Source organism: Nocardiopsis valliformis DSM 45023 (assembly GCF_000340985.1).
GTDB lineage: Bacteria > Actinomycetota > Actinomycetes > Streptosporangiales > Streptosporangiaceae > Nocardiopsis > Nocardiopsis exhalans.
Window position 1 is genome coordinate 1 of the sequence record NZ_ANAZ01000003.1, and the last position, 57,450, is coordinate 57,450.

The following is a 57,450-nucleotide window of genomic DNA, read 5'->3' on the forward strand; positions in this document are numbered from 1 at the left end:
GGAGCCGACCGTGAGCGCCTGTAGGGAGGCCAGCTCCTCGTCGTTCATGGTCCAGTTCCGGATCCACTCGGTCAGCTCGGGGTAGTCCTCCTGGAACCCCGCGCGCCCAATCGAGTGCAGGCCCTCGCTGCCGCCCATCGCGCCCTGCGGGTCCTCGAGGTCGCGCAGCTCGTACTGCGCATAGGCCGGGTGCGGACGCCACAGCGTCACCACGATGGGTTCCTCCGCGCTGACGGCGTCGTCCAGCTCGGTCATCATCGCCGAACCCGAGGAGGTCCGCAGCTCGAAGTCCTCCTCCAGCAGGTACCCGGGCATGGCCTGGTCCCGGGTGACCTGGGTCAGACCGGCGTCGGGTTCGATGCCGACGATGGTCCCGTCCAGGTCGTCGGCGTGCCCCGGGAGATCGTCGATCGACTGCACGCCCTCCATGTACTCGGGGACCGTGAGGGTGAGGGTCGCGTTGTCGTACCAGGAGCCCAGGCTCTCGATGCTGCCCCGGTGCGCCTCCATGTACTCGTGGTGGGTGACCGGAAGCCACATGTCCAGGTACAGGTCGAGCTCGCCGTCGGCCACCCCCTCGAAGGCCGGGGCGACGTCGACGTCGGTGACCTCGACGTTGTAGCCCTTCTCCTCGAGGATGACCTCCCACATGTGGGTGACCGCGATGGCTTCCTCCCAGGCGATCAGCGCGATACTGACGTCCTTGAGGTCCCCACCGCCGTCGCGGCCGTCCAACATGCCGTTCTCACCGGCGCAGGCGGACAGCAGGAGCACACCGCTCATACCAGCGGCGGCCAGTGCCGTCCCGCGCTTACGGCTGTCCATCATGTAATCGTTTTCCCTCACTGCGTGCCTCCACGGAGCCGACCCACGTGAGGGGGGCCACCAGAACCGGCTCCGGAACAACTTCGCCCAGACGAAGGCCGCCCCCACACGTGGTGGAGGCGGCCGTTCTCGTATGTCTACCCGATCAGACAGGGCGTTTTGTACACCCCGTGACCAGGGCCACACACTGGGGTTCCGAAAGTCGGGGTCCCGGAGACGCCGGGACCCCGGAACCGGGGTCCTAGAACTCGAGGCCCTCGGCGTCGTCGCCCAGGGTGCGCTCCAGGAACTCGGTGTTCTCGGAGAGCCACTCACGGGCGCCAGCCTCGGCGTCGGTGACGTCGTCGCCGACGGTCACCTCCTGGAGGGTGGCGAGCTCCTCGTCGCTCATGGTCCAGTCCTCGATCCACCCGGCGAGCTGCGGGAAGTCGTCGACGAAGCCGTCACGGCCAATCGAGTGGATGGTCTCGGCATCGCCCATGAGACCCTCGGGGTCCTCAAGGTCCTTCAGGTCGTGCTTGGCGTAGGCCGGGTGCGGACGCCACAGGGTGACGACGATGGGCTCCTCGTCCTCGATCGCGGAGTCCAGCTCGGCGAGCATCGCCGCGCTGGAGGAGGTGACCAACTCGAAGTCGTCGTCCAGCTCGTAGCCCGGCATCGCGGAGTTCTGGGTGGTGTCGGTCAGACCGGCGCCCGGGTCGATGCCCACGATGCGGCCGTCCAGCTCGTCCACGTGGTCGAGCAGGTCGGGGATGGAGTTGACGTCCTCCATGTACGTGGGGACCGTCAGGGTCAGGATCCCGTTGTCGTACCAGGAGCCCAGGTCCTCCAGCTGGTCCCCGTAGTCCTCCCAGTACTGCTCGTGGGTGTTGGGAAGCCACGTGTCCAGGAAGAGGTCCACGTCGCCGTTGGCGGCGCCCTGGTACATCGGGGCGACGTCGACGTCGGTGACCTCGACGTTGTAGCCCTTCTCCTCGAGGATGACCTCCCACATGTGGGTGACCGCGATGGCCTCGTCCCAGGCGATCAACGCGATGTTGACGTCCTGGAGGTCGTCCGCGGTGCCCGCGTCGCCGTTGCCGGCGTCGTCGGATCCTCCGGTGAGGTCCTCACCGTTGCCGCCACAGGCGGACAGCAGGAGCACACCGCTCATCCCGGCCGCGGCCAGGGTCATCATGCGCTTACGGCTCTTCATCTGGGTTCCTTCCATCAGGACTTCTACGTAAAAGACTGGGGATCAGGACGAGCTGCTGGCCCGGGCCTGAGGACTCTTGCGGGTGACGGCCGCGGTCAGGCGGTCCAGGAAGATCGCCAGGATGACCACGGCGATACCCGCCTCGAAGCCCAGCGCACCGTCGTTTCGGGTGATGCCCTGGTAGACCTGGCTGCCCAGACCGCCGGCACCGACCATGCCCGCGATGACGACCATGGACAGGCCCAACATGATCACCTGGTTGACGCCGGCCATGATCGTCGGCAGAGCGAGCGGGAGCTGGATACCGGTGAGGATCTTGTGCCTGGGGGCACCGAAGGCCTCGCCCGCCTCGACCAGCTCCTTGTCGATCTGCCGGATGCCGAGCTCGGTCAGGCGCACACCGGGCGGCATCGCGAACACGATGGTCGCGACCACACCGGGCACCGCACCGATGGAGAAGAAGAAGATCGCCGGGATCAGGTAGACGAACGCCGGCAGCGTCTGCATCAAGTCCAGGACCGGCTTGGTGATCTTGCTGACGAAGTCGTTGTAGGCGGCCAGGATGCCGATCGGGATCGCGATGACCACCGCGATGAGGCTGGCCACCAGGACCAGGCCCAGGGTGTCCATGGCGTTGGACCACTGGCCGACCGAGGCCACGACCATCAGCGCGATCAGCGCGAACACTCCGAGGCGCCATCCGGCCACCGAGAGCGCGAGCAGGCTCAGCAGCAGGATCATCAGCAGGGAGGTCGGGTTGGTGACCAGCATCGGCAGGACCAGCCAGCCGAGCAGGACCAGCACGAGCCAGCCTCCGGCCACGATCCCCGTGCGCACGCGGTTGGCCGGGTCCACCAGGCCCAGCGCCGTCGTCGCGATCAGGAAGACCAGCGAGACGACGAAGTAGGGCTCGACGTTCGTGTCGAAGAGGTTCATCGCCCAGATGAAGAGCCCCGGCACGCTGTTGATGACATTGGTCATCAGCTCGAACTGCGCCTGCGCGATGTACAGGAGCGAGGTCGCCACGACGATGGCGAGCAGCGGGATCCGGCGTGAGCGCACCAGCGGGACCGCGATGATCACGGCCGCGATGAAGGCGAGCTGACCGGCCGCGGGATCGACGAAGAACCCGGACAGCACGGCAACGGCCCAGCGGATGAAGTCGCCGGTCAGGTCGAAGAACAGACCGAAGTTGGCCTTGAGCCACGCGTTGAAGGCGTTGAAGCCCTCACCGATGGGAAGGGCGGGCGGGAAGTCGACGGGGGTCACTTGGCGATCTCCTCGTTCTCGTCCCGGGCGAGGGAGGCGAGCACCGACTCACGGGTGACCATGCCCAGGACCTCGCCCTCGGCCGACACCACTCGGAGGCGGTCGGCGGTGGAGACGCTGGTGTACAGGTCCGCGACCAGGGTGTCCGCGCTGACCTGGGGGGCGCCGGCGTCGACGGCCACACCGGCGGCGACGGCCTCGGCAGCGGTGAGCACACGGCTGCGGTCGACGTCCTCGACGAAGCGCTCGACATACTCGTTGGCCGGGGCGTTGAGGATCTCCGCGGCCTCGCCGATCTGGGCGACGCGGCCGTCGCGGAGCACGCAGATCCGGTCACCGAGGCGCATGGCCTCGTTGAGGTCGTGCGTGATGAAGATGATCGTCTTGCCCAGCGTCGCCTGGAGCTCCAGGAGCTGGGTCTGCATGTCGCGGCGGATCAGCGGGTCGAGCGCGCTGAAGGCCTCGTCCATGAGGATGATGTCGGTGTCGGCGGCCAGGGCGCGGGCCAGGCCCACGCGCTGCTGCATACCGCCGGAGAGCTGGTGCGGGAGCTTGTCCTCCCAGCCGTCGAGGCCCACGAGACCGAGGGTCTCCTTGGCCTTGGCGAAGCGTTCGGCGCGGGGCAGCCCGCGCAGCTCCAGGCCGTAGGCGGCGTTCTCCAGCACCGTGCGGTGCGGGAGGAGGGCGAAGTGCTGGAAGACCATGCTGATCTTCTCGGACCTGAGCTTCAGCAGGTTCTTGTGGCTGAGGGCGGTGATGTCCACGCCGTCGATCTCGACCGTTCCGGCAGTCGAGTCGAGCAGGCCGTTGAGCATGCGGATCAGGGTCGACTTCCCCGACCCGGACAGACCCATGACGACGAAGATCTCGCCCGGTTGGACCTCGAAGGACACGTCGATGACAGCAGCGGTCACATCGAGGTCGGCGATGGTGTCGCGGTGGCTGCCGTCGGCGAGCCGTTCGACGGCCGCCTTCGACTGCCTACCGAACACCTTGTACAGGTGGTCTGCGCGTACTACTGGCACGGTCTCCTCTACGGGGCTGTCCCTGACCGCGAGATGCGGCGGAGCCCCGAAAGACCCCGCGGTCGTCCCGCGTTTCCTTCAGGTAGCCGGTCCACGCAGAGCCCCCCGTGCGCGCCCTAAGCGGGCGAAACCGCTACCTGGTTCACGTCGGGGCGCCACCTTACCGAGATGTGTACGCACAGTTCAGACGGTATGTCACTACCAAATAACATGTTTAGCCGCCATAAAACCCGTCCGCCGACCTGTGGCACGGGATGCCGAGGCCACAGAGCACCCATATGTGATCTATACCACTGGACACTTTAGGGCGACAACGGTCACATTTACGTGACAGGCGCACCGAGCGACAGAACGTGTCAAAGCATGACCGTACCGTAAGGCCCCCTCGGGCCACCAGAGCGGCCCCTACCCCTCGCCGATCCGGGTCCGGGAGAAGTTCTGGTGCGACCGCGAGGGCGTCGGGCCGCGCTGACCCTGGTACCTAGAGCCGTAGGCGGCCGAACCGTAGGGGCGCTCCGCGGGCGAGGTGAGCCGGAACATGCACAGCTGCCCGATCTTCATGCCCGGGTAGAGCTTGATCGGCAGGGTCGCCACGTTCGACAGCTCCAGGGTGACGTGCCCGGAGAACCCGGGGTCGATGAACCCGGCCGTCGAGTGCGTGAGCAGACCCAGACGACCCAGGGAACTCTTGCCCTCCAACCGGCTCGCGATGTCGTCCGGCAGCGTCACCACCTCGTAGGTGGAGGCCAGCACGAACTCCCCGGGGTGCAGGATGAACGCCTCGTCCCCGTCCGTCTCGACCAGCCGGGTCAGATCCGGCTGTTCCACCGACGGGTCGATGTGGGGGTACTTGTGGTTCTCGAACACCCGGAAGAACCGGTCGAGGCGCACGTCGATACTGGACGGCTGGACCAGTGAGGGTTCGAAGGGATCGACCCGGACCCGCCCGGAGTCGATTTCTGACCTGATATCGCGATCGGAGAGCAGCACGCTCCGAACTTACCGCCTGCGGGAACACCCCGGATGCGGCTCGACCCCAGCACCCACCCACCACGCCGACTTGCCCTCGGGGCCCCGAGTTGGGCTAGGATAGCCAGCGTCGGCCAGCCCCCGGGCGCCGCAGCGCGGATGTAGTTCAATGGTAGAACTTCAGCTTCCCAAGCTGATAACGCGGGTTCGATTCCCGTCATCCGCTCCAAAGACACAAAAGGCCAGGTCGTTCGAGGTTTTTCGAACACCTGGCCGTTTGCTTTCCCAGGGGTCTGAACCGGTCGCCGTGCCACACACGTGCCACAGACGTCGGAGCGGGTGAGGGTCAGCGACGGGTGTCCTCGGAGGGCAGATCGTCGCCTTCCTGGTCCCGCTTGTTGTCCCTCAGTTCCTCGGCCGCCCTCTCCCCCAGCCGATCCGCGATCTCGCGTTCGCGTTCGTCCCGTGCGTGGAGGTAGATCATCGCCGCCCGCGTGCTGGAGTGGCCCATCCGCCGCATGAGTTCGCGCACGGACGCCCCGGCCTCAGCCGCGTAGGTGTTCCCGGTGTGCCGGAGGTCGTGAAGGTGGACATCTTCCAGGCCCACTGACGCACAGGCGTCCGCCCAGTACTTCGAGAAGTTGCCCCGCCGGAGCTGGTTACCGCGCACACCCACGAACACGAACCCGTTCGGCCCCGGGGCAGCGAACTCGTCCAGATGGCGCCGCAGGTCCGAAACGATCAGCTCCGGGAGTGAGACGGTCCGGTACCCCGCCTTGGGCTTGGGCTTGCCCTTGTACAGCCCGCCCACGTCCGAGACCGTCTCGCGCACCCGCACCGTCCGAGCTTCCACGTCCAGGTGCCGACGGCGCAGACCAGCCAGCTCGCCCCACCGCATACTGCCGAACGTCGCGAGCAGGACCAGGGACCGGTACCGCGGCTTGATGGAGTCCGCCAGTTCGAAGACTTCGGAGACCGACAGCACCGGGCGTTCCTCGGTGTCCTCCAGCCCAGCGCCGTCGATCTGGCAGGGGTTCTCGCGGATCAGCCGATCCTTGACGGCGGTGTTGAGCACGGCCCGCATGAGCCGGTACGCCTTGGGCACCTGGGCGCGGCCCGTCTTGCGCCGCAGTCGGGAGGAGCGCCACCGCCGGATGTCCGCCTCCTTGATCTCGCTCAGCAGCACGTTGCCGAACGTCGGCTCCAGGTGGAGGCGGAGCAGGTCCTCATAGGTGCGGCGGGTCTTACGGGTCAGGTCCCGGTGTTCGATCCACTCAGCCGCGTACTCACCGAAGGGCAGCGCCCCGGCCTTAGGGTCGAACCAGTCTCCCTGGGCGATCTCCGCCTCTTTGAGCGTCAGCCAGCGCTGTGCCACCTTCTTGGTCGCGAAGGTGGTCGGGGCCGGGCGCATCCGCCCGTCAGGGCTGCGGTAGCGGACCTGGAAGCGCCCCGAGGACAGGGAACGGATGTTGCCGAAGGCCCTCTTCCTCTCGCCAGCCATCAGGCAGCCCTCCCCCGGCGTAGGCGGACCGGTTCGACGGTCCCAGCGGTGATGAACTCGTCCAGCGCCGATTCCGGGATACGCACGTGACGGCCGACCTTGACGAAGGTGATGCGGCGTTCCTCGATCAGCCGCCGGGGGTAGCGGACGGAGGTGTTGAGGAGTTCGGCCGCCTGGTCGACGGTGAGCAGACGGCCGGTCGGACGGGTCTTCTTGGTGGCCATCAGGCAGCCCTTTCCGTTGCCGAATGTTCGGGGGTTCGTGCAGCATGGAGTTGGGTGCGGCGTTTGAGTGCTTCACCCACCGCGCGGAGGAGGCGTTGTTCTCGGGGAGCGACGTCAGGGTCGGTGGGGCGTGCGAGTTCCCAGGCGTAGTCTCCGGAGTTGACCGAGGTCAGCACCGGGGGACGCAGGAGTTCGTTGTCGCCCTGGTCCTCGTTGGCGGGGTCCACGCCGAGTGTGTCCAGGACCCAAGCGAGGCGGTCCGCCTTGTGATCGGCCAGAGTCTTGCCGGACCACTTCCGAGAGACCAGCACGCGACGGCCCGCGTAGCCCAGGTGTTCGCGACGGTGGGCTTTGGAGCGGCAGAAACCCGGACGCTGGCCCGCTTTGGCCTCTTGGGGTTGGATGCCGTACCGAAGCCAGTTCGAGCACCGAGGCGAGCACGGCTCGAATCGGAGGGTTTCCATGAGCCGGTCCACGTGCTGTTCCTGCCGAACCGTTTCGGCCGCGTGGCAGTCAGCGATGTCCTTAGTCAGGTACTTGGCCAGGTAGCGCACACACCGCGCGGCGTCCTCGGTCCCGGCCACGACCCCCTTGGCGTCCACCTGCTTTCCGAACCGCACCACGTGGAAGGGCTCCGGATCAGGGTCGGCATCGATCTCGTCCAGCGCCTCATCCCAGGTCGGGAGGACTTCCCCTGTGGTGGGGTCGAGGTAGGTGGCGTTGTCGGCATCCCACACCGGTAGGTGTTCGCCCTCGAAGGCCACCGTGTCAGCGTTGGGCCACCACACCTGGTGGTAGGTCGCGGCGGCGATCTGGCGCAGCTCGGAGCGGGGCAGGGTGCCGCGTGTGGCCATGTGCAGATGCGGGGCCAGACGCCGTTGTGGTTCGACGGAGGCGAAGTACTGCACGTCGAATCCGGCGACCCGGCGAAGGTTCTGCACGAACCGGTCCACGAGCTTGGAGAAGTGCAGGGTGTCCCGGGCGGCCCGCCGGTAGTCGTACGTCGAGAAGTCGACCGGGGTACCGTCCGAGCGCACCCGCCCATACGAATCCAGGGTCAGGGTCAGGAACAGCGAGGGCCGGAACACCTTCCCCGAGCCAGGGTCAGTGAAGGCCCGCCCGACCGTCTTCCTCGTCATCGGGCGCTTGGGCAGATCCGGAACGTCCTGACGCCTCTTGGTCGAGCGAACCCGACGCGGCCCCGAGTCCGAGGATGCCGAACGGGTAACCGAGCCCCGCAGGCCGGAGGCAGTGATCTCCTCGTCCAGATCCGCGATGGCAGCGTCCAGCGCCGAGAGCTGTTCTGCATCAGCCGCCCCGGTAGCGGCAAGGCGATCCCGTTCAGCGGTGACCACGGCGCGCTGTTCCACCCAGCCCTGTTGCTGTTCGGTGGGTGGGTCGGGTTCCACCACGGGTTCGGTGGCCAGGTGCCAGCCCTCTTCGCACTGCGAGCGCCGCAGGGACCGTTTCCGTTTGGCGCAGGCCGGACAGCGCGATTCGAGCGTGGCCCCACACGGAACGTCGATCACCTCAGTCCGCCCGGTGCCGATGTCGGTACGTCGAAGGGAGACCGGTCGGATGCACACGCCGTGGTCGGCGGCGACCTGTTCGGCCACTTCCCGAGCTAGGGGTTGCGCGAGGCGTTCGGCCCGGGTGGACTTACCGGTAGGAGTCGGCATCAGCGCCACCCCCGCTACCCCAGGAGCTCCGCACAGCATGAACAGCACGAAGCTTCCCGTCTGGATCCTGGCATTGTGTCTTGGCGCTTTTGCCGCTCTGCTGGTTCAGCTTCTGTCGCCCTATGAGCCGCCCCGGCCAGACCGGTTCTGGGCTGCACTCGTGTGCTCGGGGATCGCAGCTGTGGGCGCAACCGGCATTTTCGTCTACGAACGATGCATCGAGCCCCGTCGTCACAGGCCCTCCCCAGACGCGCGTTTCCGGGAGTCGAAACCGTAGAAGTCGGTCATGGCTGTGATGTCGTCATCGGAGACGAACGCGGCTCGCACCCGCACCGGGGAAGGCGAGGTTTCGAGGCGGACGTAGGCCACCCCGGGAAGGGTGGGGTCGATCAGGTGCGCCTCAGCACCGCGTTCCCTGGCCCCTTCTCCAAGGACCATGTCCACCTGCGATGCCTCATCGAGCCGTAGGGCGATCTTGTCGGGGAACAGGTTGCGAAGGTTCATCACCTCCTTGCGCGGGTCCTGCAACGCGGCCAGGACGCAGAACCCGACCGAGCGGCCCTGTGAGGTCAGGGTGGCGATCGCGTTCTCCGACCTTTTCCGCACCTCCCGGTCCGGGTGGTAAGCGGTCAGAAAGGCGACCTCGTCCAAGACCACGACCACGAACGGATCAGCCTTGGTCGGGGTATGCGAACGCTGCTTACCCGCATACCGCTCCGCCCTCTCCTGCATGTCGGCCACCGCGTGTTCGAGCAGGGCCACCGCGGATTCCCCGGTTTCCGCGTACCGGGCGAACAACTCCCGCCCGTAGGCCAGCTCCATGCGCTTGGGATCGATCCCCCACACCTGCGCGGTCCCCTGGGAGACGGCCGGGAGCATGGCGCGGATCGCTGACCACAGCACCGACCCCTTGCCTGCCCCGGTGACGCCGACGACCAGGACGTGAGTGCCGTGGAGACGCAGTTTCCACGGGGTCCCGTCCTCGCGCTTGCCGACCGGAAGCGCCGCCAGGTCCGGGCACTCGGGGGCGGGGAGTGCGTCGAGGGGTTCGGCGAGGGTGTCGTGTCGGGGGAACTCCAAGGTGATGTCCCGAGGCCCGTTCACGGTGACCCGGCAGGAGGGTGCGGCGAACCCGTGCGCCAACTCCACCACCCGATGCTCGAAGTCCGAGGGCGCGGTACCAGCTACCGGGGAGACGCGAACGTAGTCGGCTCGGTCGTTGCAGGTGACCCGTCGAATACGGGGCAGGTAGCGGCGTTCCTGGTAGGACTCGGCCAACCCGGAGATCACCAACACGGGTTGCCAGTGACGGCGGTACACGGTCAGGTGTCGCCACCAGGCCAACAGACGCCAACTCACGCAGTACCGGTAGGAGTGCGGCCAGGCCCGCCACCAGATGAGGGAGGCCACCGAGAGCCCGCCAGCGAGCGCAACCAGGCCCACCCATCCGAGGTACCACCAGCAGGCCACCACACTCGTGGTCGAGGCGACCATGACTGGAAAGCGGAACGGCAGCAGCACCAGCAGCCGCACCAGGCGGTAGATCCAAGAGCCCAGGACGACGATGTCGGGGGTCTCCACGATCGGGGTCGTCCACCGCACCCCCTGCGCCGGGGTCGGCAGAGTCGGAGAGGACTGAGTAGCCCCCACCTTGGGTTGGCGCATCATCACGCCTCACCGCCGTTCAGAACCTCGTTAGCGGCGATCTCGGCCCAGAGCAGGTCGGAGTCAGCACGAGCGCAGGCAGCGAACCGGGCAGCGTCGGGGTTGCCGTCCCGCTCAGCGATGGCGGCGAAGATCCGGGACTTGAAGTCGAAGAACTCCGCCCGCTCCGCCTTGGTGGTGCGCGGCTGGTCGTAGGCGTCCAGGAAGATCCGGACCAGCTCAGGGCCGGTCAGAGTGGACAGGTCAGTGGGGTAGTTGGACATACTGAGAGCACCTCTTCACGAAGCTTTCGCAGGGTTCGAGTGGGGGTTAAAGGGGCGGCCGAGGTGTTCCAGCACCAGGCCGCCCCGTCATGTGTCAGGTCAGGCAGCGTCCTTCACCGGGGCCTTGCGACCCGAGGAACCGGGAGCCTTCACACCCCGAGCCCGCAGGGAGTAGGCGATACGGGGGCGGCGACCGTTGTCGTCCACGTAGGGCATGACCGCCATCGCTTCGAACTCCACCGGGCGGAACGGCAGGCCGGGAACCTCGTCCGGCAGGGTGGGGCACACCTCGGCGGCGACCTTGACCTTCACCGACTTGGCCTTGCCCCGTGCTTCGGGGTCAGCGTCGATCACGTCCACCGCCCACAACGGGAGCCCGGTGTCCTTGTCCATCTGCGGACGCTTGGTCTCAAAGTCGGTGATCGCTTCCACCCCGAGCGCGAACGCACCGTGCGGGAAGACCGTGCCGAAGGAGACCGGCAACGCACCCTGAATAGCCATCTGATCAGCCTTTTCTCATCGTCAACGCAGGTCAGAAACCTTGGTCGGAGCCAGTTGCGACCCCACTGACCAAGAATCGATACATGTATAGCATGTATCGAAACTGGTGACCAGTGTTCACCCGGCGCCGTGGTCTGGAGTTGTCTTCCTGGCCCTGTGGGGCCGGGTTCTCGGTACGGTTCCACTGTGCCCCGCAGGGCCGGGACGGGATCACTACATGGCTGGACGTGTTCAGGACGTCTCGGTACTGTGAGCGCGTCCCCACCCGTCCAGGCGAACACGAGGTCCATGCCGAACGAGAGGCTGCGAGCCGCGCTGCTCCAGCGTGCTGCCACCCCAGCCGATCTCGCCCGTCACATCGGGGTGGACGCCAAAAGCGTGGAGCGCTGGATCACCCAGGGGCGCACCCCCTACCGCCGGCACCGGTTCGCGGCAGCGACCTTCCTGGGCGTGGAGGAGAACTACCTGTGGCCGGAGGCGTTGCCGCCCGAGCAGCACAAGGCCGCCTCCCAAAGCGAGATCGTCGAGATCTACCCGCACCGGTGGACCGTGCCCACGGACCTGTGGAAGCGCCTGTTCACCGAGGCGCAGCAGGAGATCTCGATCCTGGTGTTCAGCGGGTTCTTCCTGGCCGACGACCCGAGCATGATCAAGCTCCTGGCCGACAAGGCCAAGGCCGGAGTTCGGGTGCGGATCCTGCTGGGAGACCCCGACAGCGAGGCAGTCGCCCAACGCGGCCGTGACGAGGGCCTGGACGAGCTGTTCGCCGCCAAGATCAGGAACGTCATCGTGCTCTACCGGGGGTTGCGCCAGGTCGAGGGAGTGGAGTTCCGTCTCCACGGCACGACGCTGTACAACTCGATCTACCAGGCCGATGAGCAGATGATCGTCAACACCCACGTGTACGGGGCCATGGCATCCGAGGCCCCGGTGTTCCACCTGCGCAAGATCCCCGGTGGGGACATGGTGAGCACCTACCTGGAAAGCTACGAGAAGGTCTGGCAACTCGCCGCCCCACTCGACTGACCCAGGAGTGATCTCGATGTTCGAGCTGTTCACCGACGAGGCCAAGGATTTGATGGTCCTGTCTCGGGAAGAGGCTTGGTCCCTCAGGCACAAGAAAATCGGCACCGAGCACATGCTTCTCGGGCTTCTCCGTCAAGACTCGGGGGCTACGGCCGGTGTGTTGAAGACTGCCGGGATCGACTACAGCAAGGTCCTGGAACAGGTGATCGCCAGCTTCGGCCGTCGCAGATGGCGGTTCAGGAACTACCTGCCTTTCGCCCCAGATACCAAGCAGGCCCTTGAGAAGGCCTACCGCTCGACCCACGGCAACGGCCACCAGTTCTTGGGGACCGAGCACGTTCTTGTCGGTTTGGTGAGTGTGGAAGGAAGCGGGGCGGTGTCGGTGTTGAGCGCGCTGGGAGTGTCCCCGGACCATTTGGTGAGCCAGATCGAGCAGTCATTGAGCGGTTCTGGCAATGGTCCCCTGACTCAGGATGGGTGCCCGTCACATGGGTAAGCGCATCGACTACTACGACGACCCCCAGGCCCCGGCCGCCAACAGCCTCGTCCCCTCGGTGAACGTGTTCGTGGTCAACGAACGCGACGAGGTCCTGATGATCCGCCGCAGCGACAACGACAACTGGGCCGTGCCCGGAGGAGCGGTGGACCTGGGCGAGTCCGTACCCCAGGCCGCGGTACGCGAGACCCTGGAAGAGACCGGGATCCACTGCGAGATCACCGGGATCAACGGGATCTACAGCGACCCGAAGCACATCATCTTCTACACCAGCGACGGCGAGGCCCGCCAGGAGTTCTCGTTGGTGTTCACCGCACGCCCCCTGTCCGGGGAGCCCACTCCGAGCGATGAGTCCAAGGAAGTCGTGTGGGTACCCAAGGCCGAGCTTGCCGGGTACCGGATGGACCGCTCCATGCGTCTGCGTGTGGACCAGTTCCTCACCGAAGGCCCGGCCCACATCGGGTGAGGTCAGCCCACCTCTGCTAGGCGCTGTTGCACCGAGCGGACCGAGGCCGTCAGCAGCGGTGAGGAACGCGAGATGGACCGGTGCACCAGGTGCTCAGGCGGGTAACGCTCCAAAATCTCCGACAACCGGCGCTCCACCGGCAGATGTGTTCCGTCCGGGCCGGTGGTCATGTCCGAGTAGTTGAGCGCGTCCAAAAGGTCATCCGGAGGCGGAGCGAACTCTCCCTTGAGCACGTCCAACAGCCCGCGTTCCTCGGCCTCCACCACCGCGCAGGAGTGGTAGGCCACCAAGGACACGAGAAGTTCGTCCGCCTCCTGGACGTCGCGCAGATAGCGGGCCCCGTCGAGCGGGTGAAAGCCCGTGGTCGCCAGGTCGGGTGTGTACCCGATGTCGTGCAGCCAGGCGGAGGACTCCAGTAGGTTGGCCTGTTCCCCGAGCACTGCACGCAGGGACCGCGCCTGTTCGGCTACCCCCTGGGAATGCGCCCAGCGACGGGGAAGCGGTCCTTCGAGCAGCTCTCGCGCGAGATCCCGCGCCCAGTGAACATGTCCCACATGTACCAGGCTAGCGCCCGCCGGTTTCGTCTCCCTTGACGAACCGCCCCTTGCCGTGGACGGCGACCACGAGCCCGGTTCCCTCCAGCTCCGAGAGCGCCTGACGAGCGGTCCCGCGCGATACCCCGTACTGGCGCACCAACGCCGCCTCACTCGGGAGCGCGGCACCAGGGGCTAGTTCACCGCTGGTGATCTGCTCCCGAAGTGCGGCGGCGATGCGCCGGTACTGCGCAGGAGGAGGGCCGTCCCCCCCAGTGTTGTCCCGCTCCTGGGGAGTGCAGACCACACGGCCAGTGCCCGGCAGGGCCTTGATCAGCCGCTCCGACTCCAACTCAGCCAGAGCCCGGCGCACTGTGGTGCGAGAGACGTTGAACTCCTGCCCTAAGGCTGCTTCGGAAGGCAGAACTTCCCCGGCAGCAGGGGACCCGGCGGTGATGCGGGAGCGCAGGGCATCCGCGATCTGGTGATACGTCCCCCAGGGGGTCCGCGAGTTCAAGCAATCTCCTCAGGTGTGCATGCGAGCCGGGACTCAACAGGCCGCAGTCAGGACAGTCCAGGTCCGCGAAGGTCTGCACTCATCTGCTTCAGATCCTTTCAGACCCGAAGCCACCAGCACGGTCCTAGTGATCTGGTGAACGGAAACCGGTGCTGAAGCCCCGCTCTTTGAGTTGCCCTTCCAACTCTGGTGTTCGACCGATCCCGCTGGGCGGGTGCATGAGCTGATGGGCGAAGGTCTCCACGTCCTCCTCGATCAGAGTGGGCGCGTGCATGCACTCGGGGTCCCGGGCGGTCGCGACCCACAGACCGCCGTTACGGCGGATCGTCCACTCACGGGCGAAGTGCCGTTGCAGGAGCAGCAGGAGTGTCTTGGGGCGTTCATCGGTCATCACGCGGCCACAGCCTCCCGGACAGAGATCGACAACAGCAGCTCCAGGCCAAGCCAGGAACGGTCAGGGTGTACCCGATGGTGGCGCTTGCCCGCAGCCAGAACGTAGGGGCGCACCACTCGGGCCAGTGGTTCGACCGGGTTGGCCGGGGGAGGAGGGGTGAAGGGCAGAGGCGCAAAGGTCCTGCGCACTTCTACCCGGTGGGTTGTCGACTTGGGTGTCCGCAGGTGTGGGATCAGGTTTCGCATGGTCCCCCGCTTGGATCAGGTGAGGGCTCACGGCCAGGTCAATGAGGTGCCGGAGCCCTTGTACAAGCGGAAACGATGCTCTGAGTGAGCGGACATGTGTACCACGCATCGGACAACTTGAGGGACGTCTAGGGACGTCTTTGGTATCGTCGGGTCTCCCTACACCGGAGGGCAACGACGTGAACGCTGCACTGCGCAAGGCTCTAGCCGAAGCCCAACTCACCGAGACCGACGTCGCCGCACACCTGGGCGTAGACCCCAAGACCGTGCGCCGCTGGCTCTCCGGCCAACAGCCCTACCCCCGCCACCGCTGGGCACTGGCAGATCTCCTCCAGGCCAAGGAAAACGCCCTCTGGCCACAGAACAGCCAGGAACTCGAAGCACATGCCCCCACGTCCGAGCATGTCCAACGTGTCTACGCACACCGCTGGCAGGTGCCGCAGGAAGTGTGGTGGGACCTGTTCAACTCAGCAGAACAAGAGATCGGCATCCTGGTCTACAGCGGCCTGTTCCTCGCTGACGACCCGGGAATCCTGCAACTCCTCGAAGCCCGGGCACGCGAAGGCGTGAGCGTCCGCATCCTTCTCGGAGACCCGGAGTCAGAACCAGTGAAGCAGCGCGGGAGAGAAGAGCAGATTGGAGAGGTTCTGACTGCCAGGGCTAACAACGCACTACTGCTCTTCGGAACACTCCTGCACGTTGATGGCATTGAGATCCGAACGCATTCGACCATCCTGTACAACTCCGTCTACCTGACAGAGAAGAAGCTCCTCGTCAACCAGCACATTTACGGACTACCAGCCGCAAAAACACCCGTGATCGAGATCGACCGCAGCCTAAACTTGTCGTCCAGCATAGCCGAAACATATATAGGAAGCTTTGATTTCGTGTGGCAAAAGGCCAAAATTCACCAAAATGACAAGTAATCCGATCAACATTTCTGCACCATATTTTTCTAAATATCTTTCAGTGTACTGAAAATATGTTTAATTTGCGCCGCTTCGGACCCTCTAGCCAAACCATCGAACCCCGAACTGGAAAAAATACCCACTTTTTCCTCATTTGCGCGATCCACCATTTCCTGAGCGGCAGCCGAATTATAAGTGTCAATACCGTTCTGTCGAACATACTCGAGCATCTCGCCAAGACTATGATCATATTCGCCACTCTCAGCCTCCATGAATGCATTATCAATCAACTCCACTATGGACGCTTCTACATATTCCTCCACCTCCTGGGGAATTGGAGCGACTATCTGTTGTAGCATGCTCTCTGCATACGTTGCATTATCCCAGTCCCCCATTTCATCAGTGATGAATTTAGTGGCATCCAAAGTCACTTTCTCTACATAACTTTTCATGGCCCCACTCTTACTTTTAAAAACTGAATTAGTGAGTTCAACTAGGCTTTCAGGGTCGTCCCACCCCCCTATATATTCACCCGAATCCAACAGCGTGAAACTCAACTCCAGCATGGCTGGATCATCAAATATATTCGATAGCTTTATTCGCTCAGCCAAGATCATCGCAGTATAGCCTGATTCTCTTGACACATCCGGGTTAGAAAAATGATCCAACCGCTCCGTGAAAGAGGATTTCAAATCCTCGTCACTTTGAATTGATTCACTCTTCGAGGACTCTACTAAGGCACGCACACTAGCGTACTCACGCAGTGTGGAGGCTGATTTGACCAAATTTCTAAGGACCCGACATTCTTCCCTGACACGTCCTTCCATGTAATCACGAATTGAAGGGTTATGATAAGAAACCGTACTTTCCCTCCCTCGACTCTGGCTTATATCAACCATAGAGTTTTCAAGGACCTGAATCGATCTTCTGAAATCCCCAGACTGAGACGGTATTTCTAAAACTGAACGATACCTAAAGAAGGCATCTTTTAGAAGACTGAGCGGGCACGGCTGAATAATCAGCATTACCTCTAGAAGGTGCACACTTTCTTCATCTATCTGCTCTGTAACTATATGATCCCACAAGCGCATTGGGTTTTCTAGATTTTCGAGCACAAATTGCGCCGGAGTTACATTCGACTCAAGCGCAGTTTGGCCAAAAAGGTCAATTGCCGTGGTCACTAGTCGCGGATTAAACCCCCGGTGACCAATAATCCCTTGATAGTAATGTTTTTCTGCGAACTGCCTCTTTCCATCCGAATCAAGGCTAGAAAAGTAGACATGGTTATAAAGGATCTTAGCCCTAATGGATGGAGTGTAGTCATCTAGATTTACCAAACTCTTCCAAGGGTTGAAATCGAACCTGGCCACTGGCTCGTACCTGAGCTTTGCCTGTTCAAGAATATAGTCTCTCGTTGTTAGGACAAACTTCTTATTGTGCGCACGACTCACACGGCTCAAGGTTTTCAAGATTCGACTATCTTCGTTCTTTCCAAGCTTTTCATATATAGAAGTCTGCCCCAAAAAGTCGTCATAAAGATAGAGCTGAGGGGCCTCTTCATCCCACGCATCATAAACCTCATTAATATTTTCAGATATCTCTATTACCTCATATCCTTCCTGCATTGCCTGGATTGAAAGTATGTGAGAAAGAGTAGTTTTTCCTACACCTGGAAGGCCGGATATAATACACACATTTTTTTCTTGAAGCAGATCTTGAGCCCGCCGAAGGCTAGGGTTATCTACATAGGTCAAAGTTGCTTCTTCGATCTCCTCACGCAAAAAGCTTGACCTCAGAAAGATACCCTTGGAAATCAAACTTTGAAGCACAGAAGCACTACTGAGCCACAATCTGAGGTGGCGCCTCACAATGTCCTTCCTCTCCCCAAGGAAAGAAACTATCTCACTTAAACCAATTATGTCAGCAGGGTTTTTTATGTAAGGGTCGAATGCTTCCAATATTTTATCCTTGGAGTCTGGGGTCAAGGAACATGTAGTAATTAGAATATAACGGTCAGGGTTTAGAGATTTAACCTTCGGCAGCTCCTCTTTTTTAAGCTTACTAACCAGCGTTGAATTTGTACTCTTTAGCCAATGCTTACATTGGGCTATTATTTTATTTTCCTTATTGAGAAAATGCCGGAGATCCACTCCGCCATCGGGTCCAGGCGTAAATATCTCAAAGGGTATCGATAGGGACTCCTGGAGAATATCCTTACAAAGGACTTCAAAATCAAAATCAGTCAATCTTCCAAGGTCATAGTGATCCACCTTATGCCTACTTTCATGGTATTTCTTTGCTGAATTGGGCTGTATGGGATCAAGGCGACGGCGCGAGCGCCGTCGCGGTGGCCCCGGCCGCCGTTCGGGCTGCGGGCTGTCGCCCGGTCCCGAGCCCGCGGCCGCAGCCGTGCGCTACATGAATGCCCTCAAGCGAACCCGTACGGCAGCGTGCCAGAAGCACCCGAGGGAACCATGGTGACCCAGCCATACCCATTCCGAAAGTTGTTGAGTGCCAACGGTTGATGACGTGCTCAGCCCCGAGGCACCCGGTAGCGCGACACGGACTGTCTTGGGTGACCGGCCCTGGCGCTACCGAGCACCTCGGCCCGTAACCGTGGTTACTCAGTGCTGGGGTTGCTGGAGTCGTGACCCGCGCAAGCGCACACAGCTCAGGCCACAGGACCGGCCCTCGTCCCGTCTCAGGCGTGCCACACACGTGCCACACGAGGCAGGCAACCCCGGGGAACTACGGGGAATAACGGGGATCCGAACCGCATCGGTGCAGGTAGACAAGGCGCGAGGTCAGCCGCGAGAGGCATTCTCGGCTTCCCAAGCTGATAACGCGGGTTCGATTCCCGTCATCCGCTCCGAACAACGTTAGGCCAGGTAGATCGGTGAAAACCGAACACCTGGCCTAATTTGTTTCCAGAGGGTTATACGGGCCGCGTGCCCGTTACGTGCCCGATGCTCAGACCGGAGCACCCGCCGAGGGCGGATCGTCGCCTTCCTGGTCCCGCTTGTTTTCTCTCAGTTCCTCGGCCGCCCTCTACCCCAACCGGTCCGCGATCTCGCGTTCGCGTTCGCGTTCGTGGAGGTCTGTGAAGGCTCCAGCACGCTGATCCGCGACAACCAGAACCCCCGCCTGGACGTACTGGGTTTCCCTGCCCGAGTCTGGGCTGACTTCCTGTTCGGAATCAGGGAGAACTGACGCTGGGACCACCCGTCCCGAAGGACGAGCGGCCCCGGCTCCCCCGGCTTCTCTTCACCCGGTCTCGCGAAGAACGTTCACCACCCGTTCCAGGTGCTCACGGGGGAAGAGAAGATGCGCGCTGGGCGCCGTCTTGCCTCGTCCACCGATGAGCTCGGGCAGAAGCGGGCGTACGCACCACCAGGACTCGGTGAGTCCCCACTGGGACAGGGCCAGGCGGAGCTCGGGGTCGCGGCTGACTAAGCCCACCAGCCGCTCAGCGTCCTCCGTTTCCAGTTCCAACCAGGCCCGGTCCGCGCAGAAGTCGATCCACCGGCGGTCGCCCGCCGCGAGTCCGGGCGGTGAGGCGGCCAGCATGGCCCCGTAGTCCTGACAGCTCGACCGGGTGCGGATACCGAGCTCCCAAAGCCGGGTGATGAGCGGGACCAGGTCCTCGTCAATAGGAACCTGTGCCCCTTGAGGTGTGCGCAGCGGCCGCCAGGGGTGGAGCGTGGGCGGCGACGTCATCGCGGTCTCCGTTCGTGCGTGCGTTCCGTGTGACGGCCAGGGCCCAGGTCCGCACCGCGTCGATGTGGGCGCGCTGCAGGCCCCGGTAGGGGTCGGGTTGGATCAGCAGGGTGGGCACCCCGTTCAGGGCGCGTTGTCGGGCCCACTCGTGGTCGGGGTGGGCGAAGTCGTCATCGATCCACACCAGGGGCGCTCGGCCTGCCCAGGTGGCGACAGCGTCGCGTTTCCAGAGGTAGCCGTTGGGGTGGCGGGTGAGCTGCCTGGTGGGGCCGAGGTCGATGTGCGGGTAGGCGTCGAGGCCGAGCCAGGGGCCGATGGTGCGTGCGGCCGCGCTCTGCCAACTGGTAGCCCAGATCGGGCGGAGCAGGCCCGTGGAGTGGAGCTCGGTGATCCACGAACCGTGCTCCGGGTTCAGCCAGACCGGCACGTCGGTGCCGTTGAGGTCGACCCGTTGGGGCCGGTAGTCGGGTGGGAGTGAGCCTCCGGGCCCGGGGAAGGGGTTGAGCACCCCGTCGATGTCGATGAGCAGGTACGGGGGGTTGGCCGTCATCACACATCCCGTCAGACGTTGAGGATCCGGGCCGCTTCTTCGATGTGCGTGCGCACGACCCGGGCGTACATGTGGTCATCGGGTTCATGGGAGATCCACAGCGCGGCCTGGGCCAGGTACCACTCGACGATCCACACCCGGTGCCAGCCCAGCGCCCACTCCGGAGCGGGCAACCCGCCCCGATCAGCCAGGGTTTCCCTGGATCCTCCAGCCTGGACGTAGCGTTCAAGCAAGGCACGGGTGCGGTCGGGGTCGGCGGGGTCGATGGTGCCGTGCCAGGAGGCCAGATCGAGTAGCCCGGGTCCGTGGAAGGCGCGGGCGAGGTCGTACATGTGCACCCGGTCCGGGCCGATGATCAGGCTGGTGGGGTGGAACTCCGAGTGCACCCACCCGAACGGGGCCAGCACAGCGCCCTGGGCCCTGGTCGGAGCCGCTTTCTCCAGCGACCTCAGGGCGGTTTCGAGGTCGGCGGTGTCGGCCCAGCGGTTGTTCTCGTGCAGCACGGTCAGGGTGCGCAGGGCCCGGCCTGGCAGTGAGGCCAACCAGTCGGTATCTCCGGGTGAGAGGAAGTCGGGGGCAGCGGCGGAGTGCAGTTGCCGGGCCGCGGCTACCCCGTCGTCGTCATCGGCCTGGCGGCAGGGTTGGCCCAGGTCCTCCAGGAGCATCCCCAACGTGGTGCCGCCCCTGGTGGAGGTGAGCACCCGGGGGACGTCGACCCCGGCCTGGCGGGCGGCGATGAGGGCCTGATCTTCGTGGGTAAAAGGTTCGGTGGCGCACTTGAAGATCACCGTCACCCCGTCAGCGGTGTGGAGACGTTCGACGTGTGAGAGCGCCCAGCTGTGCAGGACCTCCGCCGAAGTGCTGTCGAAGCCCGCAGCGATGGTGACCTCCTGGCGCAGCCGGTCGATGTCCTGGGTGTGCACGGACACTCCCTTTCTCGCGCTCGAAGCGCCGGGGCCGCGCGGGCCCCGGCTGGCCTGGGCGTTCAGGTGGTGGAGCCGTAGGAGCGCACGGCCTGGATCCACTGGTCGCGGAACTGGGCGAGTTCGTCGCGGAAGCGGCCCATGGGGGTTCCGTAGGAGGCGACCACGCCGCCCTTCTGGGAGGGGGTGGACTGGCAGCCGTGCACGAGTCGGCCGCCCAGGGCGGTGTGGGCCTTGATCGACTCGATCCTGCGGTTCTCGTTGAACAGGCCGCCGTGGAAGACCTCGTCCAAAGCTTGCACGGTGGGCTCGTCCAGGTCGTAGACCACGCGTGCGGTGTCGCCGAAGAACCAGGCGGGACCGACCACGGAGATCCGGCCGTCGGCGTCGACCTTGTTGAGCGCGGTGAGCGTGGACACCTCCGCGAGGATCCTCAGGTGTTCGGCGGTGATCCCGGGGACGTCCAGGGTGGGCAGGTGTTCGGTGCGGAAGAGGTAGCTGTAGACCCTCCAGGCGATCCCCAGCACCTCGGCAGGGTCGTGGGTGATGCGGACATGGTCCTCGATGAACCGCAGCGCCTTCTGTTCCAGTGCTTCGTCCGAGGACTCCTCCAGAGGCAGCATCCGATCAGTGACGGTCTGCCAGTCGACGACACGCCAGCCGGTGGACTCCAGACGGAAGAAGTAGTCCTCGGGCTGAACGGTAAGCGTGGAACCGTCCACCGTGATTCCGGGCAAGCGTTCCCAGCGGGGATCGAAGCGGTGGTCGGGCAGCTCCACCGTGAACGGGGCGAGTGTGGTCGTCATGCCTGTTCCCTTTCCTCTTCTGCAGCTTCGGACAGATCCCACCGTCTCTTTGGGGAGCCTGTGCCGAGAAGGCGCGGCCTCGGGGTTCGTGCGTGAACCCAAGCCGAAGGAGTGCACAGGGGGCGTGCGTTTTCGTGACTTCGTTCCCCACAGGCCAGGCGCGTGCCACACTGCACTCCCCCGGACACTGCGGAAACACTGTGGAGACGCTGTGCCGCGCACCCCCAAACAACCGAACACTCAACTCGCGCAGCTCCTGGACGAGTCAGGTATCCCCGCCAAGGGACTCGCCCGCCGAGTGGTCTCGCGCGGTGATGAGCTGGGGCTCTCCCTGTCCTACGACCACAACAGCGTGCGCCGCTGGCTGGAAGGGGAACGTCCACAACAACCGGTCCCCGCGCTGATTTCCGGAGTTCTCTCCGAGGCCCTGGGGCGCTCCGTCAGCCCGCAAGAGTGCGGCCTACCCGGCGAGGACGAGCGCACCCTGGAGTTCCCGCTCTCCTGGACCACGGGGATCTCCACCGCTGGGCAGCTGTACCGGGCCGACGTCGAACGCCGCCGTGTACTGCTCGGCGGCTACTCGCCGGCCGCCTACCCGAGCGCCACCACCCGCTGGCTCACCCATCCGCCCTCCCCGGGCCCCGCGCACCGGGGCCGAACCCGGGTCGGACGCCCTGAGATCGCCGCCATTCGACAAATGACCCGGGCCTTCCGCGACCTCGACAACCGCGTGGGCGGAGGTCGCATCCGCAGCACCGTCGTACAGTACCTCGACGCCAACGTCACCCCGCTCCTCCACGGCACCTACACCGAAGAGATCGGGCGAGAGCTGTTCTCAGCGGCGGCAGAACTCACCAAGGCCGTGGGGTGGATGGCCTACGACTGCGAGCAACACGGCCTGGCCCAGCGCTACCTGGTGCAAGCCCTTCGCATGGCCAAGACCGCGCAGGACGACGGCCTGTGCGCCGAGATCCTCGCCGCGATGGGCCACCAGGCCACCTACATCGGCCGCTCCGCCGAAGCGGTGGACCTTGCGCGGGCGGGCCAGTCCGCAGCCGCCCGAACCGGGCACACAGCGCTCATGGCCGAGTGCCACCTCATCGAGGCCCACGGCCACGCGGGCCTGTCCGACCACCGAGCCACCTCAGCCTCCCTACGCGCAGGGGTGAAGGCGTTCGAAGCCGAAGACCCCGATCCCCCGGAGTGGCTGGCCTACTTCGATGAGGCCTACCTCGCGGCGAAGGTCGCGCATTGCTTCCTCGCACTGAACGACGACGCCCAAACTGCCACGTACGCGGAGCGCTCTCTGGAGATGAATACCGACTACGTCCGCGGCCGCACGTTCAATCTGCTGATGCTCGCCACCGCGCACGCCCCCAACGAACCCGAAGAGGCCATTCGAATCGGCGGCCAGGCCCTGGCTCTGGTCGAAGGGTTGCAGTCCCGTCGAGCCCTGTCCTACCTACGCCGCCTGGGCCACCGACTCCGCGCCCACGAAAACTCACGCGCAGTCGAGGAGTTCACCGTGCGGGCCAGGGAGGCTGTCACACCAGGGTGAGCGCCCGGTACACGGCGACGACCGTGGACGCGCCGACGATCTCCCCTTGGTCGATCATCTTCACGGCCTCTTCCAGAGGCCACCAGCGGATCTCCTGCGCCTCGTTGATGTCGGGAGGGGTGTCGGTCAGGTCGGCACCGCGTGCCAGGTAGATGATCTGGGGTTGGTCCACCGACCCGATTGCGGGCTGGAAGGTCACCATGTGCTCCATGGAGCGGGGGCGCCACCCGGTCTCCTCCTCGACTTCACGGGCGGCTGCGGCCTCGATGTCCTCGGCGCCGTCCACGTATCCGCCCGGCAGCTCCCACACCCAGCGGTCGATGATGAACCGGTGTCGCCGCATCAGGAGTACTTCGCGCTGGTCGTTGGCCACCAGCGTCATCGCGGCCGGGGGCATGGCCACGACGTACTGCGTGAAGGACACCCCGTCCGGGAGAGTGACGTCGACCGTAGACAGTCGGATGTGCCGGTTCTCGTCCACCAGCTTCTCGCCGTGGATCATCCATTGCGTACTCACACCGGCACCCTAGAGCACGACGCGGCTGCCATAGAGCGCGTTGCGTGACATCACTCAGACCGACCGCTAGCGATGGGCATCCTGCGCTCCAATTCCGCAGGTTACTCTTTCCGATGTAAATAAATCCATGACCCCCACACCCTTAACAGCTCACCAAAAAAGCCATCGGGATGGAACCCAAGTCCGCAAATTGAGCATTTAGACACCCCGAAACCGACGACGCATCCGCTCGAGAAAACCCCTCTTCTTATGAGAATATTCCAAATATAGCGGCGTCGCTAGAACAAGCGGCCCAATATGGTCATTAGGAGCGATCCAGAGCACTTGCGCGAGGCCCTTCAGGTCAGCTGTCTGCGCAGGAGGATGATCCTGAACCGTAATCCTGTGAACTTGTTGAGCGACCCAGCTATAGTGCCCCCTCCTTTGTTCAGGCTCCGTCATTCGAGAGTGGATTTTTGGAGCGATAGGGCGATTCCCTGATTCATCCTCCTCAATCTGCATAACAACATCGTCGATCCAATCAGTATTAGAACCAACGCGACCACGGTCATGCTCATCCTTGTGCCCCAAAGGCTCACTTCGAAGCAACCGCGCGTGACGCGAACTGCCACAAAGTAGCAGCTTCACAGGATGGCCACCAGAAGAGACTCCGGAGCTCGCAAAGAAAATCAAGTCATTCGGAGCACCCGGACTACTGTCACGGTGGCCCGTAGCGTAATCGAAAGTCAAGTCAAATCTAACCCAGGAACCCAGTTTTACATCAGAATCTTCGAAATCGAATGCGAGCATGCCCAGGTGATTAATGAGCCTTTCTAACTTTACATGCAGAGCTTGACCACGCTCCCCTTCCTTGCCAAACTCAATACCAGAATCCACCACAGCCATATTCAGTTTCGCATCAACTTTCGACAGGGAGAACTCCCCCAAAACCTGAGTGAATTCTTTTTCCACCTTCCGCCCCGAGAGATACGCCACGTTCCGAATGATCATCAAATCCACTTCCCGTCTTTATTAAAATTGACATTAATCTAAGCTTGACATTCCTTTAATCAGCAGAAGCCAACCATCTTTCATTGACTAAACGGCAGAGAGAACTTCATGCAGACGCGGGGCAGGATTGTGAAGCCATTGAAGGATACACCAAAATTCAGATCACGCACCGATTAGTACAGCTCAAAAATGGGACAGGTGAGCACTAGCGTGCCACACAGGTCGGAAAACATTGGGAACCCAAAGGGAATTACGGGATTCGGATCGCATCCTCGCAGGTCGGAGGAATGCGAGGTCGGCCGTGAAAAGCATTCTTGACCCTCCAAACCGATGAGACGCGTGGAGCTTCTGTCGCACGCCTCCCACTCCATGCGGTACCCAGATGGCGTGATTCAACCCCCGGTACCCCCGCGAGGGTGCACCAGAACAGCGAAGGTCGCGCACCCAGAGGGTGTACGGGGGCCAGGGCAACGTGGGGGAACCGGGGGCAACGGGGTGATGAGCAGCGCCATTGCCTGCGGGTTCTCGTGTTTGGGCAGGTCAACGCGATGTCGGTGGGCGGTTCGATTCCCGTCATCCGCTCCATACGAAAGACGGCCCCTGGCCTGCGAAGATCCTTCGCACGCCAGGGGTCGTCTTCGCGTTGGGGTGCACCAGCGGGTGCACGGGGCCACGGATGACGCACCCGGCTCCCGTCGTACGTCTGGTTTGCAGATGTGGTGGATGATCGACGGGCCCAGCCTCACCTGCCAGATCTGAGGCAACAAGGTGATGCGCACCCAGCTCGAACACCTCCTGGAACTGAGCGAGCACCCCACGAGCAACCTCCGGGCGCTCCCGCCGTCCGGGGGAACACAGGCTCCGCGGCATCCGCAACCGAACCCGCTGAGATCATCACCCGGGGCTTGTTCCCCTGGTCGGGTTCGGCCGCTCCCGGCCCGGGGCAGAACGCGGCCCTCTCTTGATGCAATCTCCGATTGCACCCGTTGACAGAGGTGACCCAGGACACAACAATGGTGATACTTTTGGGAGCGCTCCCAGCGCTTCCGACCGCTAGCCCCCAAGCGGAAGGACCCCCGTGAACCCGGCACGTAGAACAAGGATGACGGCGCTCGGCGCAGCAGCCGCTCTAGGTGCGAGTCTCCTCGCGGCACCCCCGGCACAGGCCGACGACGAACCCGTCGAGCAGATCACCAACGGCGACTTCTCCGACGGAACGACCGGCTGGTGGGCCAGCGCGGGACTGGACCTGGTCGTCAATGACGAGGGCGTCCTGTGCGTGGACGTCCCCGGAGGTACCGGCGACCCCTGGGACCAGATCATCGGGCAGAACGACATTCCCCTGGTGTCCGGGGAGTCCTACGCCTTCTCCTTCAGCGCCTCCGGTGCCGGACGCCCCGTCCGCGCCCTGATCCAGGAACCCGTCGATCCCTGGCGGACCCAGCTGGACGAACGGCCGGTGCTCACCACGGAGACCTCCTCCCACGAGTACGTCTTCACCTCCTCGGCCGACATGGACGACGCCCAGGTCGCTTTCCAGATCGGCGGCGCCGTCGAGGACTGGGTCTTCTGTCTGGACGACGTGTCGCTGCTCGGCGGGGCGGAGCCCCCGGTCTACCAGCCCGACACCGGGCCCCGGGTACGGGTCAACCAGGTGGCTTACCTCCCCCACGGCCCCAAGAACGCCACCGTGGTCACCGACTCTGAGGAGTCCCTGCCCTGGGAGCTGACCGACACCGACGGCGCGGTCGTGGCCGAAGGCGACACCGTCCCCTACGGCCTGGACGCCTCGTCCGGCCAGAACGTGCACACCGTGGACTTCGGCGGCGTCACCCAGGCGGGACAGGGCTACACGCTGACCGCGGACGGGGAGACCAGTCACCCCTTCGCGATCAGTGCCGCCCCCTACGCGGAGCTGGCCACCGACGCCCTGGAGTTCTACTACACCCAGCGCAGCGGCATCGAGATCCTCGACGAGATCGCCCCCGGTTACGGTCGCGAGGCCGGGCACGTGGGGGTCGCGCCCAATCAGGGCGACACCGAGGTCACCTGTCACCACTCCGAGCCGTGCGACTACGCCCTGGACGTGTCCGGCGGCTGGTACGACGCGGGCGACCACGGCAAATACGTGGTCAACGGCGGCATTTCGGTGCACCAGATGATGAGTGTCTACGAGCGCGCTCACACCGCGCCCACCGGGAACCCCGACCGGGTGTCGGACTCCTCCCTGGCGATCCCGGAGCGCGACAACGGCGTCCCGGACGTTCTGGACGAGGCCCGCTGGCAGATGGAGTTCCTCCTGTCCATGCAGGTTCCCGAGGGTGAGGAGCTCGCGGGTATGGCGCACCACAAGGTTCACGACGAGCGCTGGACCGGCCTGCCCCTGATGCCCGCAGCCGACCCCCAGCCCCGGTACCTGCACCCGCCATCGACGGCTGCCACGCTGAACCTGGCCGCGACCGCAGCCCAGTGTTCCCGGGTGTTCGCCCCTTACGACACCGAGTTCGCGGCCGAGTGCCTGACGGCCGCGGAGACCGCCTGGGAGGCCGCCGTAGCCAATCCCGAGCGGTACGCGGCCGCGGGAGGCGAGGGCGGCGGCCCCTATGACGACGACACCCTGGTCGACGAGTTCTACTGGGCCGCTGCGGAGCTGTACCTGGCCACCGGGGCCGGAACCTACGAGGAGGCGGTGACCTCCTCGCCGATGCACACAGAGGACGTCTTCACCGCTTCCGGGTTCGACTGGCGCTGGACCGCCCCGCTGGGCCGCCTCCAGTTGGCTGCCCTTCCCAACGGCCTCCCCGACCGCGACGAGGTTCGCGCCTCGGTCGTCGAAGGGGCCGAGCAGTACCTGGCCAATGTCGAGGAGCACCCCTACGGTCTGGCCTACGCTCCGGACGACGGTGTCTTCGCCTGGGGCTCCAACAACCTCGTGCTCAACAACCTGGTGGTGGTCGCCACGGCCTACGACCTCACCGGTGAGCCGCGCTTCCGCGACGCGGTGCTGGAGGGCATGGACTACATCCTCGGCCGCAACGCCCTGAACCAGTCCTACGTGACCGGATACGGCACCAACGACGCGGTCAACCAGCACAGCCGCTGGTACGCCAACCAGCTCGACCCGGCCCTGCCCAACCCGCCCGCGGGCACGTTGTCCGGCGGACCCAATTCCGACACCGGAACCTGGGACCCCGTGGCACAGGCCAACCTCGAGGGATGCGCCCCCCAGTTCTGCTATATCGACCACATCGACTCGTGGGCGACCAACGAGCTGACCATCAACTGGAACTCCACGCTGGCCTGGGTGTCCGCGTTCGTGACGGACCAGGGTGACGCCTCCTCCCCGGCTACGGCCTCCTGCGAGGTCGACTATGTGGTGCACGGTGAGTGGACCGGGCGCTTCAACACCCAGGTCACCGTACGCAACACCGGGGACGTGCGGGTCGAGGGCTGGGAGGTGGCGTGGTCCTTCCCCGGGGCGCAGAGCCTGGACCGCCACTGGAGCGGCGTGCTCACCCAGTCCGGACACGCGGTGACCGCGGGCGACGCCGAGTGGAACGCGGCCATCGCACCCGACGGCGAGGCGACCTTCGGCTTCATCGGCACGCTTCCCGCCGGGGCCGCCAACGCCGTACCGGAGAGGTTCACCCTCAACGGAGCCGTCTGCGGCTGACCCGTAGCGGCGGGGACCATCCCGAAACCCCGGCCGGGGTCTGGGCGAAGGCGCACGGCGTCCCGTCCAGGCCCCGGCCGGTTTCTCGGTGAAGGAGTGCGCCAGCCTCCCGCGATGGCTCCTGTCCCCTCCCCGGTACGTCTGTTGAGGCAGTGCCCGGACGTTGCCCTCCTACCGGGCGTAAAACGGAGGTTCGACGCTGAACCGACTGTCCGACCTGCTCGGGTCGGCGGGATCAGGGTGGTTCCGGTGTTCCCGGGCGGCGCTGCCGGGGCCGCCGGTTCCGGGTGGCACGGCGGGGACGGGCACGCAGGGGGCGCAGAGCGGCGGGGTGGGCCCGCCCTCGGAAGAACCATCCTCAGCGACTATCGGAAACTTGTAGCGGCCACAGTAGACATGGCTATTTCGTGCTGCTACATTTTCTGTCGTAGCCACCGAGATACACGGCTAGGCCACCGGATACGCCGGTGGGGAGCAGGACGGCTCGCCCGGCGCGCTTTGCTGTACGGCGCCGGGAGCCGGTAGGACCGCAGTACAGAAGTTCAGCAGTACCCGCAGTAACGCAGTACCGGCCTTCCGCTCGCACAGGGAAGACCACAGCAGGAAGTAGAGCAGGACGGCTCGACGGTGTGCACGTGCTTCAAGACACCGGGAGCCGGCAGGACAGCAGTACCGGTGTTCCGCTCGCACAGGGAACACCACGCAGGAAGGCTCACCCGGCGCGCATCGCTGTACGGCGCCGAGAGCCGGCAGGACCGCAGTACAGAAGTTCAGCAGCACCCGCAGTAACGCAGTACCGGCCTTCCGCTCGCACAGGGAAGACCACAGCAGGAAGAAGGACGCGGTAGGGCTCGACCGGCGCACGGTTGTTCAGCGTCGGGGGCCGGTAGGACCGTAGTCGAAAGCAGTGCACGAAGTGAGAAGCGAGAGGAGTAAATGCCATCAGGATCGCCTGAGCGAGGAGAAGTTCCGCTCGGGTACCGCAGGCCCCGGTTCGGAAGAAGGTGGTCCACGGTCACACAACCGCGATCCCCGCGATCCCGTTCTAGCTCAACTTCGGGAAGCGGAAGACCGGCAGCTGCCGGTAGGTGGTATTGAACTCTCGGGCCCCAGCGCCGTACGGCGCTGGGGCCCTCGACGTGCGTTCAGGAGAAGAAGGACACGCACTTGCCCCGTCCCGAAACCGGCAATCGGTTCGACGATGACGACTACCCCGCCTACACCGTGGGCGCCGCAGCGGAGATGATCGGCACTACGCCGGCCTTCCTGCGCGCACTGGGAGAGGCCAAACTCATCAAGCCCCTGCGTTCGGAGGGCGGTCACCGCCGCTACTCCCGCTACCAGCTCAGGATCGCCGCACGCGCCCGCGAGCTTGTGGACGAAGGCACACCGATCGAGTCCGCATGCCGCATCATCATCCTCGAGGATCAGCTCGAGGAGGCCCAGCGCATCAACGAGGAGCTGCGTGCCGCCGGCCCGCCCCAGACATGAGATGAAACCCGCCCGCTGATCCCGGGGCAAGGGCCTGAGCCCGCACGAGCAGCGCCGTGCGGGTAGGCGAGGCCTTGCGCACTCAACTGTTCTGCGGGTGCGCGAGGGCTGCCTCAGTCGACCTCTGAAGAGCGGTGTGCCCTCTGCCGCCCCGAACTGTTTCGGCGTGTTCCGAAGCCTGCGCAACAGCGGACGATGAAAACCCGGACACCGAGCGCCACCTCATGCGACCGGCCCTTCCCGCGACGATTCCGGGGAAGGGCCGTCCCTGTCCGATCGTCTGACTGCTGTTACTGACCGGGGGGCGGGTAGGCGAGGAAGAACAGTCCCGTTCTCAGGAGGGTGTTCAGCCAGATGTTGCGGTAGCAGGCCCAGAGGTAGCCGCACAGCAGGCCGATGGGGGTGTAGGTAAGCAGGGCCATCCCGAGATGGTGGACGAAAGTGTCGCCGGGTAGGGGGATGAGGACCAGGTAGGGCTGGATGAGCGCGTAGAACAGGGCGAACAACAGGGACGTGGTGATGATCCCCGCCCACCTGCCCCAGAGCAGTTCCAGGCGGGTCTGAACCATGACCCGGAAGAAGGCCTCCTCGCAGAGCGCCGCCACCAGGAAGACCGCGAGTACCCCGACCATGAGCACCAACGGCGGCCAGCCGACCCGGAACGGGGCGAGCAGGAAGGACACGAGCATGATCGCCAGCAGGACCGGGGTGAGGCCGAGCCAGCGCCAGGGTTCGGTCACCTTCATGGCGATCTCGGACAGACCGGTGCCCTCGGCTCGGAGGATGGTGATCAGACGGTCGATCGCGATCGCCGGGAGGGCAAGGAAGAAAAGCACCCGCGGGACCAAGGAGATCGGGGCGGTCGTGCTCGCGTCCGCTCCCGGGCCAAGGGCGCTGAGTACCCAGTAAAGGCCTGCTATGGCCACGACGCAGGCGACGAGACAGCAGCCCAGCCAGATCAGCTGGCGGTGGACGGGTTGTGTCGTGAGGGCCTGCCTGACCCTGGTGTCGAGTTCGCGCCGCCGACCGAAGTACACGGCCAGGAGGCCGGCGAGGACCCCCGCGGCCACCGCCGGGCCCCAGGAGACGAGGAGCCGATAACCCCCGCCGTACATGACGTCCTGCCGTAGCTGTGGGTCGATGGCCAGGGTGATCAAGACGAGAAACAGGCCGGCACCGACCGCACCCGAGATCACCATGCTCCGCAGCACCACTGCCAGCACCCCCTGGTCACAGCCGAACCTCCATCATCACCCAAAGCCGCCCGAAAGGGTGAGTGCGCTTCTGACGTGTGTCGATGCGGGCGAACCGCTCCGAGCTGGCCGTACCGGAAAACCGATTGCCACCCTGGAAGGTCTGCTGGAGACTGGCGGACCATGGACGACTACCACCCCCTGAAGAGTTACGGGCCGGACTTGGCCGAGCAGTACGACAAGCACCAGCGCGGTGACGAGGAGGCCACGGCCGCCTTCCTGGCCGAGTACGCGGGCGCTGACGGATCGGCGTTGGAGTTCGCGATCGGGACCGGACGGATCGCGCTTCCGCTCGGGCGGCACGGTGTGCGGGTCGACGGCATCGAGCTCTCACCGGACATGGTGTCCGGGCTGCGCGAGAAACCGGAGGGCGCGGACCTGGAGGTGATCGTCGGTGACATGGCGACCGAGACCACCGGTCGGACCTATCCGCTCGTTTACCTGGTCTACAACACCGTCTACAACATCCTCGGCCAGGACGGCCAGGTGGAGTGCTTCCGCAACGCCGCCCGCCATCTGGACGAGGGCGGGGTGTTCGTGGTCGAGGCGGCACCGCCCTGGCAGTGGATCAAGGGTGACCAGTTCGTCAACGTCGAGCGCATCACCCCGGGCTCGGTGACCCTCGACGTGAACCAGTACGACCAGGTCACACAGCTGCTCGACGAGAACCACGTGCGGATCGGCGCCGAAGGCATCAGGCTCGCCCCGATCTCCTGCCGCCTGATCTGGCCCTCGGAGATGGACCTCATGGCACGGCTGGCCGGGCTGCGGCTCGTCGACCGGTGGGGCGGGTGGAACGGTGAGCCGTTCACCGAGCGGAGCCCCATGCACGTCAGTGTCTACGGCCGGGCCTGAACGCCCCGATAAATAATGACTAATAAGCACATTCCACTGATCCATAACTCATAATGATGCGCCTTTCCGGATCGTGTCCGGATGCGGCCACAGCCGAGATGGGCGACAGAAAAGCGATGTAGTACTGGCTTTCAGAGGGGTGACGCGGCTCGCGTTTCCCCTCTGAAATCTGTTCACGGAGAAGATTCGGGCAAGGGATCTCGTATGAACGAAGTAGCCAAACGCTGCGTCGCCACCGCGCTTCTCGCCGCGGGCCTCACCGCGGGGGCCGTCGGGACGGCGCTCGCCGGCACCCAGGTCGGGGGCGGCACCTGGTATCACGGCACCACTTCCAGCAGCGTCTACTCGAACTACTACCACGCGCGCAACTGCCACGGGTCGACCGCGGTGGGCGCCTACACCGACCGCTCCAGGAACACCGCGCCCGGACTCACCTCCTACGCCAGTGCGCCCAAGGCCTGGACCAACAACCAGACCTACTACCGCAGCGGCTGCTAGCGCATTCGGGAAAGGAATCACCGTGAAAACCCTCAAGCGTATTTCGGTCGCCGGAATCGCAACCGCCGTTCTCACCTTCGCGGCAGTGGGAACCGCCTCAGCCGGGCATTCCTTCGTCGGCGGAGGTGAATGGTTCCGGGGTGTCACCGGAGCCCCCGGGGTGGGCGAGGTCTTCTCCCACTACCGCCACGGCTCCGCCTGCCACGGCGCCACCGCGGTGGGTACGCGCACCGTCCGGGTGAACAGGGACGCCGGGCAGTGGGCGAAAGCCGCCGCGCCGCGCGCCAACGCGAACAACCAGAGCTACTGGCGTAACCGCTGCTAGATCCGGGAGCCCCCGTGAAGACCCTCGACCCCCTCCAGCGCACCTCCACGACAGCCACGACCACCGTCATGACCGCCGTCATAACCGCGATCACGACCGCGATCACGACCGTCGTCATCGCGGCCGCGGTCATCCTCGGGACTGCCGCGCCCGCCCTCGCCCAGACCTCCCATGTCGGCGGCGGGGTGTGGGAGCGCAGCCTCACCGGCGTCCCGGGGCAGGGTTTCGTCCGCTCGAACTACCACCATCCGAACACATGCCACGGAGCCACCGCCGTGGGCACCCACACCGAGCGGGTCAGCGCCCCCGCCGGGATCTGGGCCAGGGCCGAGGCCTCGCGAGCCAGGGCCAACAACCAGCAGTACTGGCGTAACAGCTGCTGATCGGCGTCCGTCCGGTGGACCCGTCGGCCCGCCCGCTCCCGGCCCCGGGTCCACCCCTCCCTGACAGGACCGCACCAGGTGCCGAACCGCACCCTCCGCTTCGCCTACACCGCGTGTGCCGCGTTCGCCGCGCTGCTCGCCTTCCTCCTCGCCGCCACCGCAGAACAGACCGTCCACGTGCTCGAGGACTCCGCCCTGGTCTGGATCACCGAGAACGACGGCACCCACGACACCGACGAGGTCGCGCGTGCCGTACAGGAGGTCGCCGACACCCACCGCGCCGCCATCGGCTACAGCGTCCTCGACGTCAACGACCCCTCGTCGCTGGCCCACCTGTACCTGGCGGTCTCCGATCCCGACTCCCGATACGCCCGCTGGCTGGACGAGGGTTACCCCTCCTTCGGCCGTGCCTTCACCGTCCAGACCCATCCGATGCCGGAGTTCGGCGACGTCGGCCCCAACGGGTACTACCTGGTGTTCGGCAGCCCCGAGGCCGAGCAGGCCCTACGCATCGCTCTCGCCGAGCACGGCCTGTTCGAGGCCCCCGGCAGCCAGACCACCCAACTGTGGCACTTCCTCACCGGCGGCCACCTGCTCCACCTCGTGGCCGTCGCCCTGTTCACCACTGTCACCGCCACCGGCGCGGGCGTCCTGCTCTCCGCACGCGACCACGCCGTCCGGCGTCTGCACGGCCGTTCCTACCCGGGCATCCTCGCGGGGGAACTGGCCGGAGTCCTGCGCCTGTGGGCGGTGGTGCTGCCCGTCTCGGCCGTCGCCGTGCTGGTCCTCCTCGGCGGTTACAACGGCTGGAACCAGCTCGGCCTCTACACCGGTCTGGCCCTGCTGTTCCTCGCCCTACTCGCCGTCGCGTGCCTGGTCACACACGTGCTGTGCCTCGCCCTGGTGCACACCACCCAAATCCTGCCCGCGCTCAAAGGGCGCCTGCCCGTGCGCGGCACCACCGTCGCCGTCCACCTGGTCCGCGTCCCGGTGCTGTTCCTGACACTCACGCTCCTGGGCAGTGTCGTGGCCACCGCCCAGGACGTCCGGGACCAGCGCGTCGGCCTCCAGGTCTTCGAACGGTACGGCCAGACCTCGCGCCCCGCGCTGAGCGCCCACTACGGCTGGGCGGACGAGGGGGCGGTGGACGACGAACTCGGCCCGTGGCTGCGGCAGGCCGACACCGACGGCGACCTGGTGCTGGCTGCCCAGCTGCACCCCGCCGAACTCCTTCCGGCCGCACCCGCCGAACCGGACGTGCCCGTCCCGGAAAACCCCATCCTTCTGGTCAACGACACCTACCTGGCCGAGGAGGAACTCCTCTCCCCCGCCGGGGAACGGTACGGGCCGGACCGGGCCGTACGCGTCCTCCTGCCCGCCTCGGCCGCAGAGCACGCCGAACCTTTCTCTGAAGGGGTGACCGGGTGGCTCGGCGCCAACAGCGCCCCCGGGAGCGTCCCCGAGGTGGCGGTCCGACCCGCGGCCGACGGCCAGAGCCTGTTCACCTACGGCGCCGAGGAACGCCTCGGCGCGGCCCTGCCCCTGCTGTACGAACCCGTGGTGATCGCCCTGCCCAACGGGGCGGTCCTGTCCGACAGCGGCTACGTGAACCACCTGTCCGGGCGGCAGACGGTCTTCCCCGATCCGGGTGTGGTGGAGGCGTTCCGGACCCGCAGCCCGGAGGCGTCCCGCTACATCTCCATGGTCGAGCCCCTCAGCACCAGTGCGCGCACGGCCCACGCCCGCACCGTGCACGCGCTGCGCGCCGAACTGTTCAACCTGTTCGGCGCGGGCACCGTGCTCCTGCTGACCGCCGTCGCCGCGTGCGTGGTGCACGTGCGCACCCGGGCACAGGAGATCTTCGCCCGCCACCTCAGCGGCTGGGGCTTCCCGGCCACACACCGGCGGCTACTGACCACCGAGGCGGCCATCGCGGCGGCGTTCGTGGGCTGGACCGCCTGGACCACCACCGGGACCGAACCCGTCCACGCGGCGGGGATCGCCCTGGCCTCGCTCACCCTCACCCTGGGCGCGCTCGCGTACTTCCACCGACGCGTGATCCGTGAGGGCGCCAGCCAGGCCTGACCCGCGCCGGAGCAGAGAAGCACCAAGGAGCACCGTGATCACCCTGAGGAAAACCACCAAGTCCTTCGGCCCCCGCGTCCTGTGGCGGGACCTCGACCTGACCGTCGAACCCGGCCGAATGCTCGCGCTGGTCGGCACCAGCGGATCGGGCAAGACCACCCTGCTCAACTGCATGGGTCTGCTGGACCGGCCCACCTCCGGGCAGATCCTGTTTCAGAGCACGGACCTCACCCGCCTGGGTCCGGGGCACCGTCGCCGCTTCCGCCGCGACCACCTGGGCTACCTCTTCCAGGACTACGCCCTGATCGAGAACGCCACGGTCCGGGCCAACCTCGACGTGGCCCGTCGGCGCGGCGCCCGCCCCGGCCACGCCGAGGCCCTCGCCCGTGTCGGCCTGGCCGGTCGGGAGCGGGAGAGGGTCCACCACCTGTCCGGCGGCGAACAGCAGCGTGTGGCCCTGGCCCGGCTCATCGTCAAACGGCCGTCGCTGGTGCTGGCCGACGAACCCACCGGTGCCCTGGACAGCGACAACGGTGCCATGGTGGTGGATACGTTGCGCCAGCTGAGCGGCCAGGGCTGCGCGGTGGTGATCGCCACCCACGACCCCGCCGTCCGCGACTCCTGCGACACCGCCTTCGACGTGCGCTCCCTGGAACCCCGAGGCCGCCGCGAGGACCTCGAACAAGCGTGATCTAGCCTCGGCCGGGTGGGGAACACACCACCGCGGACCGCGGGTGAGACAGCCGATCGGGTGACGCGGGCCGTGACGAGCGCGGTGGAGACCGTCCGTGCTGCGCTCACCGACGCCCACCGGATCAGGCATCTGCGCGCCTTCGTCGAGCTCTGGCCGGGGTCGGCACTGGACCGCGCGGCGGAGGTGGACGCCCGGCTCGCCGACGGGGCCCGCCTGCCGCTGGCCGGGGTTCCTCTCGCGGTGAAGGCCACGGAGGGGATCGCATCGCACCAGGCCCAACGCTTGATCGCCGCCGGTGCGGTGCCCATCGGCGCCACGTCGGTGCCGGGGCCGGGGACGCGCTGGAAGACCTGGGGACATACGGAGGAGGGCCCCACGCTCAACCCCTGGCGGGCGGACCGGGTTCCGGGCGGTTCCTCGGCCGGTTCCGCCGTCGCCGTGGCCACCGGGGTGGTGCCGTTGGCGACCGCGAGCGACGGTGCCGGGTCCACCCGCATCCCCGCGGCCTGGTGCGGGGTCCTCGGCTACAAGCCGACCACGGGCCTGCTCCCGGCCCGCGACCGCGCCGGTCTGACGGTGGGCGGGCCGATCGCGCGCACGGTGTCCGACCTCGAGCTGTACCGGAGTACCGTCCTCGGCGGCGCGTCTGCGGCGGCGCCCGCACACGTGCGCGTCGCATGGTCCTCCACTCTGGGGTTCAACCGGCCGGACCCGGAGGTGGTGGCGGTCGCGGAACGGGCGCTGCGGCGCTGGGCACGGACGTGCGACGTGACGCTGTCGGAGCCCCGACTCGCGCTCACCGACCCCGCGGAGTCCTGGCTCTCCCGAAGGGAACAGAACTCACCCGGCAGCCACACCGACGTCGGTGTGGACAACCTCTCCGCGCTGGCGGAGCTCTTCGCCGCCGCGGACCTGCTCGCCACACCCGCGACCCCCAACCCGCCCCACCCGCACTCCGGGCCGGGCGAGGTGATGAGCGTGGGCTTCACCTGGCTGTTCAACCTCACCGGCCACCCAGCCCTGAGCCTTCCCGCCGGGCTCACCCCGGACGGTCTGCCCGTCGGACTGCACCTGGTCGCGCGGCACCACGAGGACGCCCTGCTCCTGGCCGCGGCCCGATCCGCCGAACAGGCGCTCCCGTCCCTGCCCCAGAACCGCCCTCGGCGGTGGGGTTCGCGCGTCGGAGCGGTAGCATCTGAGGCGGATTCTCCCCCTCGTCCGCGTGTTCCCCGGTCCCGGAGAAAGCCGTGCGACGGGGCTGCCCCAGACACGGAAACGGACGGCATGGACGCTGAAGAGACCCAGGTCATGGCCCGGACAGGCCAGTTCACGACCACGGTGACCTGGGAGACCTCGGTCAGAGGCCGGGTGGCCTCCGCGATCGACCGGTTCTCCGGCCCGCTGGCCGATCTCGCCGAACGCGACGCCAACGACGGTGACACCCGCATGCTGGTCGCTGACTTCTTCAGCGTCGGCCTGAACTTCAGCAAGTTCCAGGACCTGACCACGGAGTACCGCACCAGCGGGGACTCGATCGACTACGCGATCGTCCTGGAGGGCGAGCTCTTCGCCCCGATCGAGGTGCGCCGGATCGGTCAGGACCTGGACCTGCGCAATATCCAGATGGCCCGGCGGTTGGCCGTCGACGAGGGCGCGGACTGGATCTTCCTCACCAACGGACGGGTCTGGCGGGTCTACCACCTGCGCCCCGACCCCGGCGGCGGCGCGCCCCAGCCGGTGACGGTCGTCGACGTGGACCTGCTGGACGAGGAGTCCTACGAGCGCAACGTGGACGGCCTGTTCCACCTGACCCGCGAGTCCGTGGAGCACGGCCGCCTGGACGCGCTGCGCCGCTGGCGCGAGGCGGTCGAGCCCGCCCCGCTGGCCGGGGCCCTGCTCAGCGACGAGGTCGTGGCGGCGGTCCGCGGTCAGCTGCGGGCCGCCTCCGAGCACCCGGGGCACCTCGGTGAGGACGACGAGATCCGCCGCGTCCTCACCGAGGGGGTCATCCCCCGCGGGCTGCTCGGCTGAATCGAACTCCGGCGCGGACCATTCCGGCGAGCACAGCTCCAGGGTGACTCCAGTGGACCGTCCCCACGGCTCACTCCAGCGGGACGCTCATGACGCGGTCGTCGTCATCGGCCGGAGAACCCCAGGCGTCGAGGTTGCTCGTGCTCAGCCACAGGGCGTCACCGTCCGGGGCGGTGACCACCGTGCGCAGGCGTCCGAGCTCGTCGACGAAGTGGGCCTCGGGCTCACCCACCGTGCCGTCGCCGTTCAACGGAATCTCCCACAGCCGCGCGCCGCGCAGTGAGGCCACGTACAGCGAGTCACCGGCGATGGCCGCACCGCTCGGCGAGGCCTCGGCGGGCTCCCAGGTGATCAGCGGGTCCGTGTACTCGTCACCGCCGCCCGGGCCCTCCACCTCGGGCCAGCCGTAGTTGTTGCCCGGCTCGATCAGGTTGACCTCGTCCAGGAGGTCCTGGCCGAACTCGGTCGCGTACAGGTTCTCCGCCTCGTCCCAGGCCAGACCCTGCACGTTGCGGTGGCCGTAGCTGTAGGCGTAGTTGTCGAAGGGGTTGTCCGGCGCCGGGTCGCCGGTGGTGGTCATCCGCAGGATCTTCCCGGCCAGGGAGTCGGTGTCCTGGGAGCTGTCCGGAATCTGGGCGTCCCCCGTGGCCGCGTACAGGTATCCGTCCGGGCCGAACTCGATCCGCCCGCCGTTGTGGGTGTTGGCCGCCGGGATGCCGTCCAGGATCACCTCCGGGTCACCCAGGGAGTCGGCTTCGTCGTCGTACTCCACCCGGCTAACCCGGTTGTCGGAGTCGGTCGTGTAGTAGACGTACACGTAGGGCTCCTCCGGGAACTCCGGGTCCACGGCCAGGCCGAGGAGACCGCCCTCGCCGCCGTGCGCTACCCCCTCGATTGTGCCCGCCTCCGAGGTCTGCCCGTCCGGAGCCACGCGGGCGACCACCGCGGAGTCCCGTTGGGCCACCAGCGCGGAACCGTCGGGGAGGAAATCGATCCCCCACGGCACGTCGAAGCCGGTGGCCAGGTCCTCGGGCTGGCCCAGGTCGAGGGCTCCGGCCCCGGCCGAACCACCGCCGGGTTCGGTGTTCTCCCCCGATCCCACGCCGTTGGCCTCGGGGGTCGAACAGGCACTCGCGAGAAGCGCGGCACCCAGGAGGGCGAGGGTTCTGGTGGTGTATGTGTGCGTCCGAGTGTGTGCCGGTGTCCGTTCCATGCCCGAACCCTGCCCACTCGGTACGCGCGTACCCCCGTCATCCGCGGGTCGCCCTCAACTTCGCCCGCTCAATCGCGATCCGCGCGCGTGCTGTTCTCGTAGCCCTGGTCGATCTCCTCGAAGAGCCGCTCGACGTCGGTGAGCAGGCCGCTGTAGACCGGCCAGTTCTCGTCGTCCCAGCGCTCACGCATCCTGGTTCGCTCCTCGTCCACCATGCGCAGCGCGTCCTGGACCCGCCCGCACAACTCCTCCGAGGCGGAGCCGCGTTCGGGCTCCTCATGGTCGTGCACGGCCCCGAAGATCTCCGAGGCGCGCTCGACCAGCGGGGCGAACTCACGCAGGAAGGCGTCGTCCGGCCCGGAATAGCGCGAGCCCCGGCTCGTGGTGGTGCGCAGGGTCCGGACGATGGACTGCATGTGCCGGGAAGCCCGGCTCAGGGCGGCGATCCAGTCCCGGTAGGTGTCCAGGGCTCCGGGGTCGAGATGCTTGCCGGGCACGAGGCGCCGCGGGTTGAGCCGAGTCCGGTCCTCCTGGCGCCGGACCGCCTCCTGGGCGTTGCGGACGGAACCGTCGAACCCCTCGCTGGCCCTCCCCCAGTGGTCCAGGTCCAGGCCCTCCCGCCCTTCACGCAGGCCATCGGCCATCTCGCCGGTCAGTGAACGCAGGCTGTCGGCGAGGTCCAGGACCGCGTTCTCCGCGTCCCGGAACCGGATCGCCGGCGCGAACACCGTGTTGGTGGCCAGCGCGCAGGCCGCACCCACGCAGACCATCAGCAGGAGGTAGCCGAGGTCTTCGGGGTTCTCCGCCGTGCCTCCCGCGAGAGCGAAGGCCGCGACCACGGGGAGCTGGGTGCCCTGCGCGCCGAAGAAGCGCGCCTGCCCGGCGGCCAGCGCGACCAGGAGCAGCAGGGCGAACGTCCACAGCTGGGCACCGGTCGTGAGCCCGACCAGCCCGGCCAGCAGCGCACCCGCGAAGACCGCCGCGACGTAACGGCCGGACTGGAGCACCGACCCGTACACGCTCGGCCGGACCACGAGGAGCGCGGTGAAGGGCGCGAAGCCGACCTGTGAAGAAGCGCCGAGCAGGGTGCCCACCACCCAGGCCAGGGTCGCGGCCACCGTGCACTTGAGGATGAGGACGACGGTCTCGCGCTCGAACCCCCGCCGCTGGCGAGCACGCCTGAGCCCGTCACGCAGCCTCTGGAACATCCTGGTCCCCCGAAGTCGTGGTTCTCAGCCCGGTACGGGTGCCGTGGCCAGGTAGACGGTGTTGGTGGCCGGATGCTCCTGGTAGGGGTTGGGGAAGCTGACCACCTCGGCGCGCACGTCCGTGAAGCACTGGCGCAGCACCTCCGTGTACTCCTCGTCCGGCGGGTCGTTGGACCACAGGGCGAAGACCCCGCCGGGGTGCAGGTGCCCGAGGAGACGGCGGACCCCGTCGGGCTCGTAGAAGGGCGCGTGCGCGGGGTTGAGCAGGTGGCGGGGTGAGTGGTCGATGTCCACGACCACAGCGTGGAAACGGCGGCCCGGGTTCTGCTGGTCCAGATCCTCCCCTGCGGCGAGCGCGAAGAAGTCGCCCTGGGCCAGGCGACAGCGGGGGTCTGCGGTGAGCCGCTTTCCCGCCGGGATGAGTTCGGCCTCGTGCCAGGCCACGACCTCGGGCAGCGCCTCGACCACCACCAGCGAGCGCACATCGGGGTCGTCGAGCACGGTCAGGGCGGTGTGGCCGAGCCCCAACCCGCCGACCACCACGTCGTAGCCGCCGTCCGGGACGGGACTGCGGTGGAGTTCGGTGAGGGCGAGTCTGGCCACGTCGATCTCGCCTTGGACGAACAGGCTGGACATGAGGAAGTCGTCGTCGAGTTTGATCTCGTGGACCTCGGCCTTGGCCATCGGGTCCCATCGGACCCGCAGACTGATCACGCCCATGGGCGTTGGCCGCCAGTCGAGTTCCTGGAAACGCAGGTTCACGGTGCCCCCGTCGGTTCACACACGGTCGTATGCTCTCCCGACCCTAGGGGTTGACCGGCGATTACTTACGCACCATGACCAGAACGCCGCAGGACCAGCCGAGCAGCGGTAGGCGTTCCCAGCCGGTGCGGGACTCCAGGTTCTCGATGAGGGCCTCCACCGCCAGGCAGTGGTCCTCGGGGGCGGAGGCACCCGAAGGCTGGCGGGCGAGGTCGTCCACCACGTAGAAACCTCCGCGGTCCACCAGGGAGAGCGCCTCGTCCAGGTGGGTGAACTTGCCCGGCCGGGTGTCGGCGAAGACCAGGTCGTAGCCGGGACCGTCGTCGGTGGCGCGGGCGCTGAGCCACTCGCCGCCGTCGGCCTCGAAGATCGTCACCCGCGGGTCGGGCGTGTGGTGGCGCCGGGCCACGCCCAGGCATTCGGGGTCGTTGTCGAGGGTGTCCAGGCGGGCCTGCCCGTCCATTCCGGCCAGCAGCCAGGCGGTGCCCGCCCCGGTCCCGGTGCCCAGTTCGAGAATCCGGCCGCCGGGCTTGGCCGCGGCGAGGGCCCTCAGGAGCTGCCCTACCGCCTCCTCACAGGACATGCCGAAACCGATGCCCTCGGTCTCGTGCTCGATCGCTTCGAGGGTGGCGGGACGCCGGCTGGTCTGGGTGGCTGCCACGGTGACCGCTCTCCGCTTGGGTGGCTCGGGGGGCCAGGGTACGCCGAAGGGGCGCTCCGATTCCAGGAGGTCGGCCCGGCAGGGCGCGGGGCGACCTACGGAGGAGGGGCTGCGAAGAAGGGGAGCCCCGGTGGCTGTGGGACGGCCACCGGGGCGGTGTGGAGACGGGGGGTGGCTGCCGGAACGGTGCCGTCCTCACCATTCCGGCAGCCCTACCGCTCTTCCCGCACCGGAGAGGGCACCGGAGGAGGAGGCGCGAGCCGTGCGGGGAGAGGGTGGGCACGAAGCCCGAGTGGGATTCTGTCGCTTTCAGGACCTGAGGACCACTGACCAGTCGGCAATTCGACCCGAAAAGGATCACTATCGGTTCGCCGGGGGTGCGAACAGGGTTGGCTACGCGGCCTCGTAGACCCGGTGCAGGCGTTCCATGTCCACGATCACCACGCTCCGGTACCTGGACAGCAGCAGGCCCTCGGAGCGGAAGCGGCGGATCGCGTTGCCGACGGCGTCCGTGCGGGCACCGATGAGTTTGCCCAGGTCCGTGTGGGAGAGCCGGATCCCCAGGTGGACCCCCTCCTCGGTGGGTACCCCGTGACGCTGGGCCATGTCCACCAGCATCCGGGCCACCCGGGCCTCGACCTCGTAACCCGCGAGCTCGGCCCGCTGGAGGTCCGCGCGCTCCTGGCGCTCACCCATCACGGCGACCATCGCCCGCCAGGCGTCGGGGTGCTCCTCAAGGAAGGAGTCGAAGACCTGGTGCGGGTAGACCCGGACAGTGAGCGGGGCGCACGAGGTGACCGTGGCGGAGGGCCTGGTCCCCCGGAACATGCTGAGCTCCCCAACCAAGTCGCCCCAACGCCGGATACCGAACATCGCCTCGGTGCCGTTGCGCAGGACGGACGTGACCTTGACGCAGGCGGGGTCAGCCCGCTTGCCGCGCCCAGGCGGGCCCAGGAGCATGACCTGCTCCTCCTTGTCCCCCTGGGAGATGAGGACCCGGTTGGCGGGCAGGTACCGCGGCGGCGCGAGCGCGAGGAGCCCTTCCGCGGTCCGGGGCCCGAGCCTGGACATGAAGCTGCCCCGAGGCCAGTCGGTCATGCGTCCTCCGATCATCCCCACAATGATGCCCGGGAGGTACCCAGTTCCGCCGGCTAAGCACGGGAAACGAGAGATCTTGTTATCTCATGGAGAGCACCCCGGCCAGCAGGGTGTTGATGTGCGTGCCGTTGGCACCGCCGATCTCAGTTGGGGCGCCGCTGCCCGGGTGGTTGCACCGGAACGGGTGTCCACCTCCGCTGACCCATCGGTTTCTGGAGCGGAGACAGCGGTGGTACCGGCCCGGAAACCGGCTGTGGCACGCTCACCGGCACCTGCCGCCGCCCCCCGAGCGCGATCCCCCACTGCCACGCGTCCGGGCGCTTTCCATACCCGGCTCCGGCCTGATCGAAGCGCTGGGTGACGGCTTCGACCACCTTCGGCGGCAGCTCGGGCAGCGGTGTCAGGGGGTCGCCCGGGCGGATCGTGGGGTTTCGGGCCAGCACGCGGCCGACCAGGAGGGCCAGCTTGTAGCGGTCGGTCTCCAGATCGGAGCCTGTGGCGGGCAGCAGCGGATCCTCCCAGTCCGGTGTCTGGGCCTGTGGCAGGACCGGAGGCTGACCGGCGCAGCGGATGCCGTCGCAGTCCAGGATGAACACCCGGCTCGTCCCCGCGGTGGACCAGAGCAGGTTGGCCATGGACACGTCACCGGCCACCAGGGAGTGCGCGTGCAGGAGCTGGAACAGGGACACGTACTGTTTGGCCAGTTCCAGGCGGCCCTCCACCGTGGGCGGCCGGATATCCCCCCACAGCGGCTTGGGCGGGTACATGAGGTACTGCGCTTCCTGGAGCTGGAGGTCTCCGCCCTTCAGCCGGCCCAGGAACGCGCTCGGGATCCGGCGCATCAGGAAGCCGGTGAGCCTACCCGAGGACATGACCCGGGCCAGCGGCCAGCTGGACAGGGAGAAGAGCCGCTCACGCTCGTTCGGGGAGAACGACTCGGGCGCCCTGACCAGGCGGAGCAGGGCATCCGCATTCGGGCCGGGGAGGGTATACCGCTTGTAGACCAGCCCTTTGTGGCGGCCTCCGGAGACCTCGATGACTTTGCCCTGCCCGCCGGAACCGAGCTCCTCGCCCAGCTCCAGCTCCGCCAGGTCCGCATCGGTCCCGCCGAACAGTTCCGGCCCCATCAGCGCCCCCACAGGCAGATCGCGGTGCGGTCGTCGTCGTGGGTCTTGGCCTGGAAGTCGAGCTGCCAGCCGAACTCCAGACGACCGGGCACCCGGTCTCCTCCCCACCACTCGACCAGCTGCTCGGCCACCGAGGAGGCCGCCATCGGGTTGGACAACCCGTCGGAGCACAGCAGGAGCATCTCCCCGGGGTTGACCGTGCACCCGTTCAGCTGGACGTGTCCGATGTTGCGGGGGAGCGCGTCGGTAGCTGTGCTGGTGATGCTCGTGTCCTCGACGGACTCCCCGGTCAACGGCTCCATTTCACGGTCACGCAGGAGGTAGGCCGGGCTGTCCCCGACCGACACCAGCATGAAGTACGTCGGTTCCCCTTCCGGGGTGAGGTCGGCCAGGGCCAGGGTGAGTGTGGTGTCGGTCTGTCCCCTCAACGCCTCCGTTTGCCCCTCGACGGAGATCATCTCCTGTGCCACCTGGTGTACGACCTGCTCCGCCAGCCTGCGGGCCGTGTCCTCGTCCGGCGCGAACAGGAGTTCCTCCAAGCGCTCGCGGACCGCACCCACCACCACACGGCAGGCGTAGGACGACCCCCGGTGGGACTGGGTCCGGGAGCCGATCCCGTCGGCCACACAGGCCAGGACCGCCCGCCCCCGGGAGTGCTCGAGTTCGTACAGGGCCAGCGAGTCCTGCCGGGACATCATGTTGTAACGGTGTGCGTCACCGCGCAGTGAGGCGGCCCGGATCGACAACCCGGGGTAGTCGGCCTCGTCCAGGACGCTGTCCGGGGCCGCCCACTCCACCCGGGGAAGCCCTCGAGCATGGAACTGCTTGTTCACCGGCTCGGTGAGCACGAGGGGCGGGACGAAGGCATCAGCGCCGCCGCTGGCCGAACTCGTCGGGGACGGACCGGGCTCTGTTCCACGGCTCTGCGAATGCCTGGGGCCCGGCACCGGCTCAGCTTCGGGGACCGTATCAAGGTCGGCATCGAGGTCCGCTTCGGAGACCGCGCCGTGCTCTGCCTCCGCAGACGTGCCCGCTTCCCGAGCTGGGTCCGGATCGCCGATATGGGTGATGGAAGGCGGTGGATCCACGGGGACGGCGACCGCCTCTCCGACCCCCACCCCGTCCGCTTGGCGCCCCCACCACACCTCGCCGGGGGTCAACACCCTCTCCGTGCGTTCCTCTTCACGCACGGCCTCGTCCATGGGCTCGCTCACCTGGGTCCCTTCGTCCTTCATCAAGCGCTCCGGCCGTGAATCGGTTCTTCTCAGGCCCAAGTAGTCGATCAGGAGAACGACACCCCGGGCGATCAGCCGGTCCATGGATCAGATCTGGTCGGCGGGCAGCGAGGTGTACCCGGGCACTTGGTCCGGCATGGACAGCGTCACTGTGCCGTCAGCGGAGGCCGCGGTCTGGGTTCCGGAGGTGACGATGGAGTTGGTCAGGGACTTGGCGAACTCCTGGAGGGCCTGCGCCGGGTTGAGCGTGCCGTCCGCCATGAAGGCCCGTACCGTGGCGACTTGCTGGATGACCTGGCTGTCAGCCTCCCCGAAACCGAAGGCCAGGATGTTGGGGTGCGGCCCCCAGGAAGGGTCCGTGAGCTCTCGGTAGGCGTCGAGCCAGTCCATGTCACCGGGGTAGCCGTCGGTCAGGAAGAAGACGGCGGGCCGGTACACCTTGTGCCCCGACTGTTTGAGCCGGTCCACGTCCTGGATGATGGTCTCCCGCAGCACCCGGAAGGCCTCCCCGTACGAAGTGCCGCCTGTGGCCTCCAGAGTGGGCACCGTCTCCACGTCACTCAGGTCGGACAACGGGAGCAGCACGTTCGCCTCGTGGTTGAACGCGATGATTGCGAAGTGGGCCTTGTCCGCCACGACCGGGTTGGCACCGATCTTCATGTGCAGTTCGGGGAGCGCCTTGTTGATGGCCTCGACGGGTTCCCCCTCCATCGATGTGGACTCGTCACACACCAGGTAGAAGGGGAGGATCTGCTGACTCATGTCGGGTTTCCTTGCTTGTTCATGAGGTTTCGGCGAACAGGTAGATCTCGATCTGGGCCCAGTCAGCGGGCTTGCCCAGATCATGGAAGGCCCGGGTGACCGCCTCCTCAAACGCTTCCGGATGGGCCCGGGGAAGGAGGTCGTTGATGTCCTCGGCGAAGGCCTTTCCCTGGGCCGAACCACCGAAGGTGAGCACCATCCCGACCTCCCGGTCGGCTACCTCCGCCAGCTCGTCCTCGAGCAGGCTCACCGCCTCGTCTCCTCCGGATGCGACGATCGACGGAACCGCGTTCACCTGGATCACGAAGGGGTCCAGTTCGAGTCCTTGAGGCAGGGCTTCCTCCTCTGGCACGTCTTCGGGAGACTTCCCCACCGCTTCGGCATCGGCCACGGAATCGGTGGACGAGCCTGAGTCCATTCCTAGAGTGATGATGAGGAAGGCCAGGAGCAGGTCGGCGAACAACCATCCAGCGATGGCGACCGCGGGAACCGAAAAATGTGTGCGCTTCATCGGGACACCAAATCCTCATCGGAGTCCGTGGACGTCCCGCGCTCCCCGGAACCGTTCTCGGAGACGGGCTCGATCTCCAGGTCGAGCACGGTCTGCCCGCTCTGCCGGCCGGAGATCGCCTCTTCGTCCCGCGAAGCCCCGGCGGGCTGATCACCGTCCTCGGGTGCGGCCTCGACCAGGCGCTCCAAAGCTTCAGCCTGCCGTTCCTCCTGTGCCCTGTGCTGCTCCACGACCAACCGCTCCGTTACCGTCCACTGCTCCCTGAGGGCGTCGATCTCCGAACCGAGCCTCTCCACCGCCCGGGGAAGGGTGTTCATGGATTCGGCCACCCGACCGGAAAGGTCACCCGCCTGCTCGAACCGGTGCGCGAACCCGGCGTTGGTGTCCTGCCATTCCCCCAGGACCTCGCGCACTTCTTCGGTGAACCGGCTCATCGCACCGTCGACCCCCTCCCGCATGAGGGAGCCCTCCCGCGCGGAAGATGCCGTAAGCCCGGTCGAGGCCTCCGCGATCCTCTCGATGGCCGAGGCGACCTCACCCAACCGTTCCTGGAGCTCCCGCGCGAGTTCACCACCCTCCCGGATGGCCTCAGCGACCGTTTTCGAGCTCCCCTCGAGCACCGTCACGGCGCTCTGTGCCGCACGCAGGTTCTCCCGGGTCTCGGAGAGCGCGTTGAGGGTCTCCTGCTGAGTGCGCTGTGCCAGCCGGTTCACCTCACGCACATGGCCGATCGCCTCACCGATCCGGTCCGCGACGCGGTCGGGATTGCCCAGCCGGGCCTCTCCGAGCGTGAACTGAACCCCCGTCATCGCCGACGTGAGCCTGCGGGCCAGTTCGGCGCCCTCACATTCGGCCCGGGCATCGGCGCGTCGCCGGTGAATGGACTGACCCACCACCGAGACGATCAGCACGATGATGCCGAGCAGAGTGAAGAGGGCGACGTTGTCGAAGGCCAGCATCGTGGGGAGGGCGCCGTTGAACCCGTCCTGCCAGCGTTCGAGGAAGGACAGGCCCTCAAGGGCGGCGTCGTCGCGCGATCGGCCGTAGGCACCCGCGGCCAAGGCGAGGCCGCTCCAGGTGATCAGGATCGGGAGGAAAACCAGGGCGGTGGGAACGTGGTCGATCCAACTCCGGACTCCCTCCTCCGGGGGCGGCGAGCCGATACTGACGTCCGGCGCGAACGCCGAACCCATGTCGACTTCCGCCCAGGCGGCCACTCTTCGCTCTGCTTCAAGATCATCTGCCAGAGCTGTCAGCTGGGCCGAACGACCGGCGAGTCGGGTTTCGAGAGAAAGGGCGCGAAGCTCCTTCACCAGGGATTTCGTGTCTCCGGGAACGACCTCGGTATCCAACGGCGTGTGATCGCTTTCCTCTGGAATACCCTCGCCCGGGAACGGCCATCACGAAAGACACCCCCGTCCAGGGGGCGATGGGCGAAGTTCCCGGTCGTCAAGGCATGCGGGAAGGGGGGAATCGCGCGGATGGGCGACGACAGCCAACTTACCGGAGGAACGTCACGCGCTTCGGGGGATCCTGGAAGTCAAACACCGGACAAAAATGACTTCTGGCACGAAAATCCTCAAAAAACCTGCACAAAGCAACAGAAAACTTCCGAAATTTTCGGCTTTACTAACAGACCGCTCTTTTGGTGTCCGGAAGTGGACAGAGTCAGCTCGGGATCAACTGGAGCAGGACGAGTTCCTGGGTGCGAGTGAGGCAGAGTTCGATCGGTTCGCCATCGCCGTAGACCGCGTGGAAGCCGGGCAGGTCGCCCTTGTGCAGCACCGTGCGGGTGAAACGCGTGGTGAGGAGGGTCCGGCTCTTCGGCAGGAAGACCTCCATCCGGTCGCCCTCGACCTTGAGCACGCAGGGCTCGCGGTGGACCGCGCCCCGGGCGATCGGGCGGCCCGAGAACCGCAGGTACACGGTCTCCCCGCGGGCGTGTGCCTCGCGGAAGGCCCTGATCCTGGACCGGCCGAACCAGCGGACGAACAGGTAGGCGGCCGACTCGGGGAAGAAGTACAGCAGGAGCTCGAACAAGGCGGTGTGGTGCTTCCGTCGAGGGTGGGCCCGGCGCTGTGTCGTACATGGGGGCGCCGGGCCCTTCGGACGTCACCGCCGAGTATTACCGCCCGGTGGGGACCCGCACACGCGGGGTCCGGGTCAGGGCGAGCACCGCGAACACCACCAGCAAGACGAACCCGCCCAGCGCCAGCGCCACCCCGTGCAGGGCCCCGGTGAACGCCGGGTCACTGAGCTGACCGCCGGTGAGAACGGCCAGGGCCGCGCCGACGGCGGCGATGGAGACGGTTTCAAGGCTGAGGCGGGTCGCGTTGAACACCCCCGAGGCCGTGCCCAGCCGCTCGGGCGGAACGACACTCAGGCCCAGGCCGTCGATCATCCCGCCGGTGAGGCCGACACCAGCACCGACCAGTAGGAACGGCAAGCTGACCGACCACGGGGTGGAATCCGGGCCCAGGGTGGTGAACCCGAGGACGCCCGCGCCCAACAGCAGGAGCGCGCTGACGACCACCGCCCGGTGCGGGAGGCGGTTGGCCAGTTCCGCGCCGACCGCGGGCAACAACAGGGTCGGGACGGTGAGGAACAACAGCCAGAGCCCGGCCGTACCCGGGCCGAGGCCGACCACGTTGATCAGGTAGGACGGCAGGTAGACCAGGAGCGGCACCAGTACCGACATGAAGGTCGCCGCGGCCAGGGCGTAGGCGACGAACCTCCGGTTGGCGAGCAGGCCGAGGTCGACCAGCGGTTCGGTGCGGCGCCGCTCCACCATGGTGAACAGTCCGAACAGGACCCCGGACAGCCCCAGGAACCCGGCGAGCACCGGCAGGCCCCGGCCGGGGCCCTCGACCAGACCGCCGATCAGGCTGAGCAGCGCGGCGGTGAACAGGGCACCGCCGAGCCAGTCCACGGGTCGGCCGTTACCGCGCATCGCGGGCACCTTCACGACCAGCAGCAGGACCGCCCCGGCCACCAGCGCGGGCCCGGTGAAGGCGAACCGCCAGCCCAGGTTCTCGACCAGCAGCCCGGCCACAGCGGGGCCGAAGGCGGTACCGGCGCCGAGCACGGTTCCGAGCATTCCGAAGGCCCTGGCCCGCGCCGGCCCCTCGAAGGCCAGGGCGAGCATCGAACCGCCGCCGGCCACCGCGGCGGCCGCGCCGACCCCGCCCAGGGCGCGCAGCGCAACCAGCGCCCCGATGTCTTGCGCGAACAGGGTCAGCAGGCCGCTGACGAAGAAGAGCCCCACCCCGAAGGCGTAGACCCTGCGCCGCCCGACCGCGTCCGCGATCGACCCGGCGCTTACCAGGAAGGCGGCGAAACAGGCGTTGTAGGAGTTGACCACCCACTGCGCGGAGGTGAGCCCGACACCCAGGTCACGCTGAAGGTCGGGCAGCGCGACCGAGGCCCCGGTCAGGGACAGCGGCAGAAGGAGGGTGGACAGGAGAACGGTGACGAGCACGATCGTGCCGCCGCCCCTGCTTTCACTCAGACTTTCGTTCAGAGGAGTTTTCACGGGTTCATCCGGTGTGTTTCGAAGGACACCGGGCAGCCCGGAGGACCGCACCGGCTGGACAGCTGATGCGGCGGTCAGGACGTGAGGTGGGTCAGGCCGCCGCTAGAGGGCGGCCCGGTCTTTCGCGAGCGGCATGAGCGCAGGTTAGCCCTGACCGGGATCCCGAGGCCAAGGGTTTTCCGGTGAGGTCGCGGCGGGGCCCGTAACCCGGGAGCCGTAGGCTTTCCGCGGCCCCCAGCAGACAAGGCTCACATGTACGACTTCTCCGACGCCTGGCAGTCCTCCGACTCCGATGATCCGCAGTCCTCCGGATCGTCCGAGACAGCTGACCAGGATTCGTCCGCCACCGATGTCTCCGATCTCGGCGCCTTCGCCTCCGACGCGCTCGGCAACGAGACACCCGACCCTGGTTCGTTCATCCCCGAGTCGGCTCTCGCAGGCGCGCCCGCCGTCGCGGCCCTGCAGGGCCGTCTCCCCCGCCACCACGACCACGTGGTGCGTATCGGGGTGGAGGTCGAACCGCACGACGAGGCGGGTTTCCTGGGCACGGTGCGCGGTCAGTCCTGGCAGCTACAGCGACTCGGCGAGGGTGAGTACGACGTACGCGTCGCGGTCTCCGGTGCCGCGTTGGGCGCCGCCAAAGCCGCTCTGGCCGAGTTCCACCACGTCCTGACCAGGGCCGGAGTAGACGCCCGGGTCGTGTTCGTGGCCCGGCTGCGACGGCAGGAGGACCCCACCCGCCGCTACCTGGTCCTCCCCCGGGGTTGGATGCCCGCACAGGAGTGGATCGCGTCCCCGCTCCGGGCACTGATGTTCTGGCGTTCCCGGGGGACCATCCAGGCCACTTCGCTCGCCGGTGCGCGATCGATGCTGGCCGGTTTCGCGGAGCGCAACCCCGAGGCCGGTCCACCGGACGAGCTCATGGTGGTCGGGCCACCGGACCAGCCCGGCGCCGTCGCCCCCGCCCCGATCACGCCGAAAACGGATCCGCTGAACGACTGGCGCTTCCTGCTCGTCTCGACGCTCCTGATCGCGGCCGGGGTGGTGTTCATCGGCCTGTACGTCTTCCTCTGGCTACCCGAGCAGATCCCGACCCTGGCCGCCCTCGCCTTCCTCGTCTCCATCCCCTGCCTTTTCGGGTTGTGGCAGATGTTGCGCCGCATCCCGGAGGGCCGGATCAACCGGTGGCTCCCCCTGGGTCTGACCGCCGTGGCCCCGCCCTTGACGGTCGCCCTGAGCAACTCCAGCCACGACGTCTACCTGGAGCAGTTCGGCATCACCCCCGGGGAGGTGGCCCCCACCAGCGCCGGTCGGCTCTTCGCCGTGGCCGACACCCTGCCGCTGGTGCTGTTCGCCCTGCTGTTCTCCCTGGGGGTGTTCGGTCTCCTCCGGTACTTCCACGTGAGCGCCCGCGGGCGAGAGTTCCCGGCACGGATGATGGCCGCCGGTGCGGTCTGCGTCTACATCCTCGCCTCCGTCAACATGGTTCTCGTGGCCGTGATCGTGCCCCTGGAACGGGGGGCCAAGGTCGGCACCGAGCACATCGCCCAATACCAGGCGGAGGGCGGCGGCCCCGTCGGCCACGTCGGTGTCCAGCCCACCGTGGTGTGCGTGGGAGCCGAAGAGGACCCGGTCAGCCGTATCGGAGCGCCGCTGACCACCGACCGCCCGGTGCTGTACTTCGAGGGGGAGAACGACATCGACCTCCTGTGGGACCGCGAACACGGCCTCACCAAGCTGCCCCGCTTCTCGGTGAGCCTCACCCCGGTCACCGATCTCGACGACACCTGCTCCGGCCCCCAGCGCACCGGATGACCGAACGAGAGGTCCCCAAGGAAGGACGTCTTACCTCGGGGACCGCCCCTGGCCGGGCACGCCATCGGTGGCAGAGGGCTCGCCGCACGAGAAACGACCCGGCCGCTGTGCCCCGGACTCAGAGGCACCGGAACTCGCTCCTAGAGCGGAATCCGAAGAGCCCGCCATGCTCGGAGTCGTCCAACCTCGGATCAAGGAGAGCAACGGACAAGCGGCAGCGAAGGCCCCGGGCTCCCCAGCCCGGCAAGGATCGGCACTCGTGTCGCGGCTGGTCATGCTCGGCGGCGGAGAAGCGGCAGCGAGGGTGGTCAGGGGGCCGGGCCCGCAGTTCCCCGGGCCGCGTGTCGTGGGGGGTGGGGCGGAAGCCGCCAGAGCCCCCGGTGGCGGAGTCACCCAGGGCAGTGCGGGCGGGCCCATGGGGCACGGGCGGGCCTCCCCCGGGCAAGGGCAGGCCGTGCGTGTGGGGCTGGTTTTCAGTGTGGGGGCGTGGCACCCGAAACCCGCGCCTGGGGCTGTCCGCTACTTCCGAAACCCCCGTATCCCCGATGATCTTGCTACCAGGAGCAAGTTCGGCGCCGAAGTTGCTCCTGGTAGCAAGATCATCTTCAAACAGAGGGCCGAAACAGGCACCCGGCCCCTGCCCACCCTCGCTGCCGCTTCTCCGTCCGGGCGAGTGAGCGGCCGGGACACGGGGACCGGTCCACGCAGGGATGGGGGCGCTCCCTTCTTCGCCGCTGCTTTCCGATGAGGCGCGTGACCGGCCTCGAGACCTCTGTGGTGAGAAGTCCGGGCGAGCCGCTGCGAGCTGGGGAGACCGGGGGCCTTTTGCAGTCGCCTTTCGTTGTCTGCGAGGGGCCGCGAACCTTTGTCAGAGAGCTGGCGGATTTGTTGTAGAGCCGGGAAAAGCGCGCCGCTACGATGTCCCGCGTGACTGCAAGCGTGGATGTTCAGGTCACGTTCGACTGCGCTGACCCGGAGCGAGTCGCCCGGTTCTGGTGTGAGGTGTTGGGGTACGTCGTACCTCCGCCGCCAGAGGGGTTCGCCAGCTGGGACGAGTTCGGTCAGACGCTGCCGCCCGAGCAGCGGAATTCGGCGTTCGCCTGCGAGGACCCCTCGGGCAAACGGCCGCGGTTCTATTTCCAGCGGGTTCCCGAGGACAAGACCGCCAAGAACCGGCTGCACCTCGACGTGCGTGCCGGGGCGGGGCTGGTCGGGGAGGAGCGCCTCTCCACGCTCCAGGCCGAGCGGAAGCGGCTGGAAGCACTTGGGGCGACGTGTGTGCGGGTGATGGAGGCCGACGGCATCAACGAGTCGTGCATCGTGATGCAGGACGTCGAGGGCAACGAGTTCTGCCTGGACTGAGTCCTCTGAACTCGGGAACCCGGGCGGGGCCGCAGGGGGTTCGGTCCCGCCCGGGTGGGTTCACTCGTCGAGGTGCTTGTCGACCCAGGCGTCCAGGGGCTGGCCCTGGATCGCCGCCGCCATGAGTTCGGGAAAGGCGTCCGGGGTGCAGGCGAAGGCCGGGACTCCCAGCTCGGCGAGGGCTGAGGCGTTCTGGCGGTCGTAGAAGGGGGCGCCTTCGTCGGACAGAGCTAGAAGGACCACCACCTGGACCCCGGCGGACTTCATGGCTGCCACCCGCTTGAGCATCTCCGCACGCACTCCGCCCTCGTAGAGGTCGCTGATCAGCACGAAGATCGAGTCCTGCGGGCGGTCGATGAGGGTCTGGCTGTAGGCAATGGCCTTGTTGATGTTGGTGCCGCCGCCGAGCTGGGTGCCGAAGAGGACCTCGACCGGGTCGGTGAGCTGGTCAGTGAGGTCGACGACGGCGGTGTCAAAGACCACCAGGGAGGTCTTCAGGGTGCTCATCGAGGCGAGCACCGCGCCGAAAACGCTGGCGTAGACCACGGAGGAGGCCATGGAGCCGCTCTGGTCGATGGCCAGGACGACGTCTTTTTGCACCCCCTGGCTGCGGCGGCCGTAGCCGACCAGGGTCTGTGGGATGACCGTGTTGTGTTCGGGCAGGTAGTGCGCCAGGTTGCGGCGGATGGTGGCGTTCCAGTCGATGTCCGCGACCCGGCGGGGTCGGTGGGTGCGGGCCGAGCGGTCGATGGCACCGCGGACCACCGACCGGGTCTTCTGCGCGACGCGCTTCTCCAGGTCGTCCACGACCTTGCGCACGATGGTGCGGGCGCTCTCCCGCGCCTCGGCGGGCATCACCCGGTTGAGGGAGAGCAGTGTCCCGACCAGGTGTACGTCGGGCTCGACGGCCTCCATCATCTCGGGTTCCAGGAGGAGCTGGTGCAGGCCCAGCCGGTCCATGGCGTCGGACTGCATCACCTGGACGACGGAGGACGGGAAGTACTCGCGGATGTCCCCCAGCCAGCGGGAGACGCGGGGCGCCGAACCGCTGAGGTCGGCTCCGCGGTCACCGCCGGAGACCGCCTGGTCGCCCCGGTTGTAGAGGGCGGAGAGCGCTGAATCCATCGCCTGGTCGGTGCCGGTCAGGTTCGCGCACCGGGACTCCGCGCCGAGGACGAGCCGCCAGCGGCGGGCCCGCTCGGTGACCGTGGAATCCCCTGCCGGGGCCTCGGCGGCCTCCATTGTTTCCGTGCTCACGCGCCGCTCCTTTCTAGTAGTGCCGTCACCGCGGCGACGGCCGGAGCCGCGCGGCGGTGGTCGATGGGGCGCCGGGTCCGGGTGACCGCGGCCTGACCGCCATCGGCCCGGGTCACGGCGGTACCGATCTCCTGGCGTTCGGGGCCGTCGAAGGCTCCGAAGGTCCGGCGGAGCAACGGCAGGACGGCGGTGAACCGCTCCTCGGACAGGCCGAGCAGCCAGGTGTCGATGAGGTCGAGCAGCCGCTCGTCATGCACCAGGATCAGCCCGCTGCCCTGGAGGAAACCCTCCAGCCAGGCGGCCGCGCGGGTGGGTTCGGTACCGGGGGACATCGCCAGGCCCAGTCTGCGGCGCAGCTCCTCCGGGGGGATTCGGCCCGCGTCGACGAGGATGCGGTTCACCCGTCCCGCGATCCGGCCCGGCACGTTGTCGCGTTCGGCCAGGGACTCCAGGGCCTCGGTCCAGCCCCGGGCGTCCTCGTCCAGCAGCGCTGCGGCGCTGTGCGTGTGGTCGATGGCCTGCACGAACCTGGCCGCCGCGTCGTCGTCCAGCCCGCGCACCGCCGGGGTCAGGCCTACGCACACACGGGCCAGGATCTGCCGGGCGACCGCGCGCAGGTGGGCGCTGTCCGTCCCGCGCACGTCCCCGTACCGGGCCGAGCGGGCCAGCGGCGGCAGCGCCGCCATCAGGTGGGTGATGTCGCTGTCGGTCGCGGCCCGGTCGGTGAGCAGGGCGAGCACGTCCGGGAGCGCCTCGCCGAGGTCGGCGAACAGACACTGCTCGGTGAGCGCGGTCAGGGTGGGCAGTTCGGCGTCGGCGGCGATCTCCACCACCCGGGCGGTGGCGGCCGAGGCAACGGTGGTCCCCCACGGAGCGGCCTCGATCAGGGCCACGTCCATGTCGGGCTCCCAGCGCAGCCGCCAGGACTCGCGGAAGGTGCCCCGGGAGCCGCTCCCGGTACGGCTGGTGGAGCGCGGCACGCCCCATTCGACACCGAGCATCCGCAGCCGGTGCAGCAACACGCTGCGTTCGCGCTGGCTGTCCTTGCGCAGGTCCAGGTCGAGATCACGGTCGAAGGCCTCGGACTTGAGGCGGAGCCGTTTCTGCGCGGCCATGAGGTCGCGCTGCAACGGCACCATGGGGGTGTCCGGGGGCACCGATCCGAGGCGTTCGCCGATCACCATCCGCCCGTGCACCAGGGCCGCCCGGGTCTGCTCGCCCTCGCAGAGCACAGCGGTGACCGCCTCGGAGACCTCGTCGATCCCGGCCAGCGGCCGCCCGCGCAGCACGGCGAGGCTCTCGGCGAGCCGCACCCCCTCGATCACGTGCGAGGAGGAGACCGGCTGGCCCTCCTCGCGCAGGATCCGGGCGGCCTCGGTGAGCCAGCGGTGGATCGGCAGGTCGGGCGCGGTGAACAGGTGGTGGTACCAGCCGGGCGAGGTCACCCCGGCACCGTAGCCGCTGGCGGTGGCGAGCCGTCCGTGCGTCCACGGCACCCAGGTGGCGGTGGTCTTCACCTTGGGCAGCCCCTTGAGCAGGGCGTTGTCCGCGGAGACCGGGTAGTCGGAGAGGTCGCGCAACGCGGGCGCGTGCCAGGCCCCGCACACCACCGCGACGCGTTCGTACCCTTCCTTGAGCACGGCGCGCAGGGTCTTGCGCATGTACGCCTCGCGGCGCGCGTCCCGCCCGGTCTCGGGTCCGGACTCGGCGCGGACGGCGGCCATGGCGTCGGCGATCGCCGGGAACGGCGAGGGTTCACCGTCGCCGCGCTGCTCCACGACGTCGTCCCACCAGCGTTCGGCGTCGTCGTACCCGGCGGCCTCGGCGAGCACCCCGAGCGGGTCGGTCCGGACCTTGGGTGGCTCTGCCGCACCCGGCTCGACCGTCTCGGTTTCCTTTACCTGCTCCTTCGACCCGTGCTCAGCGGCCTCCGCACGCTCGATCCGCTCCGCGAGCGAGTACGAGGCGGGCAGGTCGCAGAAGCGCACCGGGACACCGCGTCCGTGCGCGTGGACCAGGGCGGCCCACTCCGGGGAGAAGGACGCGAACGGCCAGAACCCCCACCCCTCCTTCGACCGCGCCGTCCCGGCCCTGGGGGTGTCGGCCAGGTGGACCAGCAGCGCCACCGGCGGTTCCAGACCGCCCACCAGGGAGGTGATCGCGTCGGCCTCGGGCGGCCCTTCGATCAGCACGATGTCCGGCTTGATCTCGTCCAGGGCGGCCGCCACGGCCCGGGCCGAACCCGGGCCGTGGTGGCGGACACCGAGGACACTCACCTTGTCGGTGTCCAGTCGGGGTCGTCCCATCAGGCGCCCACCTCGCGGCAGGCCCGGTAGAAGTCGCCCCAGCCGTCGCGCTCGCGGGCGACGGTCTCCAGGTACTCGCGCCACACGACCCCGTCGGAGACGCGGTCCTGGACGACGGCGCCCTGGATCCCCGCGGCGACGTCGGCGGGGCGCAGTTGACCGTCGCCGAAGTGGGCGGCCAGCGCGATCCCGTTGGTGATCACCGAGATCGCCTCGGCGGTGCTCAGGGTGCCGCTGGGCGACTTGACCTTGGTGGTGTTGTCCTCGGTGACGCCGGAGCGCAGCTCGCGGAAGACGGTCACCACCCGCTGGATCTCGGTGAGGCTGGTGGGCACCTCGGGCAGTTCCAGGGAGCGGCCGAGCTGCTCCACCCGCTGGGTGACGATGCGGACCTCGTCCTCGGCGCTGTCCGGGACCGGAAGCACCACGGTGTTGAAGCGGCGACGCAGCGCGCTGGAGAGATCGTTGACGCCGCGGTCGCGGTCGTTGGCGGTCGCGATGATGTTGAACCCGCGCTGGGCCTGCACCTCGATGCCGAGTTCGGCGACCGG

The 57,450-nt window shown here is 67.0% G+C and carries 54 protein-coding genes, 1 tRNA gene and 1 pseudogene (1 of these 56 only partly in view); 19 read left to right on the forward strand and 37 right to left on the reverse strand.

What is annotated here, in order from left to right; translation table 11 throughout:
* The 5 genes from D457_RS0102700 to dcd all read right to left on the reverse strand — a co-directional run.
* The coding region (locus tag D457_RS0102700; RefSeq protein ID WP_026116262.1) for a glycine betaine ABC transporter substrate-binding protein at positions 1–825 on the reverse strand (825 nt) is incomplete at its 3' end.
* Positions 826–1,066: 241 nt separating this feature from the next.
* Positions 1,067–2,020 (reverse strand): glycine betaine ABC transporter substrate-binding protein, encoded by a 954-nt coding sequence (locus D457_RS0102705; protein ID WP_017579100.1) that lies wholly within the window; start codon positions 2,018–2,020, stop codon positions 1,067–1,069.
* A gap of 42 nt (positions 2,021–2,062) precedes the next feature.
* On the reverse strand, positions 2,063–3,289 hold the full coding sequence (locus D457_RS0102710; protein WP_017579101.1) for an ABC transporter permease: 1,227 nt from the start codon (positions 3,287–3,289) through the stop codon (positions 2,063–2,065).
* Positions 3,286–4,314, reverse strand: coding sequence for a quaternary amine ABC transporter ATP-binding protein (locus D457_RS0102715; protein WP_193374432.1), 1,029 nt, complete (start codon positions 4,312–4,314; stop codon positions 3,286–3,288). Before D457_RS0102715 ends, D457_RS0102710 begins: the two co-directional genes overlap by 4 nt.
* Before the next feature lie 405 nt (positions 4,315–4,719).
* Positions 4,720–5,304: a dCTP deaminase gene (gene dcd, locus D457_RS0102720; protein ID WP_017579103.1), complete on the reverse strand. Its 585-nt coding sequence runs from the start codon at positions 5,302–5,304 to the stop codon at positions 4,720–4,722.
* A gap of 134 nt (positions 5,305–5,438) precedes the next feature.
* Here dcd and D457_RS0102725 point away from each other — a divergent pair.
* Positions 5,439–5,512 (forward strand) — tRNA-Gly (locus D457_RS0102725).
* Positions 5,513–5,629: 117 nt separating this feature from the next.
* Here D457_RS0102725 and D457_RS0102730 read toward each other — a convergent pair.
* From D457_RS0102730 to D457_RS0102755, 6 genes are all read right to left on the reverse strand, one after another.
* On the reverse strand, positions 5,630–6,784 hold the full coding sequence (locus D457_RS0102730) for a tyrosine-type recombinase/integrase (RefSeq protein ID WP_017579104.1): 1,155 nt from the start codon (positions 6,782–6,784) through the stop codon (positions 5,630–5,632).
* On the reverse strand, positions 6,784–7,008 hold the full coding sequence (locus D457_RS0102735; RefSeq protein WP_017579105.1) for a helix-turn-helix domain-containing protein: 225 nt from the start codon (positions 7,006–7,008) through the stop codon (positions 6,784–6,786). Before D457_RS0102735 ends, D457_RS0102730 begins: the two co-directional genes overlap by 1 nt.
* Positions 7,008–8,687 (reverse strand): replication initiator, encoded by a 1,680-nt coding sequence (locus D457_RS0102740; RefSeq protein WP_026116263.1) that lies wholly within the window; start codon positions 8,685–8,687, stop codon positions 7,008–7,010. The genes D457_RS0102735 and D457_RS0102740 overlap by 1 nt, the downstream gene beginning before the upstream one ends.
* A 231-nt stretch (positions 8,688–8,918) precedes the next feature.
* Positions 8,919–10,355: an FtsK/SpoIIIE domain-containing protein gene (locus D457_RS0102745; protein ID WP_039830915.1), complete on the reverse strand. Its 1,437-nt coding sequence runs from the start codon at positions 10,353–10,355 to the stop codon at positions 8,919–8,921.
* The gene (locus tag D457_RS0102750; RefSeq protein WP_017579108.1) at positions 10,355–10,615 is read right to left on the reverse strand and encodes a hypothetical protein; all 261 of its coding nucleotides are present in this window, start codon (positions 10,613–10,615) and stop codon (positions 10,355–10,357) included. The genes D457_RS0102745 and D457_RS0102750 overlap by 1 nt, the downstream gene beginning before the upstream one ends.
* Before the next feature lie 99 nt (positions 10,616–10,714).
* Positions 10,715–11,116 carry a hypothetical protein gene (locus D457_RS0102755; protein WP_026116265.1) on the reverse strand — a complete coding sequence of 134 codons (402 nt, stop codon included), beginning with the start codon at positions 11,114–11,116 and terminating at the stop codon, positions 10,715–10,717.
* Positions 11,117–11,404: 288 nt separating this feature from the next.
* Between D457_RS0102755 and D457_RS0102760 the strand changes: the two genes are divergently transcribed.
* The 3 genes from D457_RS0102760 to D457_RS0102770 are packed head-to-tail and all read left to right on the forward strand — an operon-like array spanning position 11,405 to position 13,104.
* Positions 11,405–12,142 (forward strand): DUF5919 domain-containing protein, encoded by a 738-nt coding sequence (locus D457_RS0102760; RefSeq protein WP_017579110.1) that lies wholly within the window; start codon positions 11,405–11,407, stop codon positions 12,140–12,142.
* Positions 12,143–12,158: 16 nt separating this feature from the next.
* Positions 12,159–12,638, forward strand: a complete 480-nt coding sequence (locus tag D457_RS0102765; RefSeq protein WP_017579111.1) for a Clp protease N-terminal domain-containing protein — start codon at positions 12,159–12,161, stop codon at positions 12,636–12,638.
* Positions 12,631–13,104 carry an NUDIX hydrolase gene (locus D457_RS0102770; RefSeq protein ID WP_017579112.1) on the forward strand — a complete coding sequence of 158 codons (474 nt, stop codon included), beginning with the start codon at positions 12,631–12,633 and terminating at the stop codon, positions 13,102–13,104. Before D457_RS0102765 ends, D457_RS0102770 begins: the two co-directional genes overlap by 8 nt.
* A gap of 2 nt (positions 13,105–13,106) precedes the next feature.
* Here the strand turns inward: D457_RS0102770 and D457_RS0102775 are convergent, their stop codons facing one another.
* The 3 genes from D457_RS0102775 to D457_RS31750 form a co-directional block, all read right to left on the reverse strand.
* A complete protein-coding gene (locus D457_RS0102775; RefSeq protein ID WP_017579113.1) occupies positions 13,107–13,544 on the reverse strand; it encodes a hypothetical protein in 438 nt (145 codons plus the stop codon).
* 124 nt (positions 13,545–13,668) lie between these two features.
* The gene (locus D457_RS0102780) at positions 13,669–14,154 is read right to left on the reverse strand and encodes a GntR family transcriptional regulator (RefSeq protein ID WP_017579114.1); all 486 of its coding nucleotides are present in this window, start codon (positions 14,152–14,154) and stop codon (positions 13,669–13,671) included.
* A gap of 124 nt (positions 14,155–14,278) precedes the next feature.
* Positions 14,279–14,545: a hypothetical protein gene (locus tag D457_RS31750; RefSeq protein WP_017579115.1), complete on the reverse strand. Its 267-nt coding sequence runs from the start codon at positions 14,543–14,545 to the stop codon at positions 14,279–14,281.
* A 427-nt stretch (positions 14,546–14,972) separates the two neighbouring features.
* Here D457_RS31750 and D457_RS0102790 point away from each other — a divergent pair, with 427 nt between their 5' ends.
* Entirely contained in the window at positions 14,973–15,719 is a 747-nt protein-coding gene (locus tag D457_RS0102790; RefSeq protein WP_026116266.1) for a hypothetical protein, read from the forward strand.
* A gap of 29 nt (positions 15,720–15,748) precedes the next feature.
* On the opposite strand, the gene D457_RS34475 is transcribed toward D457_RS0102790, so the two are convergent.
* The 5 genes from D457_RS34475 to D457_RS0102815 all read right to left on the reverse strand — a co-directional run bounded on the left by D457_RS34475 (position 15,749) and on the right by D457_RS0102815 (position 21,697).
* Positions 15,749–17,971 carry an nSTAND3 domain-containing NTPase gene (locus tag D457_RS34475; protein ID WP_160167383.1) on the reverse strand — a complete coding sequence of 741 codons (2,223 nt, stop codon included), beginning with the start codon at positions 17,969–17,971 and terminating at the stop codon, positions 15,749–15,751.
* A 994-nt stretch (positions 17,972–18,965) separates the two neighbouring features.
* On the reverse strand, positions 18,966–19,418 hold the full coding sequence (locus D457_RS0102800) for a hypothetical protein (RefSeq protein WP_152514125.1): 453 nt from the start codon (positions 19,416–19,418) through the stop codon (positions 18,966–18,968).
* Positions 19,348–19,968 carry an HAD domain-containing protein gene (locus D457_RS31755; protein ID WP_160167384.1) on the reverse strand — a complete coding sequence of 207 codons (621 nt, stop codon included), beginning with the start codon at positions 19,966–19,968 and terminating at the stop codon, positions 19,348–19,350. The genes D457_RS0102800 and D457_RS31755 overlap by 71 nt, the downstream gene beginning before the upstream one ends.
* An 11-nt stretch (positions 19,969–19,979) precedes the next feature.
* Positions 19,980–20,891: an aminoglycoside phosphotransferase/kinase family protein gene (locus D457_RS0102810; RefSeq protein ID WP_026116267.1), complete on the reverse strand. Its 912-nt coding sequence runs from the start codon at positions 20,889–20,891 to the stop codon at positions 19,980–19,982.
* Positions 20,892–20,953: 62 nt separating this feature from the next.
* Positions 20,954–21,697 (reverse strand): hypothetical protein, encoded by a 744-nt coding sequence (locus D457_RS0102815; RefSeq protein WP_017579123.1) that lies wholly within the window; start codon positions 21,695–21,697, stop codon positions 20,954–20,956.
* A gap of 211 nt (positions 21,698–21,908) precedes the next feature.
* On the opposite strand from D457_RS0102815, the gene D457_RS0102820 reads away from it, so the two are divergent.
* Positions 21,909–23,255: a hypothetical protein gene (locus D457_RS0102820; RefSeq protein WP_017579124.1), complete on the forward strand. Its 1,347-nt coding sequence runs from the start codon at positions 21,909–21,911 to the stop codon at positions 23,253–23,255.
* On the opposite strand, the gene D457_RS0102825 is transcribed toward D457_RS0102820, so the two are convergent.
* Positions 23,242–23,772 (reverse strand): NUDIX hydrolase, encoded by a 531-nt coding sequence (locus tag D457_RS0102825; protein ID WP_026116268.1) that lies wholly within the window; start codon positions 23,770–23,772, stop codon positions 23,242–23,244. The two genes, D457_RS0102820 and D457_RS0102825, sit on opposite strands and share 14 nt — an antisense overlap.
* A gap of 198 nt (positions 23,773–23,970) precedes the next feature.
* On the reverse strand, positions 23,971–24,762 hold the full coding sequence (locus D457_RS35570; RefSeq protein ID WP_275040984.1) for an SAVMC3_10250 family protein: 792 nt from the start codon (positions 24,760–24,762) through the stop codon (positions 23,971–23,973).
* A gap of 771 nt (positions 24,763–25,533) precedes the next feature.
* Here D457_RS35570 and D457_RS37665 point away from each other — a divergent pair.
* The 3 genes from D457_RS37665 (at position 25,534) to D457_RS0102835 (ending at position 29,926) form a co-directional block, all read left to right on the forward strand.
* Entirely contained in the window at positions 25,534–25,752 is a 219-nt protein-coding gene (locus D457_RS37665) for a hypothetical protein (protein ID WP_338042987.1), read from the forward strand.
* A 112-nt stretch (positions 25,753–25,864) separates the two neighbouring features.
* Entirely contained in the window at positions 25,865–28,435 is a 2,571-nt protein-coding gene (locus tag D457_RS0102830) for a glycoside hydrolase family 9 protein (RefSeq protein WP_017579126.1), read from the forward strand.
* Positions 28,436–29,602: 1,167 nt separating this feature from the next.
* Entirely contained in the window at positions 29,603–29,926 is a 324-nt protein-coding gene (locus D457_RS0102835; RefSeq protein ID WP_017579127.1) for a MerR family transcriptional regulator, read from the forward strand.
* Between the two features lie 290 nt (positions 29,927–30,216).
* Here D457_RS0102835 and D457_RS0102840 read toward each other — a convergent pair whose 3' ends face one another.
* Complete coding sequence (locus tag D457_RS0102840; RefSeq protein WP_239645995.1) at positions 30,217–31,140, reverse strand: CPBP family intramembrane glutamic endopeptidase; 924 nt, start codon at positions 31,138–31,140, stop codon at positions 30,217–30,219.
* A 162-nt stretch (positions 31,141–31,302) separates the two neighbouring features.
* Here D457_RS0102840 and D457_RS0102845 point away from each other — a divergent pair, with 162 nt between their 5' ends.
* From D457_RS0102845 to D457_RS0102880, 8 genes and pseudogenes are all read left to right on the forward strand, one after another.
* Entirely contained in the window at positions 31,303–32,034 is a 732-nt protein-coding gene (locus D457_RS0102845; protein WP_017579129.1) for a class I SAM-dependent DNA methyltransferase, read from the forward strand.
* A gap of 204 nt (positions 32,035–32,238) precedes the next feature.
* Complete coding sequence (locus tag D457_RS0102850) at positions 32,239–32,532, forward strand: lactococcin 972 family bacteriocin (protein WP_017579130.1); 294 nt, start codon at positions 32,239–32,241, stop codon at positions 32,530–32,532.
* A 22-nt stretch (positions 32,533–32,554) separates the two neighbouring features.
* Positions 32,555–32,857 (forward strand): lactococcin 972 family bacteriocin, encoded by a 303-nt coding sequence (locus tag D457_RS0102855; RefSeq protein WP_017579131.1) that lies wholly within the window; start codon positions 32,555–32,557, stop codon positions 32,855–32,857.
* Positions 32,858–32,871: 14 nt separating this feature from the next.
* Positions 32,872–33,240 (forward strand): lactococcin 972 family bacteriocin, encoded by a 369-nt coding sequence (locus D457_RS0102860; protein WP_017579132.1) that lies wholly within the window; start codon positions 32,872–32,874, stop codon positions 33,238–33,240.
* Positions 33,241–33,318: 78 nt separating this feature from the next.
* Positions 33,319–35,325 (forward strand): bacteriocin-associated integral membrane family protein, encoded by a 2,007-nt coding sequence (locus D457_RS0102865; protein WP_017579133.1) that lies wholly within the window; start codon positions 33,319–33,321, stop codon positions 35,323–35,325.
* Between the two features lie 34 nt (positions 35,326–35,359).
* Positions 35,360–36,016 carry an ABC transporter ATP-binding protein gene (locus D457_RS0102870; protein ID WP_017579134.1) on the forward strand — a complete coding sequence of 219 codons (657 nt, stop codon included), beginning with the start codon at positions 35,360–35,362 and terminating at the stop codon, positions 36,014–36,016.
* A gap of 243 nt (positions 36,017–36,259) precedes the next feature.
* Positions 36,260–37,114 (forward strand): annotated as a pseudogene (locus D457_RS31760) (amidase); the annotation flags it as partial.
* Between the two features lie 189 nt (positions 37,115–37,303).
* Positions 37,304–38,050, forward strand: coding sequence for a hypothetical protein (locus D457_RS0102880; RefSeq protein WP_026116332.1), 747 nt, complete (start codon positions 37,304–37,306; stop codon positions 38,048–38,050).
* A gap of 70 nt (positions 38,051–38,120) precedes the next feature.
* Here the strand turns inward: D457_RS0102880 and D457_RS0102885 are convergent, their stop codons facing one another.
* From D457_RS0102885 to D457_RS0102940, 12 genes are all read right to left on the reverse strand, one after another.
* Positions 38,121–39,263: a PQQ-dependent sugar dehydrogenase gene (locus D457_RS0102885; RefSeq protein WP_026116271.1), complete on the reverse strand. Its 1,143-nt coding sequence runs from the start codon at positions 39,261–39,263 to the stop codon at positions 38,121–38,123.
* A 68-nt stretch (positions 39,264–39,331) separates the two neighbouring features.
* Positions 39,332–40,471: an FUSC family protein gene (locus tag D457_RS0102890; RefSeq protein WP_017579137.1), complete on the reverse strand. Its 1,140-nt coding sequence runs from the start codon at positions 40,469–40,471 to the stop codon at positions 39,332–39,334.
* 24 nt (positions 40,472–40,495) lie between these two features.
* Positions 40,496–41,233, reverse strand: coding sequence for a polyamine aminopropyltransferase (locus D457_RS0102895; protein ID WP_017579138.1), 738 nt, complete (start codon positions 41,231–41,233; stop codon positions 40,496–40,498).
* Between the two features lie 61 nt (positions 41,234–41,294).
* On the reverse strand, positions 41,295–41,894 hold the full coding sequence (locus tag D457_RS0102900; RefSeq protein WP_017579139.1) for an O-methyltransferase: 600 nt from the start codon (positions 41,892–41,894) through the stop codon (positions 41,295–41,297).
* A 393-nt stretch (positions 41,895–42,287) separates the two neighbouring features.
* Positions 42,288–42,992, reverse strand: a complete 705-nt coding sequence (locus D457_RS0102905; protein WP_017579140.1) for a Crp/Fnr family transcriptional regulator — start codon at positions 42,990–42,992, stop codon at positions 42,288–42,290.
* A 143-nt stretch (positions 42,993–43,135) separates the two neighbouring features.
* Positions 43,136–44,119, reverse strand: a complete 984-nt coding sequence (locus tag D457_RS31765; protein ID WP_152514127.1) for a hypothetical protein — start codon at positions 44,117–44,119, stop codon at positions 43,136–43,138.
* Positions 44,119–45,354, reverse strand: a complete 1,236-nt coding sequence (locus D457_RS0102915; RefSeq protein WP_152514128.1) for a PP2C family protein-serine/threonine phosphatase — start codon at positions 45,352–45,354, stop codon at positions 44,119–44,121. Before D457_RS0102915 ends, D457_RS31765 begins: the two co-directional genes overlap by 1 nt.
* Positions 45,355–45,441: 87 nt before the next feature.
* Positions 45,442–46,116: a vWA domain-containing protein gene (locus D457_RS0102920; protein WP_017579142.1), complete on the reverse strand. Its 675-nt coding sequence runs from the start codon at positions 46,114–46,116 to the stop codon at positions 45,442–45,444.
* A gap of 19 nt (positions 46,117–46,135) precedes the next feature.
* Positions 46,136–46,627, reverse strand: a complete 492-nt coding sequence (locus D457_RS0102925; RefSeq protein ID WP_017579143.1) for a hypothetical protein — start codon at positions 46,625–46,627, stop codon at positions 46,136–46,138.
* Positions 46,624–47,844 carry a hypothetical protein gene (locus tag D457_RS0102930; protein ID WP_017579144.1) on the reverse strand — a complete coding sequence of 407 codons (1,221 nt, stop codon included), beginning with the start codon at positions 47,842–47,844 and terminating at the stop codon, positions 46,624–46,626. Before D457_RS0102930 ends, D457_RS0102925 begins: the two co-directional genes overlap by 4 nt.
* 451 nt (positions 47,845–48,295) lie before the next feature.
* Entirely contained in the window at positions 48,296–48,667 is a 372-nt protein-coding gene (locus tag D457_RS0102935; RefSeq protein WP_017579145.1) for a hypothetical protein, read from the reverse strand.
* An 85-nt stretch (positions 48,668–48,752) separates the two neighbouring features.
* Positions 48,753–50,105, reverse strand: a complete 1,353-nt coding sequence (locus tag D457_RS0102940; protein ID WP_017579146.1) for an MFS transporter — start codon at positions 50,103–50,105, stop codon at positions 48,753–48,755.
* Positions 50,106–50,411: 306 nt separating this feature from the next.
* Here D457_RS0102940 and D457_RS0102945 point away from each other — a divergent pair, with 306 nt between their 5' ends.
* Both D457_RS0102945 and D457_RS0102950 read left to right on the forward strand, forming a co-directional pair.
* A complete protein-coding gene (locus tag D457_RS0102945) occupies positions 50,412–51,974 on the forward strand; it encodes a hypothetical protein (RefSeq protein ID WP_017579147.1) in 1,563 nt (520 codons plus the stop codon).
* A 918-nt stretch (positions 51,975–52,892) separates the two neighbouring features.
* Positions 52,893–53,336, forward strand: coding sequence for a VOC family protein (locus tag D457_RS0102950; RefSeq protein WP_017579148.1), 444 nt, complete (start codon positions 52,893–52,895; stop codon positions 53,334–53,336).
* 60 nt (positions 53,337–53,396) lie between these two features.
* On the opposite strand, the gene D457_RS0102955 is transcribed toward D457_RS0102950, so the two are convergent.
* The 3 genes in view from D457_RS0102955 to D457_RS0102965 are tightly spaced (at most 11 nt apart) and all read right to left on the reverse strand, a layout consistent with a single transcriptional unit that may run on beyond the window.
* Positions 53,397–54,578, reverse strand: coding sequence for a VWA domain-containing protein (locus tag D457_RS0102955; protein WP_017579149.1), 1,182 nt, complete (start codon positions 54,576–54,578; stop codon positions 53,397–53,399).
* Positions 54,579–54,589: 11 nt separating this feature from the next.
* Positions 54,590–56,899, reverse strand: coding sequence for a DUF5682 family protein (locus D457_RS0102960; protein WP_017579150.1), 2,310 nt, complete (start codon positions 56,897–56,899; stop codon positions 54,590–54,592).
* A protein-coding gene (locus tag D457_RS0102965) for an ATP-binding protein (RefSeq protein WP_017579151.1) crosses the window boundary here: on the reverse strand, positions 56,899–57,450 show its final stretch. It continues 558 nt past the right edge of the window; 552 of the gene's 1,110 nt are visible here — the last part of the coding sequence; the start codon falls outside the window, past its right edge; it ends in the stop codon at positions 56,899–56,901. Before D457_RS0102965 ends, D457_RS0102960 begins: the two co-directional genes overlap by 1 nt.

Coding starts and splice junctions, on each gene's coding strand:
- D457_RS0102745 (WP_039830915.1), bottom strand. CDS start 10,355: ATGATGCGCCAACCCAAGGTGGGGGCTACTCAGTCCTCTCCGACTCTG.
- D457_RS0102960 (WP_017579150.1), bottom strand. CDS start 56,899: ATGGGACGACCCCGACTGGACACCGACAAGGTGAGTGTCCTCGGTGTC.
- D457_RS31750 (WP_017579115.1), bottom strand. CDS start 14,545: ATGACCGATGAACGCCCCAAGACACTCCTGCTGCTCCTGCAACGGCAC.
- D457_RS0102890 (WP_017579137.1), bottom strand. CDS start 40,471: ATGTTCCAGAGGCTGCGTGACGGGCTCAGGCGTGCTCGCCAGCGGCGG.
- D457_RS0102755 (WP_026116265.1), bottom strand. CDS start 11,116: ATGGCTATTCAGGGTGCGTTGCCGGTCTCCTTCGGCACGGTCTTCCCG.
- D457_RS0102885 (WP_026116271.1), bottom strand. CDS start 39,263: ATGGAACGGACACCGGCACACACTCGGACGCACACATACACCACCAGA.
- D457_RS0102765 (WP_017579111.1), top strand. CDS start 12,159: ATGTTCGAGCTGTTCACCGACGAGGCCAAGGATTTGATGGTCCTGTCT.
- D457_RS37665 (WP_338042987.1), top strand. CDS start 25,534: ATGCGCACCCAGCTCGAACACCTCCTGGAACTGAGCGAGCACCCCACG.
- D457_RS0102760 (WP_017579110.1), top strand. CDS start 11,405: ATGCCGAACGAGAGGCTGCGAGCCGCGCTGCTCCAGCGTGCTGCCACC.
- D457_RS0102845 (WP_017579129.1), top strand. CDS start 31,303: ATGGACGACTACCACCCCCTGAAGAGTTACGGGCCGGACTTGGCCGAG.
- D457_RS0102945 (WP_017579147.1), top strand. CDS start 50,412: ATGTACGACTTCTCCGACGCCTGGCAGTCCTCCGACTCCGATGATCCG.
- D457_RS31755 (WP_160167384.1), bottom strand. CDS start 19,968: ATGACGGCCAACCCCCCGTACCTGCTCATCGACATCGACGGGGTGCTC.
- D457_RS0102955 (WP_017579149.1), bottom strand. CDS start 54,578: ATGGAGGCCGCCGAGGCCCCGGCAGGGGATTCCACGGTCACCGAGCGG.
- D457_RS0102730 (WP_017579104.1), bottom strand. CDS start 6,784: ATGGCTGGCGAGAGGAAGAGGGCCTTCGGCAACATCCGTTCCCTGTCC.
- D457_RS0102750 (WP_017579108.1), bottom strand. CDS start 10,615: ATGTCCAACTACCCCACTGACCTGTCCACTCTGACCGGCCCTGAGCTG.
- D457_RS0102815 (WP_017579123.1), bottom strand. CDS start 21,697: ATGACGACCACACTCGCCCCGTTCACGGTGGAGCTGCCCGACCACCGC.
- D457_RS0102705 (WP_017579100.1), bottom strand. CDS start 2,020: ATGAAGAGCCGTAAGCGCATGATGACCCTGGCCGCGGCCGGGATGAGC.
- D457_RS0102800 (WP_152514125.1), bottom strand. CDS start 19,418: ATGACGTCGCCGCCCACGCTCCACCCCTGGCGGCCGCTGCGCACACCT.
- D457_RS0102830 (WP_017579126.1), top strand. CDS start 25,865: ATGACGGCGCTCGGCGCAGCAGCCGCTCTAGGTGCGAGTCTCCTCGCG.
- D457_RS0102915 (WP_152514128.1), bottom strand. CDS start 45,354: ATGAAGGACGAAGGGACCCAGGTGAGCGAGCCCATGGACGAGGCCGTG.
- D457_RS0102740 (WP_026116263.1), bottom strand. CDS start 8,687: ATGCCGACTCCTACCGGTAAGTCCACCCGGGCCGAACGCCTCGCGCAA.
- D457_RS0102880 (WP_026116332.1), top strand. CDS start 37,304: ATGGACGCTGAAGAGACCCAGGTCATGGCCCGGACAGGCCAGTTCACG.
- D457_RS0102735 (WP_017579105.1), bottom strand. CDS start 7,008: ATGGCCACCAAGAAGACCCGTCCGACCGGCCGTCTGCTCACCGTCGAC.
- D457_RS31765 (WP_152514127.1), bottom strand. CDS start 44,119: ATGGGGCCGGAACTGTTCGGCGGGACCGATGCGGACCTGGCGGAGCTG.
- D457_RS0102770 (WP_017579112.1), top strand. CDS start 12,631: ATGGGTAAGCGCATCGACTACTACGACGACCCCCAGGCCCCGGCCGCC.
- D457_RS0102850 (WP_017579130.1), top strand. CDS start 32,239: ATGAACGAAGTAGCCAAACGCTGCGTCGCCACCGCGCTTCTCGCCGCG.
- D457_RS0102950 (WP_017579148.1), top strand. CDS start 52,893: ATGTCCCGCGTGACTGCAAGCGTGGATGTTCAGGTCACGTTCGACTGC.
- D457_RS0102905 (WP_017579140.1), bottom strand. CDS start 42,992: ATGACCGACTGGCCTCGGGGCAGCTTCATGTCCAGGCTCGGGCCCCGG.
- D457_RS0102920 (WP_017579142.1), bottom strand. CDS start 46,116: ATGAGTCAGCAGATCCTCCCCTTCTACCTGGTGTGTGACGAGTCCACA.
- D457_RS35570 (WP_275040984.1), bottom strand. CDS start 24,762: ATGATCATTCGGAACGTGGCGTATCTCTCGGGGCGGAAGGTGGAAAAA.
- D457_RS0102925 (WP_017579143.1), bottom strand. CDS start 46,627: ATGAAGCGCACACATTTTTCGGTTCCCGCGGTCGCCATCGCTGGATGG.